The following is a 57,671-nucleotide window of genomic DNA, read 5'->3' as shown; positions in this document are numbered from 1 at the left end:
TTACCCGCCTCTTCAAACGGAATATCAAATTTTTGTTTTACAAATAAAGGTGCCCAAGTTAAAAATGTATATAATGCGAGCATCCCTAAAAATAATCCAATACCCCCGCTAATAATTCCAAAATTCCACTCAGATTGTTGCTTATCTTCTGTTGAAGAAGACTGTTCACATATAGAAAAATTAGTGAATAATGTAATAATGACGGTACCTAACGCGACCAAACCTACAGCTAAATAGCTATAACTCCATGATAGTGAGCTTGTTAATGCATAAGTTGTTATCAATGGAAAAATAACACCTGCAATATTAAAAGTCGCATCCTGCACTACTAACATTGTGCTTTGTAATTTCTCTTGCCACACAGACACCACAATCGTACCAGCAATACATAGACCGATACCGCCACAAAAACCAATCAAGGTCATTGCCACCATCACAACTTGTAGGGAATTGGTTAGATGTAAAGCCAGAGCAGAAAGAGCAACCAGACTGTAACTTATCAAGGTCATTCTTTTGATACCCATTTTTTCAATAAAGAAAAATGCTGCAATCGTCCCCGCGAGTGCACCACCATTGAGCAATGAAAAGATTGATGCAACTTCGTTAACATTAGCAGCAAATTTCTCAGCTATGGGTTCAATCAACATCCCAAATTGGGTCGCAAAGCCCGCCATAATAAAATTGGCGAGAAAACTGATGGCTGTTAAAGTAATTTTATTATTCATTATGTCATTCCATAAGTGAAATGCTAAGGGTTCAAAGGATGGCTTTAAACCTAATTGAGGGCGGTTTCTAACGCGAGCTCGATCATATTATTAAAAGAGAGTTGGCGTTCTTCGGCCGTTGTTTCTTCACCGGTTAAACAATGATCCGATACCGTTAAAATGGCTAATGATTCGATACCTTGTTGGTGTGACAATCCATAAAGCCCCGCCACTTCCATATCAATACCTAATACCCCAAAACGCTCAAGTGCGGGGATCATATCTTCATCGGGATCGTAATAAAGATCACCACTAAAGATATTGCCAACTTTTACACTAATACCTTTCTCATTCGCTGTTGTATAGGCTTTATGCAATAAAGAAAAGGTCGCAGAAGTTGCCATTTGGTAGCCGCTACTACGCTTAGCGTTAGTAGGTGAATCCGTACCTGCGGCTTGGGCTAAAATAACATCTCGCATTTGTACATGTTTTTGTGTTGCACCTAAACTGCCAATACGAATAATGCGTTTCACGCCAAAATAATTAATCAGCTCATGGCCATAGAGCACCATAGATGAAATACCCATACCATGCCCCATAACGGAAATGCGTTGTCCTTGGTAAAAGCCCGTGTAACCAAGCATATTGCGAACATTCGTGACTTCTACGGCATCGGTGAGATAGGTTTCAGCGATATATTTAGCACGTAGTGGATCACCCGGCATAATAACAGTTTCAGCAAAATCAGTAGGTTGAGCATTAATATGAGCAGTCATCTTTCTATCCTCATGTGGTAATATGCTGATAGTAGTGCTCAATCACTAAATGTATTTAGGACTAAAGTCCGGTTCTAGCCCTGCAGTAAGTTTTTTTACTCAACAATGAGTAATTAATCGCATATTTCAACATGATAAGGCTGAATTAATAAAGATAAAAAATGAGAAAAGGTTGTTGAAAAATTAATCAATATGGATAAAAATGGCTTACCCCAGAGAGAAGTAAGCCATTATAACAATCACTTTATATCAAAAAATAATTTATAAACTAAACAAAGGCAAACTCAGGCTTAGTTCGAAAAGGTTTCGCGCACGTACACATCAAATTTAACCACTTGGGCATTAGGTGCCACGGCGGAGACTTGCAATTGTTGCTTGCCGTGTAATTTGACCGATTTCCAGCTGGTTGCCTCATCTTCTATGGTGTAACCGCTGGCGTCGTACCAAGTGAATTTATACTGCACACGCATGTCAGTTGATGATTTGCTAACAATCAGCGCAGAGCCCTGCACTAAATCACCGACTCGGCGAGCATCCACACTCTGTACCGCAATATCTCGGGCAAAGCTGGTATTATCGACGCGGGTTTCACCCAGTGAACTCACTGAAATCCCGGCGGTATGTGAGGCACAAGCACCTAAGGTCAGCGCCGCGGCCAATAATAGTCCGGTATAAATTTGTTTCATATTTTTCTCCCAGTCACGCGACTAAATGCGCGGCTAGCGCGCATTATTCCCTATTAAACGACAAGCTAAGTGAACTGTGCTGAACTTATGCTTAACAAGACAGACTTAATCATCACTCAACTATCTGCTCACTAAAACGAGTTAATCAATCAGAAAGTGCGCCCGTGCCGTAGCGATGAGCTGCTTACGATTGGTTTGCCAACAATCGATATTCACGTTGGCCACTCTTCGCCCCTGACGGGTAATGCGACATTCTGCAAAGCTATCTTTATGCAGACCCGCACGCAAATAGTCGATAGAAAAATCGACCACTTTAGGCACTTTGGCTGTTTGCATAAAAACCATTAACTGCACTATCGCCGACATCTCCATAAAACCTGCAATGACGCCGCCATGGATAGCGGGCAACACAGGATTACCGATATTGTCGTCCTTAGCAGGTAATTTAAAAATCAGCTCATCACCAAAACGCTCAACCTTCATCCCAATAAATTTGGCATAGGGAACGTGCTCAAGTAAATGACCAAAATCGTTAAGCTCAGTGGCGCGCTTAACAATGCCTTGCACATCAATAGGAGCTTTGACTTGGGCGTTTTGAGTGGGACTGGCTGCGCCAAGTTCCGAATTATTTGCGCTCATCAGTGTCTCCTATTTCAGGCACGGCTTCACCCATCAGCGCTTGTCTAAAGGCATCACCCACCATTTCTGGACTGATCCGCATAAAGGAACCAACAGCATGGGCAATAGGATCATCTATGCTGTCTTGATAAGCAATCGCGCGGGTAAAGGCAATGTTGGAAGACAACTTGTAGCATTCCGCAAACCCAAACACAGGCTTATGGGGCTGAGCGGGCTTCATATAATCCACCCGCAAATCAAGCGTAGGTGAGATTTCTAACAATTTGAATTTATGGAAAATTGCACTGACCACTGCACTGCCACAGGCGGTATCCATTAAAGTAGTAATAACTCCGCCATGGATAACGCCCGTATCGGGATAACCAATTAATTCAGTGCTGTAGGGCAACTCAATCAACACATGGTGCTCACTCGCCTCCAGTACGGTTAAACCGAGACGACGACACTGGGCTAGTTGATCCACAAACCGCTGGGCCATTTGGGTCAGCGGGAAAAAATCCGAATTTACCTTCATTGGCCTTGGCTCAACATGGGCCCCAGAGGCTCCCCGCCCACAAGGTGGAAATGAATGTGATAGACTTCTTGTCCACCGTGTTGATTGCAGTTCATGATCAGTCGGTAGCCATCTTTAGCGATACCCGCTTCCGCCGCCAATTTAGCCGCAACAGTCATCATACGGCCAAGCACCGGCTCATCAGAGGCTTTCATGTCGTTCGCCGTTGGGATCAAATGATTCGGCACAATCAAAATATGGGTTGGCGCCTTAGGGGAAATGTCTCTAAAGGCAGTCACAAGTTCATCTTGATACAGAATATCCGCGGGAATTTCGCGACGAATAATTTTGCTGAAAATCGTTTCTTCGGCCATGGGGCGTCCTCCTTGGGTTAGTTGGCATAGTATACTAGTAATTCAATGCTTTGTGTCTGTAGATATTTTGCTTTTCATTTGCCAGTTGCAGGCATTTTTGGCAGCATGGCCACCATTAAAACACTCAGGTTTTGCAGGATAAATATGATCCATTACCAGATAATCCCCGTCGATCCGAAAGCCCATTTATTCGCAGTCACTATGACATTATCCCAGCCCAAGCCTGTACAGGTCTTTAGCCTCCCCGCTTGGCTACCTGGCAGTTACATGGTGCGCGACTTTGCTAAAAATATCATTGAACTCAAGGCACAAGATGCTAATGGCCTAACACTTAAACTCACCCAACTAGATAAGCAAACTTGGTCGGTTGACAATAATAGCAGCGAAATTATTCTAACTTATCAAGTGTATGCTTGGGATCTGTCGGTGCGCACCGCGCATTTGGACATGACCCACGGCTTCTTTAACGGCAGTAGCGTGTTTTTATCCGCCCACGGTTTTGAACAACAAACCCACACTGTCACTATGTTACCGCCCTCTGAGCCCACATTAGGTAACTGGCGCGTCGCTACGAGTATGACCCGCATCAGTGGTGACGACTTTGCCTTCGGCCAATTTAGTGCCACAAGCTATGACGAGCTTATCGATCATCCTGTGGAAATGGGCTTATTTACCTTAGCCAGTTTTGATGCCTGCGGCGTCCAACACGATATCGTCCTCAATGGCCGCCACCGCGCTTGCATGCCAAGGCTCTGCCAAGACTTAAAAGCCATTTGTGAGTATCAAATCAATCTCTTCGGCACGCCTGCGCCATTTAAACGTTATTTGTTTATGACCACAGTATTAGACAATGGCTTTGGCGGGTTAGAGCACAGAGCTTCTACCGCATTGATGTGTTCTCGCAAGGATTTGCCACTGTCGCTCGATGCGCCAATTAATAACGACTATCGCACTTATTTATCCCTGTGCAGCCACGAGTATTTCCACAGCTGGAACGTGAAGCGGATTAAGCCGGAGTGCTTTTTACCCTATAAACTTGAGGCTGAAACCTACACGCCACAACTGTGGGCCTATGAAGGCATCACTTCCTATTACGATGACCTCCTTACCTATCGCGCTGGGTTGGTAGATGAACACAGCTATTTAGATATGCTGAGTGAGACCTTCACCCGTGTCTATCGCAGCCAAGGACGCTTTAAACAAAGTGTTAAAGATTCAAGCTTTAATGCCTGGACTAAGTTCTATAAGCAGGATGAAAACGCGCAAAACGCCATCATCAGTTATTACACCAAAGGCGCGCTGTTTGCGCTGTACTTAGATTTAACCCTGCGCAGTGAAACCCAAGGCAAATACAATCTCGACCATGTTATGCAGATTTTATGGCAGGAATATGCTCTGCAAGACAAAGGCACGACTGACAGCTGCCACCAAGCGATTGTCGAGCGACTCCTAGGCCGTGATTGCCACGATTTGTTTGTCTACTTAGATAACACCGACGATATTCCACTGGCTCCGCTACTTGCCGAATTTGGCGTCGAGTTTAACCTTCGAGCCAGCCAAGGTCCGCAGGATGTGGGCGGCGGGCAAGCGAAAGGTTATGACATTGCCTTTGGCGCGAAAACTCAAGTGGCGCCGATGGGATTGAAAGTGGTGACTGTTACCCAAGGCAGCCCTGCCCACCTTGCGGGATTAAGTGCGGGGGATATCTTAATCGCCGCCGATAACTTGCAAGTCAGCGCGCAATTTGAGTCGCAGCTACAGCAATATCCGCTGGGTGAATCCTTGAATCTACATTGGTTTAGACGGGATGAATTGATGACGGGTGAATTGATGATAACTGCCGCGCCGAAGGACACTGTCGCCCTAGCAATTAGTGACAAAACTAAACTCGCGGCTTGGTTAGGACGTTAATTTAACGTTTTAATTCGATTGATTTTAAGACAAACAAAAGGGGCAAAAGCCCCTTTTATCATTTCTGAGATAACACTTAACTTAGGTACTAATCTCTAAACGCACACATCTAGGTCTAGAACAGTATTCCCTTGCCAAATTAGTGTCTTCTATCAGTGCTAATACAGATTTAAACCACCACATCGTGCAAATAGGTCTGCGCCCACGCAATCGCTTGACCACGGCTCGACACACCGATCTTACGGAATACTCGGTACAAATGGGTTTTTATCGTGCTTTCACTGACAAACAGCTGATTAGCAATATCTAAGTTAGTACTACCCGTTAAGAGAGCTTGTAATACTTCTCGCTCACGAATTGTCAGCGGCTCAGTATCTTCGAACAAACCAAAGTCATCGTTTACCCCATTGACAAGTTGAATTGGGATCACCCTATGGCCTCGTAAAATATTCGAGAATCCTAGGCTAATCTCAGTTAAACCCGCATCGAGATAAAACACCCCTGCGGTCGTGGCCGCTTGCATTAAAAAACGTGCATCGACTTGTTTAGGGAATTGTAAATAGACGACTCGTACACTTGGTTGTTCACGGGCAAGTAAACGCTGAAATTGATGGGCTTTTTGAAGATCAACAGTTGCTAAATCAATCACTACCATGGAGGCATGATTATCCTTGATTTGTTCACACATCTCATCAGGGCTGACTTGCGTCAACTTAACGAGAAACTCCTGTGGCCAACGTCCTGCTAGCAATTCCATTAATACTTGCGATCGTGACACTACAATCCAATGTAATATTTTGAACATCCTGCTCACTCCCTGTCTGATTAACGATTATTCACTTTGAGAACCTAAAATCCTCTCAATACAACTTCAACATCCGTTCAATAGACTTCCAAGTCTATCGTGGTGACGATATTAGCATTAGATAAAACAGATTAAAAAGACTTACGTGAAAAATATTTACCGTACGCAAATCAAAAACTTCTAACACTTTCGTTGAAGCCACTATCAATCAGAAGTCTTAATTGAAACTGAAAAAAATTACTGAAATTTTTAGATAAAAGCGTAAGATCATATCAACACAAAAAATAAGGAAATTCCATGTCCAGCAGTAAACCCACCGCGCTTGAAGTCAAATCCTACCCAGTGTGGGACAAACCGACTCGATTATTCCATTGGATAAATGTCATTCTCGTTCTCGCACTCATCTTAGTGGGTGGCATCATGATGTATCGCACTGAGTTAGGCATCACTGAGTTAACCGGTAAAATTGGCTTGAAAACTTTACACGTGTGGATAGGATACGCGTTTGCAATCAACCTTATCATTCGCCTTGTGTGGGGTTTTGTCGGTAACAAATATGCGCGTTTCAGCCATATGTTTCCCAATGCCAATAGCAAAAATGAGTTAATGACCTACAAGTCAGAACTGGCCGCGGGTAAAAATCCGCAGTATTTAGGCCATAATCCTAAAGGTAAATTTGCGGTCCTCGGCATTATGTTGCTCTTAGTCACTATCATGGTAACTGGGCTTTTACGCGCAGGAACAGATATTTACTACCCACCGTTAGGTAGTGCTGTACAAAGCTATCTGGCCGATACCAATGTCGATCCAGCAAGCTTAAAACCCTATGATGCCACTGGGGTGAATACCGAGAAAGCGGATGCGCTTAAACCGCTGAAAGGACTCGCCGGTGAAGTTCACGTTTATGCGGTTTATCTACTTTTGCTACTGATTTTACTGCATGTATTCGCAGTGGTTTATACCGAAGTTAAACGTCAACCTGGGATTATTTCTGCCATGTTCTCGGGCAAGAAGATCATCCAAGGTCAGCCAAAAGACGAGTAATCGGTTAGTTTAATGATAAAAATAACGCCAGCATTTGCTGGCGTTATTTGTTTAGACTTGAAGGCTCACGCCAACGTTTCTAATATTTTTTGATTATTTTTTCAGAATAGTCGCAGGTGTACGGCCATCATCATGGCAGCTTTCACAGGTAGGTTTTTCACCTACATTCATATCATGCACCGCATGACAATCTGCACAGACTAAATTGCCGTCATGTGGTTTATGCACAGCGTCCATCTCAGCAAGAGAACCGTGACAGCTTTGACACTGTTCAAATTCAAAGGCACCATCCGCAGAAGGTGTACCATCTTTATGACAGCTTTCACAACCACCCGACTCAGCGTGGAAATCAGACAATTTTTGATCTGCAGCAAATGCGGTTGGCGACAGCGCTAACGCTGCGAGACTAGCCCCGAAAAGCGCACTTAATAGTTTTTTGCTCACAATAGTATCCTCCAATGGCGATTGTCAGTGGAAATTCTTGTCAGGGTGACTTCCATCTCGCAACCAAAAGTAAATAGCACGACTCAATATAACTTAGCTAAGGATGAACGAATAAGCAAACCCATGCTAAGCACCCCAACTTTATCAACATACTCAAGGGTAAAATGTGCGCTGCATCATGTAACCACATGCTTATATAAGAGTTTTACATATGCCTAACCTAGAGGCTACATAATGTAAATCCCTAAAGCGACTAAGGACAAAATAAAAAGCCTGAATTAGACAATATGGGCTCTATTCAAGGGACTTGAAGACAAATGACAAACCCGAAGGCAATAACGCTAAACAGGAAATATAGCGAGTGATTGATGAATATGTGTAATGGAGACGAAACATGGCGCCTTATATGGTGCCTAAATGTGGCGCCTGAACGCCCTACTCGTCTCAGGCACTGAGTTCCATGACAGAACTCAATGCTCACAAGGCCAAGCTCAGCAAACCGTTCAGCGAGTCGGCATCAACTCGCATCCAGTCCATGGAGACTTTCAACCTCAGTTTTAGGCCAAGCGTTAATCACGGCTTTGACCAGCGAGGCCAATGGAATGGCAAAGAATACCCCCCACACGCCCCATAAACCACCAAAGACTAATACCGCGGCTATGATTATCACTGGATGCAAATCCACCGCATCGGAGAACAAAATCGGCACGAGTAAATTACCGTCGAGCGCCTGAATAATGCCGTAACCCAACATCAAATAGCCGAATTCAGAACTAAAACCCCACTGAAAAAATGCCACTAAGGTGATCGGCAAGGTGACTAAGGTTGCGCCAACATAGGGGATCAATACCGACAAGCCAGTCAACACCCCGAGCAACATTGAATACCTCAGCCCCATTAAGGCAAACAAGATATAGCTCGCGACACCAACCACCACGATTTCAATCACTTTGCCACGAATGTAATTGAAAATTTGCTGATGCATTTCAAACCACACTTTGCGGGCTAATTGACGATTAGCAGGGAAAAAACGCTTACTGCCACTGATCAGCTGATCTTTATCCTTTAAAAAGAAAAACACCAACAGAGGCACTAAAATCGCGTATACCATCAAGACGAGTAATGACGCTGAATAGCCAATTAATTGCTTAGCAATATCCAGTACATGCTGAGTATCGAGCAGTTTTTTAAGCTCTGCGACCATCAAATCTAATTGCTCAGGATTGATAAATTGCGGGTATTGGTTGATCAAGGTTTGTAGCGTCAGCAGCCCTTTATCTATCATGCTCGGCAAATCGGCAATTAAGCTCACGCCTTGACGCCACACACTCGGAATTAAGCCAAATGTCAGTAAGACCACAATGCCCAAAAACAACACGATAACTAAGGACGCACCAGCGGTGCGATTAATGCCTAATTTCAGCATTTGCGCCACGGGCCACTCCAATAAAAATGCCAACACCAGCGCGACTAATAAGGGGGCAAGTAAACCTGCGGCAAAATAAATCACTAACGCGAACCCAACAAGAATAGCCATTAAGGTCACAGCTTGTGGATCACTAAAGCGCTCTTGATACCAACGAGAAAAAACAGTAAACATGGATCATTCCAATAGTGATGGTTGGCTAGGCTTCCCAAACGCTCAGGAAAGTTTATTTATCATGGTGTTATCTACGACGTTACTCAAACTACTTTCACTTCAACTTGTTAGCAGAACGGAAATCTTACGCCCAGCTAGCAAACTCATTTGGTGAACTTATCTAGCGTGCACATTAAATTAGGTCACGACTCGGAAAGGATTTAAACATGAAAATCCTCAATTTATCCCTGAGATAGATCAACTTTGGTGACCATCAAGGCTAACAGACTCACATCATTACGCAACTCTTGCACGACATGACCTTGTTTTTTTAAATATTGGGGAACATCTCGCCGCGAACCTGAGTCTGAGAGTAAGATATGCAATTGCTCGCCGTCTCGCATTGGCTTCAATGCAAGTTTCACTTTAACTAAAGGTACAGGACAGCGAAATAGCGTTAAATCAATAAAAATCATAATGAACTTGCTATAGACGAACTTGGGCTATTATCCTAAGTTGCACCTCAAACTACAAGCTAAGTGCAGTATCTCTGCCTTTAGTTGAGATAATTAGAAATAAAGGATCCGCTTGCGTAACTTGACTTTTTTGACTCGATTAAAACCTTTTGTTGCAGGCGCATTCTCTTTGATGCTGCTAACTTTAGCCGCCAAAAGCTTTGCCAACAATGACTTACCGGATTTAGGTACGGCCGCAGTTAACACCTTCAGCCTTGAAAAAGAAATGGTTTACGGTGATGCCTATATGCGCATCATTCGCTCCTCGGCGCCTATGTTAAATGATCCTGTGTTGAGTCAGTACCTTACAGAACTTGGCAACAAACTGGTCGCCCATGCCACAGGGGTAAAAACGCCCTTCTATTTCTTCTTGTTACAAAATGATGAAATCAACGCCTTCGCCTTCTTCGGCGGCCATGTTGCCGTGCACACTGGCTTATTTCTCAATGCCGATAACGAAAGCGAACTCGCCTCAGTACTCGGCCACGAAATTACCCACGTTACCCAACGTCACCTTGCGCGTTCGCTCGAAGCACAACAAAAGAGCAATCCTGCGACAATTGCGGGTTTACTCGGCGCCATTTTATTAACCATTGCCGTACCACAAGCCGGTATGGCTGCACTGGCGACGACCCAAGCGATGGCAACACAATCAAAAATCAACTATACCCGTTTGCACGAGAAAGAAGCCGACCGCATCGGTATGCAAATTTTGGTGGATGCAGGCTTTGATCCCAACGCTGCAGCAGATTTCTTTGGCAAGTTAGCCACTCGTTACCGCTTTACCACCACACCGCCACAAATGCTGCTAACTCACCCATTACCAGAGTCGCGGATCACTGAAGCCCGTAACCGCGCCGAGCAATATCCTAAGCGTTATATTCCCGATAACCTCAATTTCCAGCTGGCGAAAGCCCGTATTCAAGTCCGTTTTTCCAGTTATAGCGACGAAGCGGTTTTAAGTATGTTTGACAGACAACTGAACAAACAGACCTACAGCTTTAAAGAGGCAGCGCTCTATGGCAAAGCGCTGGCCTTGTTTAGATTGAAGAAGTTTGGTGAGTCGGAAAAAATCGTCGATGCACTGTTAAAAATTGATGATAACAACCTGTTTTATATCGATACTAAAGCCGATTTACTGACCGAACGAAAAGACTACGCAAAGGCGATTGCTATGCTTGAAGCCCAGCGGAAAATGAAGCCAACATCGCAAGTGATCAACGCCAACTTAGCCAATATCTACCTAGAAGCTGACCAAGCCCCTAAGGCAATCCCTTTACTAGAAGATATGATATTCCTCGATAAGCAAAATCAGCTGCCCTATCAATTGCTGAGCGCTGTCTATAAAAAAACAGGTAATCAGGCATTGGAATATTTTTCCACCGCTGAGCTAATGGCATTAGGGGCTAACTATAAGGGCGCTATCGATCAGCTTAACTTTGCCTACCGTGCATCCGAAAGTAATCCCTTACAGCTTGCACGTATTGAGGCCCGTATTCGCCAATTCAAAATGGCCGATAAAGAGATGGAAGCACTTAAGTAATCAGTTGTTTTATAAATTGATTTAACTTAATAGCCCATTTATGCGCCCCGAACACACTGACGGGGCGCTGTTTTTTCTGTTATCATCCGCTCCATTGTTATTTCAGCCCGTATTGAGCCTCTAGCACTATGACCCAAGCGACGATTTACCATAACCCACGTTGTTCAAAAAGCCGTGAAACCTTAGCTCTACTTGAGCAACAAGGTTGTGACATTACCCTAGTGGAATATTTAAAAACGCCTCCTACGGCTGAAGTCATTGGCGACATTCTGACAAAATTAGGCATCAGTGCTCGCGAATTAATGCGCACCAAAGAAACGGAATATCAAGGCTTGTGGCTTGCCGACACCTCATTGACTGAGCAGCAATTGATTGAAGCCATGGTGAACACGCCTAAACTCATAGAACGGCCAATTGTGCTCGCCAATCAACGCGCTGCCATCGGTCGTCCTCCAGAGAATGTGCTCGCTATTCTTTAATTATGATTTTTATAAAATCGCTTTAATTTTAATTCTTAGGTAGACATATGACGTCCAACACCTTATTTACTCTTAGCCGTTTAGGTTACTTTGCGCTCGTCCTGCTATTAGGCGGCTGGTTTGTTGGTCAGGGTATTAGCGGTGAATATACTCTGCTATTTAGCCTCTTATGGATAGTGCCATTGTTACTGCCTGCAAAAGGGGTTTTCCAAGGTAATCCATATACTTATGCTTGGGCGAGTTTTATTCTGTGCCTCTATATGCTGCATGGGCTGACGCTGCTTTATGTCACTACCGATGCCTTCGCCTTTGCATTAATCGAAGTATTGTTGATTGGTGTGCTGCTGATTGCCTTCCCCTTCTACGCTCGGATCCGTGGTCGAGAACTGGGATTAGGCCTGAAGAAAAAATCCAAAGAATAAGCCATTGCATACAATGTGATTTCAGCGCCGTCTTGCCTTACTAGGTTTGACGGCATTTTTAAATCGCAACGCCAAACTCAGCTAAAGATCTGCGTTCAAATACCCTCTTCATCCTCAGTTCAATGCACAGTTAATCGAACAACTAAATCGCATGAAAATTAACAATTAACATACTTGTAGCGACTTTTTTGCAACTTAACCCCCATGCTATAGTCAGTTTTTCATCGTGGAGTATTGATGTCCCGCGAGTCACAAAAAGCCTGATTGCACCGCTGAGTTAACATGGGAGAATGTTGTAATGGGGATATCGATACCACTGAAACTTTTAGGATTAATAACCTGCTCTAGCCTACTTATGGCGTGCGGAGGCGGTGGAGACAGCAACACAGATAATGGCGGAGTAACGCCCCCCTCCACCTCACTGCCACGCTGCACAGATAGCATTTCGCCGCTTCTTGTTACCACATCATCCTCAATCCGTTTTCAAACTGAACCGACTTATGTAGCAGGTCAATCCAGTGCCATCATTGCCAACATCCTTAATCGCGATAGCCAAAACTTAACCTTTCACTGGCAGCAAATCGATGGACCTATCATACAATTAGTCAGTCAAAACAGCCCGGTATTAGCCTTTGATACTCCCACCGCAGGCGGCTACCGTTTTAGCTTGCATGTGACGGGAAGTAATCTAGATGTCAGCGGAGAAATTGGCATTAATGTCGATCCCGCATCGACGGGTGTACTGAACGTCCGCCAAGATCACCAAGTGGTTGAAGGTAACAATGTTAGCTTAAGGCTCGGACAACAATCAGGATTAAGCGCAGCGAATATCTCTTGGTGCGTGGCGTCTGGCCCGGATTTAATGGTCGATCTGAGCGACCCGTTTAGGCCTTTATTTGCCGCGCCAACGGTCGCCCAAGATACAATCACTCGGCTCAAAGTGAACGCCAGTATCAACGGTAATCCACTCAGTGATGATGCTTTTGTGCTAACAACTGCGGCGCCGGCGATCAACTCGCAATATTTCGACACCCCAGTGGCACGCACTCACGCCTATCGTCCAGCCTCGCCTTACGCTAATGTACTAGCGGGCTGTGTTTACTCTAATCAGCTTAATGATAGTTGCACTATCAATACCTTACCTTTGATAGGACAAACCTCAAGCGATCTAAATCGTGAGACCATTCTAAATCGTGTACTGGTTTCCCACGACTGGATGGGCGATAACTTTGCCGCATTTTTAGCTCAGATGGACTCCAACAGCGATTTTGCTCGCCTGTTACAATCCGTCACGGCCGTGGTGATTAGCTATGATGTGCGCCCTTCCTTCTATTGGGTGGTAACAGGGGCGATTTATCTCGATCCAGACGATTTATGGCTTACGCCAAGCCAGCGTGACACCATTAATGAAGCGCCGGATTACCGCAGTAATTTCGGTGATGATCTTAACTTTGTGCTGCCTTGGCGTTATGTGAATGACAATCAATATGCATCACTTGGCGTACCTATCACCGTCAGAGCAGACCGAACGTTAGCACAAATCAATCCTGATCTAGCCTCATTGCTGTATCACGAGCTAGCCCATGCCAATGACTTCTTCCCCCGCAGCGTACATGCCTCACTCACAGGGCCAAGACTGCTAGATGATTACAGTCGCCGCAATGCCAACAAGAGCCTGATATCTGATCAAGTCAGCACCAGCTATCCACTAATGAGCACTGAAATGATGGGACTTGCCAATGTCCGTTTCCTCGGCGCAGCGGCGAATAATGTGCAAAAGGCCTATCAACCATCGGATGTGAGTACATTCTTTTCTACCGATATCGCCAGCGACTTCTATACCTATTCCAGTACCCGTGAAGACACGGCTATGCTGTTTGAAGAAGCCATGATGAGTTATCGCTATCAGATATTACGTGATGTCGCCGTCACCAATAAACCTGCGTTGTTAACCGCTGATACGCTGATTATTGACTGGGGACAAAGAGGTAGAATTGCACAAGACAGCCTAGAGAATCGCGCTGCACTGGTGATTGATGAAATTCTACCAGAGCTTGATGGCATCAGTCTGATAGAAAGCCTTCCCGAACCGATTGCCATGACCCAAGGTCAAAGCTGGCGTCAAACATTAGCCATATCGCCTGCGAATGCGCAGCTCAAAGGCCAAAATAATGCACAGGCAAACGATGTGCTGCCACGCTTTGAGCCTGAACTTCGCTTAAGTGGCGACCGGCACCGACATCCTCAGCAATAGAGGATTTAAGCTTTAGATAAACAAAAAGCCCGTCTGCATTCAGCATGACGGGCTTTTTTTGGGCTTTACGCTGAAGGGATTTTACATTTTTGAGTGTTTACATCGCTCAACGCTAATTCAAAACCAACTCACAACTAACTCACAACCAACTCACAACCAACTCAAAAGAATGTTCAAAACACGCTAAAAAGCCGACTCAAACCATGTAATAATCCAATCTTGCTTTTAAAGATGCAGCATCTCTTTGGCAAAGGGAATGGTGAGCTTGCGCTGGTGCACTAATGAGGCTTTATCTAACTTATCCAGTACATCGAACAAGGTACGTAAATCCCGCGCCATTCGGTTCAGCAAAAAACGTCCCACATCTTCCGGTAATTGTAAGCCACGCATGGCAGCGCGGCGTTGCAGTGCGGCAAGTTTCTCATCATCAGCCATAGGTTGCAGTTGATAATTCAACCCCCACTGCATGCGTGAAACGAGATCAGGTAACAGGAAACCCGCATCCGCAGGAGACGAACTGCCACTGACCACTAAGGCACAATTTTTATGTTCGGCGACGCGATTGTAGAGATCAAAAATCGCTTCTTCCCAGACGGGGTGACCGGCGATGGCATCGACATCATCGATACAGACTAAATCTAACTGTTCTAGACCTTCAAGCAAGGCGGTCGAAATACTCGCATGTATGCCTAAGGGAATATAAAAGCTGCGACGCTCTACTTCATTGGCATGGGCGCAAGCGGCGTGCATTAAATGGGTTCGACCCGATTTGACTGGGCCCCACAAATAGATGGCGGCTTCCCCCTGTCCTTCGGCATTGGCTCTCAGTTTTTGAATAAGCTCATCATTACCCGCGGCAGGGTAATAACTATTAAAGGTTTCGTCGTCTGGCAAATGCACAGGTAACGAGAGTTGCAGAGGTGAGTTTAAGGGCACTCGGTCTTCTCAATATCAAATAAAAACAATGCCGCGCTTAGCATGGCTAAGCACGGCCGATAACATCTTAAGGTAAACGCCATTCATACACAGGCTTGCCTGTTTGGTTAGATACTGGGCTAAATTCCCCCGCACTCACAGGTGCTACCACAGAAATTCGCGGCTCTAAGCTTAATAAACGTTGTAAATCCGTTTCTGAGCCAAACAAATCTAGCGAGAAGGTCACGGTATGACCTTGAATATGCGTTAACGTGGCATTTTTAATCGCGCTAAGTTGTTTCAAATATTTTTCAACTTCAACTAATTGCGCCATTTTTTGAATATTCACAAAAGTGACACTCGCGCCTTGCTGTGTACCAGTATCAGCAATGGCATACTTAGTAAAATAGTATTCACCTAACGCCGCCATCATGGCTTCAATCGCCTGAGTCGAATTTTCAGCGGTGCCGTTGTAACTGAATAACGGTGGCGTCAAAGAGTCAATGGTGGCCTTAGTATAGAGATTTAAACGGTAACGAACTTGGCTGCCAGCGGCATCAATCGCCACCAATGCCAAAAAGTCAGCATGATAACGGCCAGAGACACTCGCCACGATATCGGCAAACATACCTTTGATATCGTTAGGGTTAATCCCCATCAACTCATCAAGATCTAAGATTGGCAGCAATACCGGAATACCGCGGGCATCGGAAAAATCACTAAAGAGTTTACGTTCGGCTAACGCAGACGAGTCACCCAATATCATAGTGTCGCCATCGCCTGGCATTGCGACCCAAAATAAGGTCAGCGGGCGTTGTGTTCCCCAAACGGGCAATTGCGCCTGACGCAATAGCGCCACGATGCGACGGTGTTCAAAACTGGCCGTTAACAGTAATTGGCCATTCTGCTCGATATAACCATACTGGCTCAGCAAGGTATCAGGATTACTGAGCTGAGATTGGATCAGGCTATTGTCGAGGGATCGCGCCGTGCCAGTGTTCTTGATAATGACTTGCTCAAGCGCACTTTTTAAGGCTTTGTCGCGTTCTGCAACCGCGCGCGAAGACACAGGCACATTGGCCTCATCTAATTTACTCACCTCAACAGCATTGACGCTATTAATCGTGAACAGACAATATAGAAATGCAATTAAGCTCGGCTTCAATAGGAATTTCAGCATCTTTGAGTAGTTGAAGTAACGTCAGATGGGGCAAATTGTACCATAGTTAGCGCCTTAAGCGAGTCTTGGCAAAATTTAGCCCCATTTCAGTGCCAACCATGGCACGGAAAACCCAAACAGTGATCCGAGTAGGCAAAACGGGCGATTTTCTTCTGCTGAAAATCCAACAAACTGATATCATTTGGCGGTTTACCCTAAAATTAACGAGAATAATAAATGAGACGACTCGCTATCCCCCTACAGGGCGCGCAAATGCTGTTTGTAGCCTTCGGTGCCCTAGTGCTAATGCCGCTACTGACAGGACTCGACACCAGTGTGGCATTGTTTACCGCTGGTATCGGCACCCTACTGTTCCAATTGATTACTAAACGCCAAGTGCCTATCTTCCTCGCATCTTCCTTCGCCTTTATCGCCCCCATACTCTATGGCGTGCAAACTTGGGGCATTCCCTCCACCATGGGCGGCATTATGGCCGCGGGCGTGGTCTACGTCATGCTCGGCGCCTTGGTCAAAGTGCGCGGCACCGACTTCATCCATAGGCTGTTACCACCTGTAGTAGTGGGTCCTGTGATCATTATCATCGGCCTTGGCTTAGCACCTGTCGCCGTGAATATGGCCTTAGGTAAAAGTGGCGATGGCAGCTTGACTCTCGTTGACACCAATACTGCGTTATTTATTTCGCTCGCATCACTCTGCACCACTATAGCAGTGGCGATTTTTGCCAAGGGCTTACTGAGAGTGATGCCAATTTTAGCGGGGATTATCGTGGGTTACGGCTTAAGCCTTGCCTTTGGTATTGTTGACTTTGCGGTTGTGACTGCAGCCAGTTGGATTGCGATTCCTAAATTTGTCGCCCCCGAATTTAACTGGCATGCCATCGCCTTTATGATCCCAGTCGCAATCGCTCCGGCGGTTGAACACATTGGCGATATTCTGGCGATATCTAATGTCACAGGTAAAGATTTTATGAAAAAACCGGGACTACACCGCACGCTAACAGGTGATGGTATTGCCACTATTGCAGCGGCAGCCTTTGGTGGCCCGCCAAACACGACTTATTCAGAAGTGACAGGCGCAGTGACCTTAACGCGCAATTTTGATCCGAAAATCATGACTTGGACCGCCATTACTGCCATCACGTTGGCCTTTGTCGGCAAATTGGGTGCGCTGATGCAAACCATTCCAGTCCCAGTTATGGGCGGTATTATGTGTTTGTTATTCGGCTCAATTGCAGCCGTTGGCCTCAACACCCTTATTCGCAATCATGTGGATTTGTCTGAGCCGCGTAATTTAAGCATTGTCGGTGTCACCTTAGTATTTGGTATCGGCGGCATGGCATTTGGCATAGGTTCATTCAGTCTGACCGGTATCAGCTTGTGCGGCATTGTCGCAATTACCATGAACTTATTATTACCCGCGACCAAGCCACACGATAAACACAATGAGTCAGATGTCACCCCTCACTAGTCGTTATTTGAGGAATCGCCGTTTTATTGAAGTCTTTGTTGTAATGTTTTTTGTAGCGATAGCTCTTTGAAAAACAGCGACAAAAAAGCCGCCGTGATATTAATCATAGCGGCTTTTTCATTAATACTTATAAAAAAAGCATTAACGCTTATTCTTCAGTCTTGATTTTAGCGGCAGCGGCTTTGATCAAAGGTTGTAATTCGCCTTTTTGGAACATGTCCACCACGATATCACAGCCACCGATCAACTCACCTTCAATCCACAATTGTGGGAAAGTCGGCCAATTAGCAAACTTAGGTAATTCTGCGCGAATGTCTGGATGCTGAAGAATATCCACGAATGCAAACTGCTCACCGCAGTTAATCATGATCTGAGCTACCTGTGACGAGAAGCCACAGCTAGGCAACTTAGGAGAACCTTTCATATAAACAATGATAGGGTTTTCCGTGATCTGCTGCTTAATTTTCTCTACTGTTTCCATTTTGATTCCTAAGTAGGATGACATTGACTCAATGCAGCTATTGTACGTCAGCTAGAGGCAGAACAAAATCCCACAGTTTGTAAGGTTATGCCGACATTTGATTTTTCGATGGCGTCTATCTAGTCAATTAGCTAAACAATGATTCACATCACAAATTTTATCGGTACAATAGTCCTAAGTGAGCACGTTTAAAAACGATAACCTAAGACCATGGAGAGATACTAATGGCTTTCGAATTACCCGCATTACCATATGCAAAGAACGCACTAGAACCACACATTTCTCAAGAAACCATTGAATACCACTACGGCAAGCATCACAACACTTATGTTGTTAAGCTAAACGGCTTAATCGAAGGAACTGATTTCGCTGGTAAATCTTTAGAAGATATCATCAAAACTTCTACTGGCGGCGTATTTAACAACGCAGCTCAAGTGTGGAACCACACTTTCTACTGGAACTGCCTAGCACCAAATGCTGGCGGCGAGCCAACAGGCCCAGTTGCTGATGCAATCAATGCTGCTTTCGGTTCATTCGACGCATTTAAAGCACAATTTACTGATTCTGCAGTAAACAACTTCGGTAGCGCTTGGACATGGTTAGTGAAAAAAGCCGATGGCACACTTGCTATCGTCAACACTAGCAATGCTGCAACGCCACTGACTGACAGCTCAGTAACGCCAATCATGACAGTTGACGTGTGGGAACACGCTTACTACATCGATTACCGTAACGTGCGTCCTGACTACCTTGCCCACTTCTGGCAACTAGTTAACTGGGACTTCGTTAACCAAAACTTCGCTGGTTAATTCATTTAACCTAACGTTGTTGACTGCTGTATGAGCAGTGGGTTAATCCCAGTAAAAAGAGCCCTAGTGGCTCTTTTTTTATGCCCCTCGTTTGCCGTCCACCCCTTATCCCGCTGATTGCCCCTCCGTAAACTACAAGTGCAATAATTGCGTTTGCAACTATTTGTTATTGTTTTATTTGATATTTTTTTGACACAGATAGTAAGTTTATGTCTAAGATTAGAGTAGGAGGCTGGCTAGCCAGTTATCCGTTCCATGACATCACTGGCGTTTCAGGGGGTTTATATGGGCATTTTCGAGCATTACCAAAAGCGCTACGAACAAAAACTCGATGAAGAATATTCTTTGCAAGAGTTTCTGGATATCTGCAAAGGAGATCGCAGCGCTTACATGTCAGCATCAGAGCGACTACTGCTTGCAATCGGTGAAGCAGAAGTCATTGATACCGCAAAAAATCCAACACTTAGCCGTATTTTTTCGAATCGACTTATTTCACGCTATCCCGCATTTAAAGATTTCTTCGGCATGGAAGATGCCATAGAGCAAATCGTGGCTTACCTAAAGCACTCGGCTCAAGGATTAGAAGAATCCAAACAAATTTTATACCTACTGGGCCCAGTGGGCGGCGGTAAGTCATCGCTGGCCGAAAAACTCAAAGCCCTAATGCAAAAAGTGCCCATTTACATTCTGAGTGCAAATGGGGTACGTAGCCCTGTCAACGATCATCCCTTCTGTCTGTTTGATTTAGAAGAAGATGGTCAGCTGTTAAAAGATGAGTTCAACATTCCCAACCGCTATCTCAAAACCATCATGTCGCCTTGGGCGGTAAAGCGTCTGCATGAGTTTGGTGGCGATATCTCCAAATTTCGGGTGGTGAAAGTTTTTCCATCGATTCTGGACCAAGTGGCGATAGCAAAAACTGAACCCGGTGATGAAAACAACCAAGATATTTCATCCCTCGTCGGCAAAGTGGATATTCGTCAGCTTGAGCATTTCTCCCAAGATGATGCCGATGCTTACGCTTATTCGGGTGCATTGTGCCGCGCAAACCAAGGGGTGATGGAATTCGTCGAGATGTTTAAGGCACCGATTAAAGTGCTGCATCCACTACTAACTGCGACGCAAGAAGGCAACTATAACGGCACTGAAGGCCTATCGGCCCTGCCCTATAGCGGAATTATTCTGGCTCACTCAAACGAGTCCGAATGGTCAACCTTCAAAAATAACAAAAACAACGAAGCCTTCCTAGACCGTGTTTACATAGTCAAAGTCCCCTACTGTTTACGGGTTTCGGAAGAACTACAAATCTATCAAAAACTGCTGATCAACTCTGAGTTATCAAAAGCACCTTGTGCGCCTGGCACCTTAGAAACCCTAGCGCAATTTAGTGTGTTGTCGCGCATCAAGCCACCTGAAAACTCCTCCACCTACTCTAAGATGCGGGTGTATGACGGTGAAAGCCTGAAAGATACCGATCCTAAGGCTAAGTCTTACCAAGAATACCGTGATTACGCGGGTGTCGATGAAGGCATGAATGGGCTATCCACCCGTTTCGCCTTTAAGATTTTGTCGCGGGTATTTAACTTCGACCATTCAGAAATCGCCGCTAACCCAGTACATTTATTCTATGTGCTCGAACGGCAAATTGAACAAGAACAGTTCCCCGGCGATACCGCCGAACGCTATCTGGAGTTTCTAAAAGGTTATTTGATCCCTAAGTATGTGGAGTTTATCGGTAAAGAAATTCAAACCGCTTACTTAGAGTCTTACTCTGAATACGGCCAAAATATCTTCGACCGCTATGTCACTTACGCCGATTTTTGGATCCAAGATCAAGAATACCGCGACCCAGAAACGGGTCAGCTATTCGACCGCGCCGCCCTCAATGCAGAACTTGAGAAGATTGAGAAGCCCGCGGGGATCAGCAATCCAAAAGATTTCCGTAATGAAATCGTCAACTTTGTGCTGCGCGCCCGCGCGAACCATGAGGGTAATAATCCACTCTGGACCAGCTACGAGAAACTACGCACTGTGATCGAGAAGAAAATGTTCTCCAACACAGAAGATTTACTGCCTGTTATTTCCTTTAACGCCAAAACATCAAACGACGATCAACGCAAACACGATGATTTCGTCAATCGCATGATGGAGAAAGGCTATACCAAGAAACAAGTCCGACTCTTGTCTGAGTGGTATTTACGGGTTCGTAAATCTTCTTAAACTTGCGCTAACTAAGTACAGGGCTTTGGTGTTGCCAAAGCCTTCGCTGGGTTTTGGGAGGTGCGTATGGCGAACTTTATCGATAGACGGTTGAATGCGAAAGGAAAAAGCACAGTCAACCGCCAACGCTTTATCAATAGATATAAGCAACAAATTAAAAAAGCCGTCAGCGATGCAGTGACTCGCCGCAGCGTAACGGATGTAGATAAAGGCGAAAAAATCAGTATCCCCACTCGGGATATCAGTGAACCTATGTTTCACCAAGGCAAAGGCGGTGTCAGAGACAGAGTGCATCCCGGTAATGACCAATTTACCCGTGGCGATAAAATTGATCGGCCACCTGGTGGCTCTGGCGGCGGTTCGGGCAAAGGTGAAGCCTCAAATTCGGGTGAAGGCGACGATGATTTTGTGTTCGAAATCTCTAAGGATGAGTATCTAGAATTACTGTTTGAGGACTTAGAACTCCCCAATCTACAAAAAAATCGCCTTAATAAACTGGTGGAATACCAAATCTACCGTGCGGGATTCACCAATGATGGCGTCCCCGCTAACATCAATATTGTCCGTTCATTACGTTCATCACTAGCACGTCGTATTGCGATGTCAGCCAGTAAAAAGAAATTGTTAAAAGAGTTAGCACAAGAACTTGCCGAACTGGAAAATATTCCAGGTACTAAGGCCGAGTTGATTTTGGATTTAAAAGCCCAAATTGAGGAGTTAAAACAAAAGATTGCCAGAGTGCCGTTTATCGATACCTTCGATCTACGCTTTAATAACTATTCCAAAAGGGAAATCCCTTCTAGCCAAGCCGTGATGTTCTGCTTGATGGATGTGTCTGGCTCTATGGATCAGGCAACTAAAGATATGGCAAAACGCTTCTATATATTGCTGTATCTGTTCCTCACCCGTACCTATAAAAATTTAGAAGTGGTCTACATTCGCCACCATACCCAAGCTAAAGAAGTCGATGAACACGAGTTCTTTTACTCCCAAGAAACGGGCGGCACCATAGTGTCCAGTGCATTGAAATTAATGCATGAAATTCAACAAGCCCGCTACCCAGCCGATGAATGGAATATCTACGCAGCCCAAGCATCCGATGGTGATAACTGGGCCGACGATTCACCAACCTGTAGGCAATTGTTAGAACAAAAAATCTTGCCACTGGTGCGCTACTACAGCTACATCGAAATCACCAATCGCGCCCATCAAACCTTGTGGCGTGAATATGAATCCCTGCAACAGCATTACGACAACATCGCCGTGCAGCACATACGTCAAGCCGAAGATATTTACCCTGTCTTTAGGGAGCTATTCAAGAAACAAGCGGTTTAAGGAGGCACTATGGGGATAACTAAATCAACACCTTGGACACCACTGAGCGATGGTCCTGACTGGAGCTTCGAGCTACTGCAGGACTACCTCAAGGAAATTGAACGGGTAGCAGCACTGTATAAGCTCAGCACTTACCCAAATCAAATTGAAGTCATCACCGCTGAGCAGATGATGGATGCTTATGCGGGCATTGGTATGCCCATTGGTTACACCCATTGGTCCTTTGGTAAACGTTTTATCGAAACCGAGCAAGGTTACAAGCGCGGCCAAATGGGGCTTGCCTACGAAATTGTGATTAATTCTAACCCCTGTATTGCCTACCTTATGGAGGAAAACACTATTACAATGCAGGCACTGGTGATCGCCCACGCCTGTTTCGGACATAACAGCTTTTTTAAAAACAACTACTTATTTAAGACATGGACAGATGCCAGCTCGATTATTGACTACCTTGTTTTTGCCAAAAACTACATCAGTGATTGCGAGCAAAAACATGGCGTAGCACAGGTCGAAAGCGTCATCGACTCCTGCCATGCGCTAATGAACTATGGTGTCGATCGCTATAAACGTCCCTCTGAAATTTCATTCCGAGAAGAACAGGCAAGACAAAAAGATCGCGAGGCGTACCTACAAAGCCAAGTGAATGATTTATGGCGCACGATTCCTACCCAGCAACATGAACAGTCACAATCGAAGAAACGTCGTTTCCCCGCAGAACCGCAGGAAAATATCTTATATTTCATTGAGAAAAATGCCCCTTTACTGGAACCATGGCAAAGGGAAATTATCCGCATTGTACGTAAAATGGCGCAATATTTTTACCCGCAAAAACAAACTCAAGTAATGAATGAAGGCTGGGCCACCTTCTGGCACTACACTATTTTGAATCACTTGTATGATGATGGCGTGGTCACTGACCGCTTCATGATCGAGTTTTTGCAAAGCCATACAGGCGTGGTTGCCCAACCCGACTACAACAGCCGCTATTACAGTGGAATCAATCCCTATGCTTTAGGTTTTGCCATGTTTACCGACATTCGGCGTATTTGTGAAAATCCAACCGATGAAGATAAAGCCTGGTTTCCCGACATCGCCGGCAGCAATTGGATTGAAACCTTACACTTTGCAATGCAAAACTTTAAAGACGAAAGTTTTATTAGCCAATATCTTTCACCTAAAGTCATCCGCCAATTTAAGTTGTTTGGTATCCATGATGATGAGAAACGCAATTATCTGTCGGTATCGGCAATTCATGATGAACAAGGTTATCAAGATATTCGCCAGTTATTATCGCAGCAATATAACTTGTCGAATATTGAACCGAATATCCAAGTGCATAATGTAGAGATCAACGGTGATAGATCCTTAACCTTGCGTTATGTGCCGAATAACGATATTCCCTTAGCCAGCAGCCATAAAGAAGTATTAAAGCATTTACATAGATTATGGGGTTTCACTGTCACCTTAGAGCAAAAAAATGAGGATGCGAGTGTAACCGTATTAGCATCCTGCCCTGAAGCGGCTAAACCAGAATAATAAACCGAATAAAAAAGCCGTTTCCATTGGAAACGGCTTTTGTGTATTTATCGCTATTTTAATGCGACATCAATAGCCGCAATTAATTGTCCTGTGCAATAGACGCGGGCATATCATCACGTAATTGTAACCACATCTTACCGCTGTTCATGCCATAGGTGCGCATCAGCGCTGGGACGTCGAGATAATTTTTCGCTTGAGCCAGTAACTCTAACTCTTTGTAAAAATTTAAGGCCAATAATCGCGCATCTGAACTGGTGAAATAATAGCGACCGACTCGGCTATACAATCCCTTAAATCCATTTAATATCAATACGTAAAGTGGATTCCCGGAGGAGAAAGCTAAGGTATGATGCAATAAATAGTCGAATTCGGCATAGGATTCAGCCGTATCTTCAAGCTGATGAATTTTGGCGAGCACATTCACAGCCGTGTCTGGGTTATAACGCAGGGCACCGCGGAAATAGATAGCACTGACGTTAGTACGGGCCGACAAGAGTTGGTCAACCAATACCGGAAATCCTTCTGGATTAAGATCGGCAATCGTCTCAAGAATGTTTAAGCCCGAGGTTTCCCAGAAATTGTTCACTCGCGTTGGTTTACCGTGTTGGATTTTCAACCATCCGTCACGGGCTAAGCGCTGTAGCACTTCACGCAGAGTGGTGCGAGTCACACCGATCAATTCCGAAAGCTCACGTTCAGCCGGTAAAATGGACCCTGGAGGAAATTTATTATCCCAAATGGATCTCACAATATACTTCTCTGCAAAACTTGCAGGTCCTTTGGCATTGATAATCATCAGCCCACTTATCCAGTTGTTGTGCGTCGTAATGGTCACTGATCATACCAGAGCGGTAAAAAATGGAAACCATTCACTTAAATTCACTGTGTTATCGCCGTGTAAATGTCACACAATCGCTCAAAAAAACGACCAAGATCAAGGCAACAAACGTCAATTTTGCCGATTAGCTCCGCTTTTTGAAATGTGGGTATCAGTATCTCGTTACATTAGCTTTCTCTTTAGGCTAGACTGATTTAACAAACGCAGGTATTGATATTAAACACGTGCAATTTTTAACATAATTAGAAGAGAGGCTGCCATGCCGGCGACAATGAGTCAGGCGTTTATTGGGAACTTCTTAGGAAATTCTCCTAAGTGGTACAAAACCGCAATACTGTCATTTTTAATTATCAATCCACTACTCTTTTTCTATGTCGACCCCTTCGTGGCCGGCTGGGTATTGGTGCTTGAATTTATTTTTACCTTAGCAATGGCATTAAAATGTTATCCATTACAGCCTGGCGGATTATTAGCAATTGAAGCTGTCGCAATTGGCATGACATCGGCAAGCCAAGTCTTACATGAAATAGAAGCCAACCTAGAAGTATTATTACTCTTGGTGTTTATGGTCGCTGGTATTTATTTCATGAAGCAATTGCTGCTATTTGGCTTCACGAAAATTATTACCAAAGTGCGTTCTAAAGTTTTAGTGTCACTGATGTTTTGTTTGGCATCGGCGTTTTTATCTGCCTTCTTAGATGCGTTAACGGTTATTGCCGTGATTATCGCGGTCGCTGTGGGTTTCTATTCTATTTACCACAAGGTCGCTTCTGGAAAAGATTTCGGCGCCGATCACGATCATACCTCCGAAGGTAAAAACGCTGCGGGCGAAGATCAGTTAAACGAAGAAGAACTCGGTGCATTCCGTGGCTTCCTGCGTAATCTGTTAATGCATGCGGGTGTCGGTACTGCACTCGGCGGTGTATGTACTATGGTGGGCGAACCTCAAAACTTGATCATTGCTGCACAGGCCAATTGGCAGTTCGGTGAATTCGCCGTACGTATGTCACCGGTTACTGTTCCGGTATTGATTTCTGGTGTTTTAACCTGCTACTTAGTTGAAAAATTTGGTATTTTTGGTTATGGCGCTAAATTACCAACGGCCGTTCATCGGATCTTATGTGAATATGCCGCCCATGAAGATGCGCGCCGTACCAACAAAGACAACATGAAGTTAATCGTCCAAGCCCTAGTGGGTGTCTGGTTGATCGCAGGTCTTGCCTTGCATTTAGCTTCAGTGGGCTTAATTGGTCTTTCTGTGATTATTTTAACCACAGCCTTTAACGGCGTCACCGATGAGCATGCCCTTGGTAAAGCCTTTGAAGAGGCACTGCCTTTTACCGCATTATTAGCGGTGTTCTTTGCGGTTGTTGGCGTGATTATCGATCAACATTTATTCGCCCCCGTTATCCAATGGGCACTGGGTTATGAAGGCAATACCCAATTAGTGATTTTCTATATCGCCAACGGATTATTGTCTATGGTGAGTGATAACGTGTTCGTCGGTACTGTGTATATCAATGAAGTGAAGGCGGCATTAATTAACGGCCAAATCACCCGTGATCAATTCGACTTACTGGCCGTTGCGATTAATACCGGAACTAACTTACCTTCGGTGGCGACACCTAATGGTCAAGCGGCGTTCTTGTTCTTACTGACGTCAGCCTTAGCACCGCTGATCCGCTTATCCTATGGCAGAATGGTATGGATGGCATTGCCCTACACTATCGTGCTATCCATTGTGGGCGTTATGGCGATCCAAACGGGATTCTTAGAACAAGCCACTCAATATTTCTATGATTCCCATACAATCATCCATCACAGTGCAAAAGAAGTGTTGGGCACAGTGTCCGGACATTAATCTTCTCTATTGACTGAACTTTATTAAATAAGTAGAGTCCAAAAAACGCCCCATGTCTGAGGGCGTTTTTTGTTGATATGGAGCTCACTTTGACTGTTATTACTCGCTTTGCCCATTCCCGTTCATCTTGGTTTATTCTCGCAGGCACAGCCTTAGGCTTAGAGTTAAGCGCACTGTATTTTCAACATATAATGAAACTCGACCCCTGTGTTATGTGTATTTATCAAAGACTTGCTGTCTTTGGTTTATTGGCAGCCGGCCTTATCGGCATGACGGCGCCAAAGTATCGCATCGTAAGGATTCTCGCGGCTATTGTTTGGGCAGTCAGTGCGACTTGGGGATTAAAGCTGGCGCTATCGCTGGTAGACATGCAAACCAACCCATCGCCGTTCTCAACATGTTCATTCTTACCTGAATTCCCAGCTTGGATGCCATTACACGAATGGTTCCCCTCCATTATGATGCCTACTGGCATGTGTACTGATGTGCCTTGGGTCTTTATGGGTATAACCATGGCCGAATGGATGGTAGTCGCTTTCAGTGGCTTCTTAGTGGCTTGGTTACTCTTTATTGTGCCTATCTTGAGTGGTTCAAATAAACCTTCTCTTTATAAGTAACGACTTTGAGATAAGGCAGGGATCAACCCTGCCTTTTTTATTAACGATTTTATTCACAGTTTACGACTGATTCCCGCCGCTAATTCCATTCAATACCCGCAACTTAAACATCTGCTCATAGCAAAACAGCGAGAACGCGCTACACTGGCTCAATGAAAAGTGGTGATTTGGAAACTGGTGATTATGGGAAAAAGTTCGACTTCTGAGCCACATACTGCCTTAACCCAATGGCAAAACAGTTTGCCGTTCAAATTTAGCCTTATCCAACTCGTCATTGCCGCTATTTTGATTTGCAGCACAGCTTGGGTGATTCTGAGTATTCAGCGTCAACAAGTGCTTGATCAACAAGCCGTGTTAAACCAAAACTATGGCCAGTTAATCATCGCCAAACTGCAGGAAATGACTTCACAGGTCGAAACCGTTGTAGGCTCCATTTCCAGTATTGCAAAACTTTATCGCTATGATCATGAGCAACTGGTGAAAACCATCCCCAGCTTGCTGACGCTCGATAACCAGCAACGCATCATCTCTGGCGGTGGCGTCTGGCCGGAGCCCGGCGCGTTTAATCAGCAAAAATTTCGCGATAGCCTATTCTGGGCCCACAATGTAAACGACGAGTTAGTCGCGATTGATAGCTATAACAAGGACACGTTTCCTAGTTATCACACCGAAGAATGGTATCGCCCGACACGCTATTTCCCCGCGGGCAAAATTTTCTGGTCAAAATCTTATTTCGATCCCACCACCCATGAATCCATGATCACGGCTTCAGGCGCTATGTGGATGGACCATCAGTTTATTGGTGCCGCCACTGTGGATATCAGCTTAGAAAAGCTCAATGCCCTACTACGCAATGCTATGGTCGATGTCAGGGGTTATGTCATTGCCTTAGATCATCAAAACCAAGTGCTCGCCTATCCCCATGGCAATAATAATCTTCAGCATCAAGCCAATACCAGCCACACCTTTGTCACTTTTAATCATCTCGTTGACCAGCAGCCAGACTTCAGCCCCATCGAAGCGGCATTACACAATGCGGATAAAGCCTTTATCGAAGAAGCCGTGGCCGAGCGCGTCTTTACCCAAGAACAGATGCAACATTTGACCCGGCTAAGTCATCAAGATGAGCGCGACATGTTAGCCGCCATAGTCAATAACAATGCCTTAAACCATTTCACCACCCCAAAACTACTGACCTCAGTGACCTTAGCCCATGATCCCATTTTGAAAACGGCGTCCCTGGTTTCGGTATTTTTGATGCCCAATACCTATTGGAAAGTGTTAGTTGTCACCCCGATTTCGCCGCTGCAAGATACCGCCAAACACTTAGTTGAAAAGGTTGGTATTTATTTAGTGTGCATCCAGCTTTTAGGCTTGGTCCTGCTATTCTTACTCCAACACCGGCTGTTTATTACCCCGATTATTGAAATCGTCCAAGCCTTAAAGCGTAATGATTCCGCATCAATTGAACTTAAAGCCAAAGACAGTCACGACGAAATTGGCTTATTAGCCAAGACATTCCTGTCGCGAACTCAACAACTTGAAGTGGCAATGGCGAGTTTAGATGCCAGTAATCTTGCCCTAGAGCAACAATTACAGAGTCAGAACCTATTCCAACTTGAATTAAAGCGCCATAAAGAACAACTAAGGGCTTTGCTGAAATTTTCCCAAAACCTTATCTATGTCAAAGATCTGCACGGTAAATATATTCTGGTGAATGACAAGTATTGTGAAATTTTAGGCATAGAACGCAGACGCATTATTGGCGCCTCGGATTTTGAGGTATTTCCCAGCCAATTTGCCCACGAGTATCAACAAAATGATCGGCGCGTACTGCACAATAACGAAGCCATTAATTTTGAAGAGGCCATCCCCTCGCCACTGGGGAATCTTATTTATATCGTGACCAAATTTAAGATAAAAGATGATGACGATACTGTGATTGCGGTCGGCGCTATCGCCTTTGATATCACGTTGAAAAAGATTAAAGAGCAAGAACAGGATAAATTACTCTTAGGGCAAGTCGAGACGCTCAATCATCTACAAGAGCAAATTCGCCTTATCAATCAAAATAATAATGAGCTTTACCAAGAGCAAGAAGCATTAACTAAAATGCTTGAGAAGCATCATCAACTCAATCTCAGCCGTGAACAAAGCCAACAGCTAATGCAAAACTTCTTAGCTGAAATGATGACGCAGCTCATGCATGAGCAAGATCAGCTACTCGCCAAAGTTTGCCAACTGCAGCACACGGACGAGGCAAATTACAGAGCTCAGATCACCGAAATCATGGTAACTCAGGCCGAGAAATTGCGGCATATTGCCCAGCTGCTGACCAATCATCAAAACGATATTCGTCCATTACATCTCGCGCAATTTATGCGCCATCTCTTAGGTTTGCTAAAAGTGCAATTAACGAAAGCAAACGTAGAGATAGTGCTCAATTGCGAGGAAAACATCATCATCGATGGCCCTGCTTGGCAATATCTGCAACTCTTCTATCGCTTAATCACTAACACTTTGAATCATGCTTTTAAGACTCACAACGAACAGCGTGAAATCACCATCGCCATCGACAAATCGAACGACGTGCTGCAGATCAGTATTATCGATAATGGCATTGGTATGACGGAGGCGCAGCTCACACAATTGCGGCAGGAACTGGAGCAAGAACTCTGCCTCGGGACCTTAACCTGTATCAATCTTTGGCTCAAAAACGATCTTAATGGCAGCCTGACCATAAGCAGCCTGTTAAACCAAGGCACACACATACAATGTCATTGGCCGCTTAGTATAAGCTTAGCGTCGCAATAAAGAAGTCGGCTTACTGATCAAGCCATGCTTTTGCTTGGGTTTGCTCATCGGCAGCAAATACCTTTACAGGGCACGGCAGCATACAGGCAAGCGCATTGACCATAGCGCTTGTTTGAGCTTGGTTAGCAATCATCACCACTCTTGAGAAATCACTTAAATGAAATAAGCCAAGTACTGCATCGTCCCACAGAGCAGCGACGGATATACCTTCAAACTCAGGGGAAAATTCGTACCAGAGGCGAATACTGGCGTGATCTTGCAGCTTAGCTTCAATGGCGGGAACTAGATAGCCTTCAATATCCTTATGGTTAATACGACCAGATGCGACGACTGCCAATATGTCATGGGCATGGCCCGAAGAGATCGTTAGCATTGGATACTCCTTATCAATACACGAAGGGGAAATAGTTAAAGCTCACACACTAAAGATACACAGACAATGACATAAATGCTGGAAAAGAGAGTAGTTTATTTTACGTTAAGCCGATTTGAGCGGCTTGCCACTCAAAGCTAAAGCGCCCTTCTGATTAGGCGCTGACTTGTTGTTTAGCGATTTCTTGATCGAACAAATTCTTAATTAAACCGGAAAATTCGGTAATAAATAACGTCTGAGCAGGTGTAGCTTTATGATTGGCAACTGAAGCTAAAATCTCTTCTAAATCATACACAATCGCATCAACTTCGCGGATAATCATGTTGCGCTGCGCGAAAGACAATGACGGATTTTGACCACACACCATAATGATCTGCGCCGACAATTGCTCTTCAAACAATTCCATCACAGTATCGTCTGAAATCACCTCAGAACTTGGTGTTTCAAATAAGCCAAGATGTTCAGTTAAATACTGGACCAAATGCATGTAACCATCTTTATCTGTGACCATTTTTTACCCTTTAAACTCATTAACTTAATATCTAGTGTGGTGCTATTAATACCACAATCGGAAATATCAAAGAAGCCGAAAATTCGGCTTCTCATCGAGATCCAGCATACGCCACTTATTTAACTCTAGCCTATCTTCGATAACTGACGTATTGATCTACACCAATCTTATTGAAGTTACTGAGTTAAGGTTAGTACAAATGACACAGGAACAGCTTGGCTAATGCTCGATAAACCCGCAATTTCACGTAATTTATCAATGCCTGCGACAAGATCAAACTCATTGGCATTCACAATTATCGGCTGAAAACTGTTCACTAACAGCTTTTTATCAGAAACTTTAGTGATAATTACCGAAAAAGTTTTAGTTTGCGATTTACCATGCAATGCAATTTTACCATCGATATCAACGACTTTAGTCTCACCAATGCCGAGATCTTTTAGCATTTTAGTGTCAACTTGAGACGACAGTTTAAGCTCAGGATATAAAGACACTTCGAACAATAAGTTCTGCATCCGCTCATCGCGGACATCAATACCTGTGGCGACGCCAATTAACGGAATGGTTAATTCGAATTGACCATCCTCTTTTAACGTACCTTTGAGTTGTTTAAAGTGATGGACTTCACCAATGTCACCTTTCTTTACCGAAATAAAACTGACTCGCGAATCTTGATCCATCACTTGCCATTGCGCGGCGCAGCTAAAACTGGCCATAGCCGATAAGGCAACAATTCCCATCCATTTTTTCATCGTATCAGTCCTCAAAAAGTGAGTTTAAAAGCCATGCAGTAAAGCAAATCGACATCTGCAGCAGGCGAAAATCCTGCCCAGTTAAACGTGACCCACATCACCTAACTTAAGCTAAAGATACTCTTTTTATCCATTAGCGACCAGTAAACTATGCTTCATACTCTAACTAGCCATTTATCTAAGCTATTGGCAAAAGCCTGTTTATCCGCTTGGGAAAACGAATCCGGCCCGCCGGTATGCACACCTGAACCCCGCAAATCTTCCATAAAATCGCGCATCGTCAGCTTTTGTTTTATGTTATCGACGGTATAAAGCTCGCCGCGGGGATTGAGTGCCAAGGCGCCCTTTTCGATGATTAAAGCCGCTAAGGGAATGTCCGCGGTGATCACTAAATGCGTCGGCTCGACATGGTCGACAATGTATTGATCCGCCACATCAAAACCCGCACCAACGCGAATTTGGCTGATATAGGGCGATGGCGGTACACGGATCATTTGATTGGCCACCAGCACCAGCGGCAAAGCTTTACGCTCCGCCGCGCGGAACAGAATTTCTTTAATGGGATTGGGGCATGCGTCCGCGTCAACCCAAATTTTATAATCACTCAATGTCTTTTCACTCTGTTGGTGTTAGGTTCACTGGCTCAATTATACACAGTGCTATGCCGTACTATGCGCCCTACTATGGTGCTAAACGATCGATTTCCCACTCAGCATCATGGCGTGTATAAATAAAACGATCATGCAGCCTGTGTTCTCCACCCTGCCAAAATTCGATACTCGAAGGTCTGACTAAGTAACCACCCCAAAAACTGGGTAAAGGCACATCGCCCTTGGCGAACTTAGCCTTCATTTCGAAGAATTTACCTTCAAGTACTTGTCTCGCGCTGAGTTTACTCGACTGCTGCGACACCCAAGCGGCAATTTGACTGTCCTTAGGACGGGTCATAAAGTATTTAAGCACTTCGGCGGTAGACAGCGCCTGCGCTTCTCCGAGCACCGATACTTGGCGCTCTAAAGGATGCCAAGGGAAATGCAAACTGACTTTATTATTGGCGGCAATTTGCTGGGCTTTGCGGCTGCCTAAGTTGGTAAAAAACACGAAGCCAGTGTCATCAAAACGCTTAAGTAACACTATCCGTTGAAAAGGTTGGCCGTGTTCGTCCACAGTCGCCACACACATAGCGGTTGGATCGCTAAGTTCCGCATCCCTCGCCTGCGTCATCCACAATTCAAACAAGTCCATCGGGTTTTGCGGTAAGTCGGCACGTCTTAAGCCGCCTTTAGCATACTCGCGGCGGATATCACTGAGATCTGTCATGGGGTTTCCTTAAACAAATGTCAAAAAATTACATGAATTCAGGGATCAGCACTTCAGCCTCAAGCTGCTGATAGTGACTAAAACTAATGTCATAACCTTGCTCGGTCGTTAATGAGCCACGCCCTAAGCATAAATGGGCAGGAAATCCCTGCGTTAAGTCGTCGGTATTAAAGCGGATGGTGTCCCAGCTGATGGGAGAAAACAGCGCTAATAGCCGTCCCAAGATATCTTGCGGATACTGGGCTAAATCAAGATTCGTTTCAAAGCTCACATAGGAACTGGCGCAGGCATTCTCGCTTTGGGGCGTGATATGCAAGGTGACATAATATTTGCCCCAGAGGCCATTCATCGAAAAACCTGAGGGGTCAAATAAATGGGCGTCAATCTCAAATTCGGGGAGTAAATCGTTAAGTTCGAGTGCGGCGCAAATTTCAGCTTTGCTTTGCGAGCCACCATTAAGATTGTCGGCCAATTCACCACGAATGTGGTACATCAGCAGCTCACTGGTTTGATCATCCTTTGGTGCTCGATAATCACTGTCAGAGCAGAAAAAATAATGATGGTGACTGTCTAAATGCCCCACTCTCATTGCCTTACCCGCGATACGCTGACGCAGCTTGCCGACATCATCGGCAAAACTGCTGGCTTGCAGGTGGGCTTGGTATTCGTTTTTACGCTGATAACTCACCAGCGCCATCGCAGATACGCCAAGCGCATCGATAAAATAACAAGCGGCATCCACTAAAGTGCTATTGCCGCAGGTGAGCATGACAAATCTGTCGTGCCATACGAATAAGCTGGATTCGCTCAACAGGTAAGCATCGCAGTCAGCATTACTAATCTGCGACAAAATCTCGGCATGGGCACAATTGACTAAGGCTGACCAAAAGCTCACATCGAGTTCGCGTAAATTCAGCGCAGACGCCGCCACGATGATCTCAAGTTTCTTTTCTGAGCCTTCAAAAAACATCAAATCCTTAACCCCATTAAACGCTATGCGCCCTTGCTGTCGACATCCTTTATACCAATTTGGCTCCCACGAACGATAAATAAATATCGTCCAGAAAGCAAAAATCAGCCTAAGTGACCTTAGGCTGATTTATTTTAACACACTAAATCTTAAGAAAAATATCTTAAGAAAAATCTTCCAAGTAAGTGTAGCCTTTCAGGCCAACTTGCAGTTCTTCTAAAATTTGTGCGCGTTCATCTTCGGCAATATGCAGATTCACTAACTCTTCGTAAGTGCGCATAAAGGCCACTGCATCTAAGTTAACGTAACGCAATACGTCAGCGACAGTATCACCCGCCAATACCGATTCAATGTTAGTCACACCGTTATCTTCGATGCGAACAACCGCAGAGTTAGTATCACCAAACAGGTTATGCATATCACCCAAGATTTCTTGGTATGCGCCCACAAGGAAGAAACCAATCAGGTACGGGCTATCCGCACTCCAGGCTGGTACTGGCAATGTAGTTTCAATCCCTTGACCATCAACGTATTGATCAACAATACCGTCGGAGTCACAGGTGATATCGAGCATCACAGCACGGCGCTCAGGGGCTTTATCTAAACCCGATAACGGCAATACTGGGAACACTTGATCAATACCCCAAGCATCGGGTAATGACTGGAATAATGAGAAGTTAACAAAGAACTTATCGGCTAACTTTTCATTGAGTTCATCAATAATCGGTCTGTGATAACGGTTCTTCGCACTCAATAGCCCTTGCACTTCATGGCACACACGCAGGTTAGCTTGTTCAGCCCAAGCACGTTCTGCCAAGCTCAATTGACCAAGAGCAAATAGCGAATGCGCTTCTTGTAAGTCACTTTGGCTATCGTGATAAATCTCTATCAAAGCACGTTGATCGGCGCGGCCGCTGATCTCAGACCATGAATGCCACATGTTATGCAATAACTGTGGTGACTCTTCCGCTGGCGGTTGAATATCTTCAGGCTGATAGGCTTCAGTACCGATAACATCGGTGATCAGCACAGCGTGATGCGCGGTTAAGTAACGGCCAGACTCTGAAATAATACGTGGCATAGGCTGCTCGTATTCATTACAGATGTCGGTCAATACGTTAACGATATTGTTGGCGTATTCGGTCAGGCCATAGTTCATCGAGTTATTACTTTGGCTACGTGTGCCATCGTAATCCACCGCTAAACCACCACCGACGTCGAAGCAGTTAACGCTTGCGCCTAATGCACGTAATTCACAATAGAAACGACCCGCTTCACTCACACCTTGGCGAATATCACGGATGTTCGCAATTTGCGAACCTAAGTGGAAATGCAGTAACTGCAGCGAATCCAGCATGTCGTGTTGCTTAAGTTGTTCAACCACCAGCAAAATTTGTGCTGCTGATAGACCGAACTTAGACTTCTCGCCACCGCTAGCCTGCCATTTGCCTTTGCCTTGGAATGCTAAACGCGCACGCAAACCTAAACGCGGTTTAACGCCCAAACGTTTAGATTCAGCTAACACCATTTTCAGTTCAGACAGTTTTTCTAAAACGATGTAAACCTTGTGGCCTAACTTTTCACCAATCAGTGCTAAACGGATATATTCATTATCTTTATAACCATTACATACAATGACTGAACTGGCTTTTTGCGCCATGGCTAACACAGCCATCAGCTCAGGCTTACTGCCCGCTTCTAAACCCAGTTGTGGTACTTCTTTTGATGCCTGACTCGCCAGGATCTCTTCCACCACAGTTTGCTGTTGGTTTACTTTAATCGGGTAAACCAGCAAATAGTCCGCCTGATACTCGTACTTCTGTATCGCTTGGTCGAATGCTTGGCACAAACTGTTCACTCTGTGGTGCAGGATCTGCGGAAAACGAACTAGTACAGGCAAAGCGACGCCCGCTTTAACCATGTCTTTGGCTAGCTCATTTAAGCCAATCTTGTAATCAGGATTTTTTGGGTCCGGTGACACTGTCACCTCACCGTGATCGCTGATCCCATAAAAACCTTGGCTCCAGTGAGTAACATTGTACCCAGCACGAGCATCATCAATAGACCAATCATTCATTATTATTTAGCCCGTCTATTAAAAAATGGGTTAAACGGTTATGACTTAATAGCACAACCGCCCGTTCGACAAACCCAGGCAAAGGGACACCTTACCTGACATACACGAAGGTAGATTTCACCTTCTACTTAATGCCGCAACGTCACGCTAGTGTAAGTGACATTGCCGCGATTTTCATTAATAGCGCAAGAGACAATTCATCTTAACGCACTATATCCTATCATATTGATGGAGAAGCTTATTCCCTTCTCCCAGTAAAGCTATCTTTACTTGCCTCGCCTGTATTTATCTTAAGGCTAAAGGCCGCAAATACCGCCAAAAAGCCGAATGAAGTCCTGAGTCGCATCCTTAAAACATCAAGCTAATAAGCAGCTTAAAGACGTTCGAAAGAAGTTAAGACCTTCAGAAACCGATAACACAAGTAGAAAACGAAAACCGACAACACCGAACTAGCGAAAACGCCAAACCAGCTTATCTCTAGGCAAGATTATTTTAACAGGGGACTATTGGCTTCTTCGCGGCCAGAATTGATGCGGATCAACGTGAGATGCTTAAGGCCAGTATCATCGTATGGCACGACAATCGAGCGTTGGCATTGTGACACTTTTAGGCAAAGTGCAAAAAATGGATGCTTGTGCATTAGCTAATAAAAACCCTCTTAACCCCATGTAATTCGATATGTTGTCAATTACACGGTTAATGACTGCTGAACCATAAAACCTTTACTACTCACGTAATATTTGTAATGTCTCTAACGAGCGAAGTCGTTGAACGGCGCAATTAAACCGCGCAATGTCACAGAATGCAAGCAAGAATCTCATTTAATATTTCGCATTAAAATATAATAAACACCCGCTTAACAACCACCTACTGAGTATTAGCGTTAAGCTGAATAATATTAGCTAGTTAGCGCATGAACGCCGTACTCGTCTGTTCAATATTTTTTAATAGCCTTTGTAACTTTTTTGACATTTATTGCCGCAAATAACCCTTCATTTTGTTTGTCACTTTAGCCCCGCCTACGTGCAGCCATTGGCTAAAGCCTAGCGCTCAATATCACAGTGCAAAATTCAGCACCAATAAGCCATAAACCTAAGCCATAAACCGAGATGCAATTCCACCTTAAAACTTAAGACAATCCTAGATACCAAAATGAGGTCATTCCTAGTAACAATCCTCATCACTTTTCCAACCACATTTCTTGTTATAGCCCTTACCAACATCCAACTAAACAGCGGTGATGATTAACGGCTGAATCGTCCTAAGATAAAACCCAAAGACAATAATGCTGCAGTTTCAGCACCGAAGTGTATAATCGCAGCCGAATCACATTTAATTATGCACAGAGAGATCCATGGTACAGATAGGTAAAACCTGCAAACTTGAGGTTGTAAAACAAGTCAGCTTTGGCGTGTATTTAAACGCCCACGAATTAGGGCAAGTACTGCTGCCAAACAAAGTCACCCCCAAAGACTGCCAAGTCGGTGATCTACTTGACGTGTTTCTGTATCTAGATTCTGAAGATATCGTGATTGCCACCACGCGCCGTCCATTGGCACAAGTAGGCGAGTTTGCCTATTTAAAAGCCGTTGCAACCGGTCCTTATGGCGCCTTTTTAGACTGGGGCTTAGATAAAGACTTATTACTGCCCTTCGGTGAGCAACATAAACCTATCGAAGAAGGTCGCTCTTATCTGGTTTATGTGCACGCTAACCGCGCCGATGAACGCATCATGGCCTCATCAAAAATCGATAAGTTCCTCGATAAGACAGAGCCAGAGTACACAGTCGGTGAGCAGGTCGATTTATATATCGGCGGCACCACAGATTTAGGCTATAAAGCCATTATTAATCATGCCCATTGGGGCGTGATTTACGAAAACGAAGTGTTCCAAAAACTGCGTTTCGGCCAACGACTCAAAGGTTTTATCAAACAAGTGCGCCGCGATGGCAAAATCGATCTTGTGCTGCAACAAGGCAGTAAACAAGAGTTAGATAAGCATGCCCACATTATCCTGATCAAACTCAAACAGGCTGGCGGCTTCTTAGCCCTAACCGATAAAACCGATGCTGAAATCATTTACGATCAGCTTGGTATGAGTAAAAAAGCCTTCAAAAAAGCCATAGGTGGCTTATTTAAGAATGGTCAACTGAGCATAGATAATGATGGTCTGCGTTTGACTGAAACCGCAGAATAATCAACTCTATTCAGTACTTAGCGTTAAAGTTGTACAGTTTACCGCCACTAAGGCAGAGTTTGACTGACAACTCCTAGGATATTAAGCATGGCTCTGTTATAAACAAAGCCATGCTTTTTTCTTTGGAGCTTATATGGAACTCACGTTACACGAAGCCAGAGTCATCGGATGCCTGCTTGAGAAAGAAATCACCACCCCAGAGCAATATCCACTCTCGCTAAACTCATTGACCTTAGCCTGCAATCAAAAAACCAGTCGCGAGCCGGTACTCGAACTCAGCGAAACCCAAGTGCAAATTGCCGTCGATTCCCTTAATCGTAAACGTTTGATCAGCGAACAGTCGGGATTTGGCAGCCGCGTCGTGAAATACAAGCACAGATTCTGCAATACCGAATTCAGTGAACTTCAACTGTCCTCCGCCGCACTCGCCATCGTCTGTTTGTTGCTATTACGTGGCCCACAAACGCCAGGAGAGCTGCGCACCCGCAGTAATCGCCTACACGAATTTAAAGACGTGATCGAAGTGGAAGATTGCATCCGCCAATTAATGAGCCGCGAAAAACCTTTCTTAAAACAGTTGCCCAGAGAAGCTGGTCGCCGCGAATCCCGTTATGTGGAATTATTCTCTGCCGCCTCGTCGCAGCTCGATAATACTCATATTGCCAGCCAGACTACCAACCATAGTGCCGCCCATGTCGCTGTGTCTTTGGCTGCTGAGCCGCATGAATTAACCCAAAGAGTGACAGAGCTTGAGCAACAGGTGGCTGAACTGACGCAAAAGCTCGATGAGTTAATCGCCTCGTTGAGTTAATCGTCTTTTAAAGCTAATCATAGCGTCAAGAATAATAGAGACAGCAAATGACCAATAATCCACCCAGCAGTTTCAACAACATGCTTATTATCGCCATGTTTGAACTGCGTAAATTTTTATTTAATACCCGAGGGATCATCGCCTTGGTCGCCTTTGGTTTAGTGTGGGGCGTACTCCTGCTTTATCCCATTCAAAGCGCATCGGCGATGTTATTGCAGCCCAATGTTAAAGATGTCATCGACAGCTTATTTGGGGCCAATACCCTCAACGTGCTCTTTGAGTGGCCTGTAGCCGAAATGGCGGTATTTTGGTGCTTTGCGCTGTATTTATTCCCACTGTTCAGTATTTTGATCGCCGCCGATCAATTCTCTTCCGATAAAACCCGTGGCACACTGCGCTTTTTAACCCTGCGCACTAGCCGTGACAGCTTATTGTTCGGGCGTTTTCTCGGCCAAATTCTGATCCAAGGCTTGCTGATCCTATTGACGATTATCGCCACAGTCGCCCTCGCACTCAGCCGTGACAGCCAGCTTTTTTTGCCAGCGTTAACCTCTGGCGCCTTAGTCGGCCTTAACCTCATCATAGTGATCTTGCCCTATACGGCAGTGATGACCTTATTGTCCCTGTATGCGCGCACGGCACGTCAAGCTATGGTGTTTGCGACCATTTTATGGACAGTGATTTCCATCGCCATCATGGTGTTAGGCAGCCAATCTAGCGTATTGGCACAGCTGCAATGGGTATTACCCGGTGCTCAGCTGTCGGACATGCTCAATACAAATGGACTCAACAGCTTAGCTTATGCCCCTATTCCACTGTTCCAAACCGCTGCGGCCCTCTTGCTCGGCAGAATTTATATGCAAAGGAGCTCGCTATGAGTCTGATCCAATGCCAAGGGCTGTCGCAACTTTACGGCAGCAAAAAGGCGCTGAATGATGTTAACTTCAGCCTAGAAGCGGGTGCGCCCATCGCCCTTGTCGGTCCAAATGGCGCGGGTAAAACCACGCTTTTTAGTCTGTTATGCGGCTATTTATCGCCAAGTGCAGGGACAATAACCCTGCTCGGTGAAGCGCCTAATAGCCCTAAACTTTTAGGCAAAATTGCCGCTTTACCCCAAGATGCGGTGCTCGATCCCAATTTGACCATTGTCAGCCAGTTAAGCTTTTTCGCACGTCTGCAGGGCATGGGCGTAGAACAAGCCAGACAAGAGGCCATTCGCGTATTGACCTTAGTCGATTTGGCGGATGTCGCCGAGCAAAAACCACCAAGCCTCAGCCACGGTATGAGTAAACGCGTGTCGATTGCGCAGGCGTTGATTGGCTCGCCAGAGTTAGTGCTATTGGATGAGCCGACCGCGGGGCTAGATCCTGCCAACGCGAAAAAAGTCCGCGAACTGGTCAAAGCCTTATCGCCCACCACGACCTTTATGATCAGCTCGCATAATCTCGATGAGCTCGAAAAGCTGTGCGATCAGGTGTTGTATTTAGACAAGGGGCAATTAAGCCAAGCCGTGTCTATGCATGCATCGACCGACAGCGATTACCTGACGTTAACCATGCAAAGCTGTGACAGTGATTTGCTGCAAGCGGAAGTGGCAAAACTGGCGGGCGTGGTGAACGTCAGCTCAAAACAGAGCAAGGTGTTTATTATCCAGCTAGCAACGGATGAAGAAAAAGCACAGAGCAGTGATATCGAAATGCGCCTATTTACCCTGTTTAACCAACATAAGTGGCAATACAAGATGCTGCTGAAAGGCCGTACCTTGGAAGAAACGCTCTTTTCATAGGCGAGCTTTAAAAAGTTGGTATCTCATCAGCCAGCTGTTGAATAGTGTTACTCATGGCTTAAGCGCAACACGCCTTGCGCTTAAGCCTTTTAACTCAGTCTTTAGGCCACTCAACACTGACAAACTGCTGCTCACTTTCGCAACGCTCAGCCACCAAAAGCATCACAAGTCTGTCAATAAAACACCAATCAACCGCGCTAAGCTAGCTATGACTTTCAATCTTAAGGCGAGCTTGTTATAACTCCCCTTCGATTGAACCTAAGCTGACTTCAGAGGTGTCTATGAACAAAGCACAACTTATCCAACGTATTGCCGCCGAACTCAATGCATCGCAAGCGAGCACTAAACCTGTGGTTGAGCAGATATTGCAACAGATCCACGTCGCCTTAAGCGAAGGCGAGAAAATTTTCCTGCCGCAATTTGGCACCTTTGAACTCAGATACCATGTCGCAAAAACGGGCCGTAATCCACAAACGGGCGAGGCTATTGAAATCGACGGTTACAATCAGCCCAGCTTTAAAGCCTCAACGGCATTGAAGCAACAGATCAATAGCTGATAGCAACGCTTAGCTTTAATGTGTAGTCACTCATTTGCGAGCATTAATCAGTAGCCTTGATATAAATAAGCCTCAACGTAATGTGAGGCTTATTTTTTGTCTAAAGACATTAGCAGTACCGCTCATTAAGCCGCTCAGCGGCTAAACATTAGTTAGGCACTGCCTATGCATTAGCCTCTGTGCTTTGAAAAAGCGGTGAAGTATCAAGGTAATCGGCGGCATTTTCAGCACTGGGATCATCAAGAAAAGGCACACAGCCGAGGAAAGGCGCTGACATCATAGCTTTAAGACTCGCCAAGTTTTCCGCAAACATACTCATATTAGGGTCGACACAGTTAGCGACCCAACCAGCAATCTTAAGTCCATCGGCCAGTATTGCCTCTTGAGTGAGCAGTGCGTGATTTAAGCAACCGAGCTTCATGCCCACCACGAGTATCACTGGCAGTTCTAATCTCTGTACCACTTCCGATAAATATCGGCCCTCGCCTAAGGGCAAACGCCAGCCACCCGCGCCCTCAATCAGACAAAAATCCGCTTGAGCAAATGCCGCTAAATCCAAACTTTCGATAATGGCTTCAGGTGCTAAGCTCACGCCCACTTGGGCGGCAGCAATATGCGGCGCAATCGCAGGTTCAAAGGTAAAAGGATTAATGACAGGATAAGTAAGTTTCAGCGACGATGAAGTCATCAACTGCAGTGCATCGGCATTACGCAAGCCTTCGGAGGTTTGTGCGCAGCCAGAGGCAATGGGCTTAACACCTAAGGTCGACAGCGTGTTAGACGCTAAAATACTCACAGCCGAGTCAGCACTGGCTATCGCGCCCAAACGGTTCACCGCGGTTAACAGCGCCGATGAGACTAAGGTTTTACCACTGTCGGTATCTGTACCTGTTACAAAAAACATATTAGATCCTTATCTGTCGCTATTGAGTACACCTTTTTGAAGTGCACTCTCCATAAAGCTAAAACGCAAACCTGTAGACCTTTAAATCCACAAGTCCACAAATCAAAGTCCCTATCGCTAATCAATGCTAAGTATGTGTGCATAAATATTGTTGTAGCTAAAATATAGTGTGAAACTGTTACATCCCGCGCCGAGCACGTATCTGCACTATCTGGTAGGTTAATGGCAAACCTTGGGGTACACGTAAGGATTCGGCTTTGGCCTGCATTGCCTGCCAATCTTGGCGACCACGCAGCCGCGGGGCTAATTCTGCAGCGGCTATTGCGCCAGCAACCTCTCCTGCTGACTGAATCGTTGAACTATCTAAACTGATTGAATTGGCTGAACTGATTGAACTAGTTGAATGGGTTGCACTGGCCGATTGCACCGAGGCGCCCACCCCTTTGATGGAATAGAGTAATGCTTTGAGAGTATCAAAATGCACTGTCATAGGAATGAGCTGCACCTCTAAGAACTGCCATGTATCGAGTTTAAATGCCGCTTTTAGCGCCTCTAGCGTCGAAAAGTCATTCACTCTTAAGCCTAATTCGGCTAATTGATTCAAACTCCCCTGCGCCACCAGGCTCAAATGACACTCGCCATTCGGCTTGAGCACTCGCGCCATTTCAGCTACCGCGGCGGGAAAATTCGCACACCACTGCAAAGCCAGATTCGAATAAATCACATCGATGCAACCATCGACAAAGGGTAAACACTCGGCATCGGCACAAACGCCGTGATAATCGGGATAAGATTGTTTTAGCTTGTGTAACATGCCAAGGGCGATATCCACGGCAAATACCGTTGTCGGTGGATTTTGTATCGAACCATGCTCAGAGTAATGTGCTGATTGATGTGCAGAGTGATACGCCGAAAAATCTGTCCCAGGGCCTGCGCCAATATCTAACAGATGACCTTGGGCGGTAAACTCACTGAGTAAACTGGCGGCGCTCAGACGCTGTAACTGATTATGGTCTTGATAACTATGGGCCGCTGCGGAGAATCGTTCAGCAATCTGAGCACCGTGAACATTGGATTCTTTGTCAATTGCTCGTTTTCCAATAGCTGGTTTTTCAAAAGCTTGTTTTTCAAAAATTTGCATTACAGCAGATTGGCTCACATTCAACTCGCACGGTGTTGACTCGCAAGAGTTGGACTCACTCGACTTGGGCTCACTGGACTGGAGCGCGTTAGAGCTTGGTTCACTCGCGTTGGGCTTGCTGGATTTAATCGGGCTTGGCATTGCAGTTAACACTCAACCATAAAAACTTAAAATTCAATAGAATAACGCGTTCTATAGCGTACATTTATCTGTGATCATCCGCAGCTTGTCGCTCAGTCACAAGCGGCACACCGACGCGACTGAGCACTTGAGCTAATTGCGCAACACACGTTGCGATATCTTCCGCGGCGTGAGCTGCCGTTAAAGTAATACGTAAACGCGCAGAGCCTACAGGCACGGTCGGCGGGCGAATCGCGCCAACCCAAATTCCTGCTGCCCTTAACTCCTCGGCCACTTGCAATGTTTGCCGCGCATCCCCAATGATCAGCGGCTGAATCGCGGTATCTGAACCTAAAAGGGGCACATTAGCCTCACTGCATAACTGTTTGAATAGCGCAATATTCTCAAGCAGTTTTTGCTGTAACTCGGGATGTGCTGTGCTGTACCGAGTCGCGGCTAAGGCCAACGCTGCATTGGCGGGCGATAAAGCGGTCGAGTAAATGTATTCACGGGCGTTACTGACTAAAAAATCGATCAGTGCCTGACTCCCCAACACGGCCGCGCCTTGGCAACCTAAGGCTTTCCCAAAGGTCACCACTTGCACATCGATAAGCTTGGCGGCATCTGCATTGTTATAGCCATCGAGCACCGCAAAACCATGTGCATCATCGACAACCAACCAAGCATGATGTTGGCGACAAAGCGCCGATAACTGGGCAATTGGCGCACAATCTCCGTCCATGCTAAACACGCTTTCAGTGATTAACGCCGATGTTTGATTTCGAGCGAGTAACCGCTCAGCGCTTTCTAAAGAATTGTGTAAAAAACGTTTTAGCTGCGCGCCACTATCTTGCAAACCATCAATAATGGAGGCGTGTACCAGCTTATCGGCAACCACAATATCGTGCTGATCAAACAAGGTTTTCATCAGCGCAGTATTGGCACTAAAGCCCGAGCAAAATAACAATGCCGCTTCATGCCCCGTTAAGGCGCAAAGCTCACGCTCCAGCGCCAAATGTGCGTCACTGTAACCTGTCACTAAGGGCGATGCGCCGCTGCCCACACCGTAGGTTTGCGCGCCAAGGTGCAAGGCCTCTGCGAGTTCAGGTACGCGGGATAAACCTAAATAATCATTACTGCTGAAATTGACATAGGCGCGACCTTCGAACACAAAGCGCGGACTCGAAGTGGATGCGTTGGTGCTAAGGGCATGATCGACACTCAGCACTTTACGTTGTCGCAGTAATCCTTGCTCACGCAAAGCATGCTGACGGGCGGCAATTTTAGTCTCAAGCAGAGAACTCATGGATGTAGCCTCAAGCATGACGGACTCAAAAATGAGTGTTTCAACAATGGTCTCAACAATGATTACCCTATGAGTGTTCGGTTAAAGACGGTTGCCTTAGAAATAGAGCACATTTAATAAGCCTGTCGGCCGCAGTCAAAACAGACTACGACCAACAGGATTGACATGTTATTCAACAATGTGCGTCAGATGACATAAACTCAATATTCTTACAAAGCACCCGCGTCATAGAATTGTGCCGATGACTTATCTTGATAGGCCGCGGCTTTGGCTAATACTGCACTTTCTTCTTCCAGTTTTGCCGCTGCGCCCTGCTCTGGACGTAAACCTAAACGTCGGAATAGCCCCATATCATCGCTTTCTTCTGGGTTTGGCGTAGTCAGCAATTTACAACCGTAGAAAATCGAGTTGGCGCCAGCAAAGAAACACATGGCCTGCAGTTCATCGCTCATATTTTCGCGGCCCGCCGATAAACGTACGCGCGAAAGTGGCATTAAAATACGCGCTACAGCAATAGTACGCACAAACTCGAGTGGATCGAGATCGTCAAGTTTCTCAAACGGCGTACCCGCCACTTTGACTAACATGTTGATCGGCACAGAATCAGGATGCTGGGGTAAATTAGCCAGCTGTTGCAGTAAGCCTGCACGATCCGTCGCCTTTTCACCCATGCCGACAATCCCGCCAGAGCAGACTTTCATGCCTGAGGCACGCACATTTGTCAGTGTATCTAAACGATTTTGATAGGTACGAGTGGTGATCACATCGCCGTAGTATTCAGGCGAGGTATCTAAATTGTGGTTGTAATAATCTAAGCCTGCACTGGCTAAATCGTTCGCCTGATCTTCAGAAAGCATGCCAAGCGTCATGCAGGTTTCCATACCTAAGGCTTTGACTTCTTGTACCATTTGCTTAAGGTACGGCATGTCTTTTTCTTTTGGGTTACGCCAAGCGGCCCCCATGCAGAAACGAGAAGCTCCCGCGGCTTTAGCGCTGCGCGCTTCGGTCAGCACAGTTTCCATTGCCAGCAAACGCTCTTTCTCTAAACCTGTGTCATAACGGGCGCTCTGCGGGCAGTATTTACAATCCTCAGGGCAAGCACCGGTTTTAATCGATAACAAGCGGCTAATTTGCACTTCATTGGGATCGTACACTTCACGGTGAATGCTGTGGGCTTTAAATAACAAATCATTCATCGGCAGCGCAAATAAGGCTTCGATTTCTTCCCGCTTCCAATCATGACGAACTTGCAACTGCGACATTGAACACCCTTTTTATTCTGTCTTTTATCTTGGCTAGGATAACCTCAGCCCTTAAACTGTCAACGCCAACCAGTGAATCCAGTTTACTAATGGCTATTTTACCACCAACTTAGTGAGCGTTTATGCGCAATTTACTCGATTTTGATTTTGATAGCGCCCATATTTGGCATCCTTACACCTCAATGACCCGTTCTCTTCCTGTTTTTGGTGTACATAGCGCAAAGGGCTGCGAGCTCGAACTTGTCGATGGCCGCAAGCTGGTCGATGGCACTAGCTCATGGTGGGCCTGTGTACACGGCTATGCGCATCCCGAAATATTAACCGCGATGGAAAAACAGCTGCATCAGCTGAGCCATGTGATGTTTGGCGGTATCACCCATGAACCCGCCATTGAACTGTGTAAAAAACTTATCGCTATGACCTGCGAGCCGCTGACGAAAGTCTTTTTATGCGACTCTGGCTCTATCTCAGTCGAAGTGGCGATCAAAATGGCGCTGCAATATTGGCAAGGTCAGAGCTCGCAGGGGCAAGGCGCACATGAAGAACGGCCGCAAAAACAACGTATTCTTACCGTTAAGAAGGGTTACCACGGCGATACCTTTGCCGCTATGAGCGTGTGCGATCCCGAAGGTGGCATGCACACTATGTTTGGCGATGCGCTTACGAAACAATCCTTTGTGCCCGCGCCACAAACCGCCTTTGGCGAAACCTTACAAGCCGATGATTTAACCGCTATGCGCAGCTTTTTAAGTGCAAATCACCATGATATTGCCGCTGTGATCATAGAGCCGATCATGCAAGGTGCTGGCGGGATGCGTTTTTACAGCGCGGATTATTTAGCGGGTATTCGCGCCCTGTGCGATGAGTTTGATGTGTTGTTGATTTTAGATGAAATCGCCACAGGCTTTGGCCGTACAGGTAAGCTGTTTGCCTATGAACACGCCAATATCACTCCAGATATCTTATGTTTAGGTAAAGCGCTAACGGGCGGTTACATCAGCCTAGCGGCAACGCTGTGTACCGATAAAGTCGCCCAAGGAATCAGCCAATCTCCCGCTGGCGTGTTTATGCATGGGCCGACCTTTATGGGTAACCCGCTGGCCTGCGCGGCGGCGTGTGCGAGCTTAGACTTAATCAATCGCAATGAATGGCAAGCGCAAGTCGCCGCTATCGAGCAGCAAATGCGCTTAGAACTTAAGGATGCGATTGATTTACCGAGCGTAAAAGACGTGCGAGTGCTCGGCGCTGTCGGTGTGTTAGAGATGCATGATCCCGTCAATACCGCAGAGCTACAGCAACAATTTGTTGATTTAGGGGTGTGGGTTCGCCCCTTCGCGAACCTTATCTATATCATGCCGCCCTATATAATTAGCCCAGCGCAATTAAGCCAACTCACCGGTGCGATGAAGCAAGTCGCGGCAGGCATTAGTGCAACATCCGCCAGTGCCGAGCCACAACTTATCAGCCACGGCTAACCGTGGCTGATAAGCTTGTGGGTAAAGCTTATTTTACTAAGCTGGAAATCAATGCGCGCAGCGCGGCAGGTTTTATCATTTTCGCCATATAGTGATAGCCGCGGCGCTGCACATCTTCCACCAGCTCTTTACGGGTATTGGCGGTGATCAAAATGCCGGGCAAGTCTTTGCCATACAGGGCACGAATACCGTCCATCGCATCGACGCCATTTTGGCCATCATCTAAGTGGTAATCGGCGAGGACAATATCGGGCGCGACGCCTTTCAGTCCCAGCTTAATGCGTGCATCGGATAAATCTTTGGCGCAAATAACCTCACATTGCCAACGACTCAATAGACTTTCTAAACCCGCCAGAATCGCCTCTTCGTTGTCGATACACAACACTTTGATACCCGATAACGGCTGCAGCAGCGACGGCAACGCCTTCACTTGCGGCTGACGCACTGTCTCCCCAAGCGGCACACAAATGGAGAATACCGAGCCGCGCCCTAAATGGGACGACACTTGAATACCGTGTTCCAGCACTTTACTGATGCGATCAGCAATTGCTAAACCTAAGCCTAATCCGCTGACATTGTTGCTCTTAGGATTATTCAGCCGTTTGAATTCTTTGAAAATCTCTTGGGTTTCTTTTTCATCGATACCACAGCCCGTGTCTAATACTTGGATCTCAAGGTAATGACCCCGATGGCGACAACCAAACAAGACTCTGCCACCACGGGCGTAGCGGTAGGCATTGGTTAAAAAGTTTTGTAGGACTCGGCGTAACAGTGAAGGATCGGAATTAACGGTCGCACTGCATGGGATCATCTTAAAACGAATTTGGTTGTCCGCTGCCATCGCCTCAAACTCTACGGATAAGCCGTTGATCAGTTCTGAAATCGCAAAATCACGCCGATTAACATCTACCATGCCAGAATCGAGTTTAGAAATATCCAGCAGATCGGTGAGCAACTCGCCGGCGATCTTAAGCGAGCTGTTCACATGGGATAAGGTGGTTCTGGCCTCGCGATCTAAATTGGGATACTGAGATAAAGATGCGGTAAACAACCTTGCAGCATTCAGCGGTTGCATTAAATCATGACCAACGGCAGCTAAGAAGCGACTCTTAGAGGCGTTGGCTATTTCCTCCTGCGCTTTAGCTTCCAGTAACTCGCTGTTCAACATGGCTAATTCATAGGTACGTTCGTTAACGCGGCTTTCTAAGGTTTCATTGGCCTCGAGCAGCGCGCGCTCCTGCTCGCGATACTGAGTAATATCGGTAAAGGTCATCACAAAGCCACCGTCTGGCATGGGATTACCTTGAATTTTAATCACTTTACCGTCCCTGCGATGACGCTCAGAAGTATGCGGCGTGCCATTACGCATGTGCTGCACCCGCTGTTCAACCTGCTGTTCGATTTCCCCTTCACCGCAATAACCCCGCACCGCATTAAAACGGATCACTTCGCTGATGGGCATACCCTGCTGCAAGAATCCATCGGGATATTGATACAGCTCCACATATTTATAATTCCAAGCTACTAGGTTGAGATCGTTATCTATCACGCTCATGCCTTCATAGGCGTGCTCAATCGCACCGCGCAGCATGTCTTGGCTGAGCATAATTTTGGATGATGCTTCATCCACTAGACTGAACACTTCATCCAGCGCCAAATCACGCCCTTGCAGCACAGAATCCATCACCAGCGCTGCGCTTGAGGCGCCGAGTACGCCCGCTAATAAACGTTCCGTGTGGAAAATCAGCTCTGGCGGCGCCGCTTTATGCCAACTATCACTTTTTACCGCATCAATAGAGAAACGGCTAAAACTCTCGTAGGCGCGTGTTGGGCTGACGAATCGACTGGCAAGAATAAGCAAATCCTGCTGTGAAATCGGGCCATTTTTCTTATTGGCGCTGTTTTTCAACTTGCCAGGGCTCACAAAAGCACTGGCCTGAATACGCTCGGCCACCCCCGCCCTAAACCAAATCGACCCCAAAATATAACAGGCGATATTAGCAAAAAGTGCAGTCAGCGCATCACGCACATTGGGCGTTATCGCATCTAGCAGGCCTTTCTCGCTCGCGACGCCAGACAAGAACACCGATGAACTTTGCACATCTGTCATGCCCTGCAACATGATGTAGAACCACAGCGTAAAGCCCACGCCGAGCCCTAAAAATACCCCAGCACGATTGCCGTGTTTCCAATAGAGTCCGCCCACTAAGGCGGGCGCTAACTGAGCAAAAGCCCCGAAGGACAACATGCCGAGATGGGATAAGGAATCACTGTCCGCTAAGGCCAGATAACTGCCATAACCTAAGCCAAGAATGATCACGATCGCCAAACGGCGGGCATTGAGTAGTAGCTGCGAGAACTGACTGAAGTTTTTCTCACGGATATGGCCCGTGCGCAGCATCACAGGCACCAGCCATTCGTTACTCACCATCACACTAATGGTCACCACCGCCACTATCACCATGCCGGTTGCCGCCGAAAGTGTGCCCAGCAGCGCAATAACCGCCAGCAAAGGTTGGTCTAAAGCGAGTGGCAAATTAATGACATAGGTATCGGCCGACACAGAATCGCCGAGGATGATCTTCCCCGCCAAGGCGAGCGGCCCAACGAATAAACCAAAAAGCGCTAAATAGATAGGAAACAGCCAACGTCCTTTCGACAGCACAGACTCATCGGCGCATTCCACCACCATCACATGGAACTGCCTTGGCATACACAAAAACGCCGCCATTCCGACAAGTAACTCAGGCATTAAAGCTTCGATACGGGGATTGGGATAATTGATCAGCGACTGCGCATTCGCCTGCTGCCAAATATCCCCAAAACCATCGAACACCCCAAAACTAATGACGACGCCGACCAATAAAAATGCGGCGAGCTTCACCAGAGACTCAAAGGCAATCGCAAGCATCATGCCGGGATTGTGCTCGGTGGCATCGAGTTTGCGGGTACCAAATAAAATGGCAAATATGGCTAATAAAGACGTGATCAGTAACGGAATTGTCACGCCATCGAGGGGATCGTCTGCGGGTTGAAACAGGTTAAGGCTGAACACCATCGCCTTAAGCTGCAGGGCGATATAGGGCATGATGCCAAACAAGGCGATTAAGGTGACTAAGGCGGCTAAGGTTTGAGATTTGCCGTATCGTGCGGCAATAAAGTCGGCCACTGAGGTGATATTCTGTGCCTTAGACACTAATACCATCTTGCGTAACATGCCAAAACCTAAGGTGAAAATCAGAATGGGGCCGATAAAAATCGGTAAAAAAGACCAGAGATCCTTAGCCGATTGGCCGACTGTGCCTAAAAAACTCCACGAAGAGCAGTAGACCGCTAAGCTCAGGCCATAAATACCGACCTGTAGCTTTTTGGTGATCCGGCTAAACCAACGCTCCGCCCCCCACGCTAATAGGAATAAAAGCGAGACATAACAGACGGCAATAACGGCGACGACTAAGGTTAAATTCATACTTTGCTCTTTTTTCTGATTATTGTGCGATAAAACCTGTCTAAAATCTAGCCGGATTTTTAATGCAACAGACTAAATATAAAGGAAAATTTAAAACTAGACCAAGGTCTAATGGAGTTGCCGCCCCCTTGCATACCATACTCAGTCCACGCAATTTTTCAAAAGGGAAGCCCTATGAGCTCGCAGTCTCTCTACAAAGTCTCCGGCAATATCGCTGCCAATGCACTTGTAAACAACGATAAATATAAAACAATGTACCAAGAGTCGATTGTCAATCCCGAAGGTTTCTGGAGAGAACACGGCAAGCGTATTGATTGGATAAAACCCTATACCAAAATTAAAAAAACCTCTTTTGATGATCATAACTTATCGATCAACTGGTTTTACGACGGCACCCTGAATGCTTCTGCCAACTGTTTAGATCGTCACTTAGCCGAGCACAGTGATCGCGTGGCGATTATTTGGGAAGGCGACAACGCCAGCGAACAACGCAAAATCACCTACGGTGAATTACATGCAGATGTGTGTAAATTCGCCAACGCATTACGCAGCCAAGGCGTGCGCCGCGGTGACATAGTCACGATTTACATGCCTATGGTGCCAGAAGCCGCAGTGGCTATGCTCGCCTGTGCCCGTATCGGCGCTGTGCACTCTGTGGTCTTCGGTGGTTTCTCACCGGATTCTATCGCCTCTCGCGTGATTGATGGCAAATCAAAAGTCATTATTACCTCAGATGAAGGTATGCGCGGTGGCCGTGCTATACCATTGAAACGCAACATCGATGATGCCTTAAAAAACCCTGATGTCACTACTGTTGAAAAAGTCATAGTGCTTAAACGCACGGGCGGCAAAGTGGATTGGGTAGAAGGCCGAGATGTGTGGTGGCACTCACTGATGGAAACCGCATCTGAGTACTGTCAACCAGAGGAAATGGACGCAGAAGCGCCGTTATTCCTGCTGTATACCTCAGGTTCAACCGGTAATCCCAAGGGCGTATTGCACACCACTGGTGGCTACATGGTTTATGCGTCTATGACCCATGAATATGTGTTCGACTACAAAGCGGGTGAAGTGTACTGGTGTACCGCCGATGTGGGTTGGATCACTGGCCACTCTTACATGGTTTACGGCCCACTCGCCAATGGTGCGACAGTGCTGATCCATGAAGGTGTACCGAATCATCCAAGCCCTGCCCGTTTAGGCGAAATGATTGACCGCCATAAAGTGAGTATTCTTTACACAGCACCAACCTTAATTCGCGCGCTGATGGCCGAAGGTAAACAGCACTTCGATAAGTTCGATGGTAGCAGCTTGAGGATCATGGGCTCGGTAGGCGAACCTATCAACCCAGAAGCGTGGCGTTGGTACCATGAGGTCATAGGTCATGAACATTGCCCTATCGTCGATACTTGGTGGCAAACTGAAACTGGCGGAATTTTGATCACGCCGCTACCAGGTGCGACCGACACTAAACCAGGCTCAGCGACCCGTCCGTTCTTTGGCGTTCAACCCGCCTTAGTGGATAACATGGGGAATATTTTAGAAGGTGAGAACGAAGGTAACTTAGTGTTACTCGACTCTTGGCCGGGCCAAATGCGGACTGTCTATGGCGACCACGAACGATTTGTATTGACCTACTTTAAAACCTTCCGTGGCATGTATTTTACCGGTGACGGTGCCCGCCGCGATGAAGATGGTTACTACTGGATCACTGGCCGCGTCGATGACGTAATCAACGTATCCGGCCACAGATTAGGTACTGCAGAGGTCGAAAGTGCGCTGGTATCACATGAGCTGGTTGCAGAAGCTGCAGTAGTTGGCTACCCACATGATATTAAAGGCCAAGGTATTTATGCGTATGTCACGCTAACCCGCGGCACTGAAGAAACCGAAGAGCTACGACAAGAGCTGCGTCAATGGGTCCGTAAAGAAATTGGTGCGCTGGCAACTCCAGATCTCATCCAATGGGCGACGGGCTTACCTAAGACACGTTCGGGCAAGATCATGCGCCGCTTCCTGCGTAAGATTGCCGCTAACGAAGTGACCAATTTAGGGGATGCATCAACCTTGGCCGATCCAGCTGTGATCGAAACCTTGATTGAATCACGCTTGAATCGTACTGAGTAATATCCGAGTTACGAACAATGTCCACAACGCTTAGTCTATGCCCAATAGGCTAAGCGTAACCTGAACCTCCCTTTTTAAACCTCAGGTTAAAAGTGAACCCTGTTGAGAGAGTGTGTGATTGCTCCTTTCTCTAGCTTGCCCCTCCAACCAGGGGCATTTTTTTTGCCTGTTATGTTAAGCTTGCGACCTCACTTTTATTCAGCATAGATTTTTTATCAGCGTGTCAGTCAAACTCAGAGACTATCAACAGCAAGCGGTTAATGCCGCCATCGCCCATTTTAGGCAAAGCCAAGCTTCCGCCGTACTCGTATTGCCCACAGGCGCCGGCAAAAGCATAGTGATCGCCGAATTGGCGCGCATCGCCAAAGGCAGGGTCTTAGTGCTCACCCACGTGAAAGAATTAGTCGCGCAAAATGCTGAGAAAGTCGGCCTACTCACGGCACAAGCCAGTATCTATGCGGCGGGACTCAATCAAAAAGCCACTGAGGGGAAAACCGTCGTCGCCAGCATTCAATCGGCGGCGCGGGGGTTAACCCAGTTCGATCAGCCGTTCTCATTAGTGATTATTGATGAATGCCACAGAGTCAGCCTTGAGAAAACCAGCCAGTATCAACAAGTACTCAATCATTTACGCACGAAAAATCCCCAATTAAGATTGCTCGGCCTCACCGCCACGCCCTATCGCCTTGGCACTGGCTGGATTTACCAGCAGCACTATCACGGCAAAGTGGGGTCTCCCGAACATGCTGTGTTCGAACATTGTGTGTTCGAGCTGCCCATCAGGCCACTCATTAAACAAGGTTACCTCACAGCGCCAACCCTGTTTGATGGCTTAAGTGCCCAGTACGATTTCAGCCAACTGAAAGCCAACGAGAATGGTGAATATGCCGAAGCCGAGGTTAACGATTTACTGGGGCATTACGGCCGCGCGACCACCGCGATAGTGAAACAGCTCATTGAACTGGGCCAACATAGAAAAGGCATAATCATCTTCGCGGCAACGGTGCGCCACGCCAATGAGATTTTTGGCCTACTCAACCAAGCTCATGCTGCACAGAGCGCCATTATCACGGCACAAACGCACGACAATGAACGAGATGCGACGATTGAACGCTTTAAAGCCCAAGAGCTTAAGTTTTTGGTCAACGTGGCTGTGTTGACGACAGGCTTCGACGCGCCCCATGTGGATTTGATTGCAATTTTGCGCCCTACCGCCTCAGTCAGTCTGTTTCAACAAATGATCGGCCGTGGATTGCGAATCGCTGAAGGTAAAAAAGATTGTCTTATCATCGACTACGCTGCCAATGGTTATGACTTGTATTTTCCTGAGGTTGGCCAAGCGAAACCCAACAGTAAATCGGTACCCGTGCAAGTGCATTGCCCTGTGTGCGATTTTGCCAATATATTCTGGGGACTCACGGACGACGATGGCGACATCATTGAACACTTTGGTCGCCGTTGTCAGGGCATAGTCGAACAGCAAGGTAAAAAGCAGCAGTGCGACTTTCGATTTAGATCTAAATCTTGCCCTGATTGCGGTGAAGAGAATGATATTGCCGCGCGCATTTGCCAGCACTGCCAATCGACTCTCATCGATCCCGATAAACGCCTTCGCCAAGTGCTCAGCCAGCAGCACCATCATTTGTTCCGCTGCCAACATATGACGCTAATCGACGATGACGGCAATCTGAAAGTGCAATACCTCGATATCGACGGCAATGAATTTAATCGCCGCTTTAAATTGCAAACTCCGGCCCAGTGGCGAGCCCTATATGCCTTATTCATCTTTTCCCATAGCCGTATACCGGGATTAAAACCAAAAAAGTACACTAAGGTGACAGAGTTAATCAGCGACGCGGATAAATTCCGCATGCCGGATCTCTTGCTGCTGAAGAAACATAAAAAAGGCTGGGATCTGCTCGAAAGCTATTTTGATTATCAAGGTCGCTATCAAACTGAAAATAAACGCGGCTGACATTATCAATTCACTTAGGCCTATGGTATAAAACGACTAAAGTAATCCTAAGGAGCTATTATGTTCGTTGTTATTTTTGGCCGTCCAGGCTGTCCTTATTGCGTTCGTGCTGTGCAATTATCTGAGCAACTCGTTGAAAAACGTGATGACTTTAAGTTCAGATATGTCGATATCCACGCAGAAGGCATCTCTAAAGCAGATTTAGAGAAAACTGTTGGTAAGCCAGTTGAAACAGTACCGCAGATATTTGTCGATGAGAAACACGTCGGTGGCTGCACAGATTTCGAACAATATGTTCGCGAAAACAATCTGTTAGATTAAGCTCTACACATATGTGACCCGCTTAATGCAAAAGGAGACCTAAGGTCTCCTTTTTAGTTTTTATCGCAAGCAAGTAAGATTAGAGCACATACTTAGCCGAGAACATAATGCGGCTCAAATCACCATCATCGCCATTTTCTTTACTGTTCTTGGCGTACATATACTCGACCCCAAAAGTCAGCGGTTTGCTTGGCGAGTAAAGTAAGTTGATATAGCCAGAATAAGCATCCTTATTCACGCCTGAACCGGTTAAAGCCACATCGTTATCCGCTTGCATGCCTGACAAGGTTACACTGCTGCGCCACTGCTCATTCCACCAATGACGATAAGACACAAATCCACCGAAAGTACGAATCGACTCGATATCACCGTTAGCATCTAGTACGCCCGCATTAATGTAATTGAGTGCCATATAACGACCTAGGCCTTCACCATAGGTGGCCGTGAAGCGAAGATCATCTTTGCCGACCGGAATAATGCCCGCCACACTCGCGCCATATCCTAGGGCTGAGCTATCAATCTGAGTTGCACCTACCTTAGTTTCTAAATTTAACTGACGGGCAATACCCGCAAAGGAGAACGCCGCGCCGCCATCCGTTTTGAGGTTATAGCGCGCGATAACATCGGGGATTACCCCGCTACCACTGGTAATGCGGGCACCGCCCTGATTTGGCGTGACTGTGGTTTCAGGATTTTCGATCGCGAATTGGAAATTACCTTGGGTATAGCGCAATAGCGTTTGGCGGGCGAACGGGGTGCCATCGGCTGCACCAACAAAATCGAGATTCTCAGGTAACGCAGCAGCATTTTGGAAGGTTGTCCATGTTTGACCTACGGTCCAATTGTCATAGGAGACAAATGCATGGCGAATACGAGGCGAATAGCTGTTGGAAGTACGTTCATTACCATCGGTGTGGGTCATAAAATCGAGTTCAATAAAGCCAGAAAGTTTATGACCATCAACATCGGTCGTCGCTTTGAAATTAAAACGCGTTTCGCGAGCTTGAAAATCCACGACTTGATTGCCATTACCCTCTTTTCCATAAATAGTACCAGGAACATAAAACTGCCTAGAGAGATCCCCCGAATCCGGTGCGCCATTGCCATAATCACTGAACATAATGTCAGCTTTGATATAACCGCCAAACTCAACATCCGTATCTTTTAGTGATGCCGCATTGGCCGAACTTGCTAATGCCAATAATATTGCACTACCCATCAAGCTTAGTTTTGCTTGTTTCATTTTTTGTCTTTCCCCAATTGTTATTATTTATCCGCAACCAATATGGACAAATTAACAAGTGAGAAACATTGGCAATAGGTCTATGAGACAAAAGTAGAAAATGTCAGGATAAATAATATGTTAGGAAAATATTTGAAACGAAATAAGTAAAACGAAGGTATTAAATCTAGTACTGAAAATTGGAATTTAACTTGGTAAATTTAGTGTGAACTTGAGAGAGATAAAGCGGG

At 45.9% G+C, this 57,671-nt stretch carries 51 protein-coding genes (1 of these 51 running past the window's edge); 23 read left to right on the top strand and 28 right to left on the bottom strand.

The annotated features are described in order from the left end of the window. The 6 genes from tsgA to hinT form a co-directional block, all read right to left on the bottom strand. Window positions 1–725, bottom strand: partial view of an MFS transporter TsgA gene (gene tsgA / locus Q4Q57_RS14175; protein ID WP_311891178.1) — the 5' portion only. It extends 451 nt beyond the left edge of the window; the window shows 725 of its 1,176 coding nt (coding positions 1–725); the start codon lies at window positions 723–725; its stop codon lies off the left edge, out of view. 50 nt (window positions 726–775) lie between these two features. After that, a complete protein-coding gene (gene deoD / locus Q4Q57_RS14170; protein ID WP_012196924.1) occupies window positions 776–1,480 on the bottom strand; it encodes a purine-nucleoside phosphorylase in 705 nt (234 codons plus the stop codon). A 290-nt stretch (window positions 1,481–1,770) separates the two neighbouring features. Further along, window positions 1,771–2,166: a YcfL family protein gene (locus tag Q4Q57_RS14165; RefSeq protein WP_220592722.1), complete on the bottom strand. Its 396-nt coding sequence runs from the start codon at window positions 2,164–2,166 to the stop codon at window positions 1,771–1,773. Window positions 2,167–2,307: 141 nt separating this feature from the next. After that, entirely contained in the window at window positions 2,308–2,805 is a 498-nt protein-coding gene (locus Q4Q57_RS14160; RefSeq protein ID WP_259521415.1) for a PaaI family thioesterase, read from the bottom strand. After that, window positions 2,792–3,319 (bottom strand): PaaI family thioesterase, encoded by a 528-nt coding sequence (locus Q4Q57_RS14155; RefSeq protein WP_006081304.1) that lies wholly within the window; start codon window positions 3,317–3,319, stop codon window positions 2,792–2,794. Before Q4Q57_RS14155 ends, Q4Q57_RS14160 begins: the two co-directional genes overlap by 14 nt. Beyond that, on the bottom strand, window positions 3,316–3,672 hold the full coding sequence (gene hinT / locus Q4Q57_RS14150) for a purine nucleoside phosphoramidase (protein ID WP_006086341.1): 357 nt from the start codon (window positions 3,670–3,672) through the stop codon (window positions 3,316–3,318). The genes Q4Q57_RS14155 and hinT overlap by 4 nt, the downstream gene beginning before the upstream one ends. Window positions 3,673–3,816: 144 nt before the next feature. Between hinT and Q4Q57_RS14145 the strand changes: the two genes are divergently transcribed. Beyond that, entirely contained in the window at window positions 3,817–5,583 is a 1,767-nt protein-coding gene (locus Q4Q57_RS14145) for a PDZ domain-containing protein (RefSeq protein ID WP_311891177.1), read from the top strand. A gap of 169 nt (window positions 5,584–5,752) precedes the next feature. Here the strand turns inward: Q4Q57_RS14145 and Q4Q57_RS14140 are convergent, their stop codons facing one another. Then, the gene (locus tag Q4Q57_RS14140) at window positions 5,753–6,388 is read right to left on the bottom strand and encodes a LuxR C-terminal-related transcriptional regulator (protein ID WP_006081301.1); all 636 of its coding nucleotides are present in this window, start codon (window positions 6,386–6,388) and stop codon (window positions 5,753–5,755) included. Between the two features lie 297 nt (window positions 6,389–6,685). Between Q4Q57_RS14140 and Q4Q57_RS14135 the strand changes: the two genes are divergently transcribed. After that, window positions 6,686–7,432, top strand: a complete 747-nt coding sequence (locus Q4Q57_RS14135) for a cytochrome b/b6 domain-containing protein (RefSeq protein WP_011846577.1) — start codon at window positions 6,686–6,688, stop codon at window positions 7,430–7,432. A gap of 93 nt (window positions 7,433–7,525) precedes the next feature. Here the strand turns inward: Q4Q57_RS14135 and cctA are convergent, their stop codons facing one another. The 3 genes from cctA to Q4Q57_RS14120 all read right to left on the bottom strand — a co-directional run bounded on the left by cctA (window position 7,526) and on the right by Q4Q57_RS14120 (window position 9,931). Next, a complete protein-coding gene (cctA, locus tag Q4Q57_RS14130; RefSeq protein ID WP_006081299.1) occupies window positions 7,526–7,876 on the bottom strand; it encodes a tetraheme c-type cytochrome CctA in 351 nt (116 codons plus the stop codon). 517 nt (window positions 7,877–8,393) lie between these two features. Further along, window positions 8,394–9,476, bottom strand: a complete 1,083-nt coding sequence (locus tag Q4Q57_RS14125; protein WP_063883579.1) for an AI-2E family transporter — start codon at window positions 9,474–9,476, stop codon at window positions 8,394–8,396. Between the two features lie 221 nt (window positions 9,477–9,697). Then, window positions 9,698–9,931, bottom strand: a complete 234-nt coding sequence (locus Q4Q57_RS14120; RefSeq protein ID WP_106650271.1) for a sulfurtransferase TusA family protein — start codon at window positions 9,929–9,931, stop codon at window positions 9,698–9,700. A gap of 112 nt (window positions 9,932–10,043) precedes the next feature. On the opposite strand from Q4Q57_RS14120, the gene Q4Q57_RS14115 reads away from it, so the two are divergent. The 4 genes from Q4Q57_RS14115 (at window position 10,044) to Q4Q57_RS14100 (ending at window position 14,668) form a co-directional block, all read left to right on the top strand. Further along, complete coding sequence (locus Q4Q57_RS14115; RefSeq protein WP_311891176.1) at window positions 10,044–11,513, top strand: M48 family metalloprotease; 1,470 nt, start codon at window positions 10,044–10,046, stop codon at window positions 11,511–11,513. A 128-nt stretch (window positions 11,514–11,641) separates the two neighbouring features. After that, complete coding sequence (gene arsC, locus Q4Q57_RS14110; RefSeq protein WP_311891175.1) at window positions 11,642–11,992, top strand: arsenate reductase (glutaredoxin); 351 nt, start codon at window positions 11,642–11,644, stop codon at window positions 11,990–11,992. Window positions 11,993–12,039: 47 nt separating this feature from the next. Further along, entirely contained in the window at window positions 12,040–12,414 is a 375-nt protein-coding gene (locus tag Q4Q57_RS14105) for a DUF2069 domain-containing protein (protein ID WP_107947135.1), read from the top strand. A 298-nt stretch (window positions 12,415–12,712) separates the two neighbouring features. After that, window positions 12,713–14,668: a hypothetical protein gene (locus Q4Q57_RS14100; protein WP_311891174.1), complete on the top strand. Its 1,956-nt coding sequence runs from the start codon at window positions 12,713–12,715 to the stop codon at window positions 14,666–14,668. A gap of 225 nt (window positions 14,669–14,893) precedes the next feature. Here Q4Q57_RS14100 and hda read toward each other — a convergent pair whose 3' ends face one another. Both hda and Q4Q57_RS14090 read right to left on the bottom strand, forming a co-directional pair. Further along, window positions 14,894–15,604 (bottom strand): DnaA inactivator Hda, encoded by a 711-nt coding sequence (gene hda / locus Q4Q57_RS14095; RefSeq protein ID WP_006081292.1) that lies wholly within the window; start codon window positions 15,602–15,604, stop codon window positions 14,894–14,896. A 67-nt stretch (window positions 15,605–15,671) separates the two neighbouring features. After that, entirely contained in the window at window positions 15,672–16,763 is a 1,092-nt protein-coding gene (locus Q4Q57_RS14090) for a DUF2066 domain-containing protein (protein ID WP_300482098.1), read from the bottom strand. 216 nt (window positions 16,764–16,979) lie between these two features. On the opposite strand from Q4Q57_RS14090, the gene Q4Q57_RS14085 reads away from it, so the two are divergent. Further along, window positions 16,980–18,230 (top strand): uracil-xanthine permease family protein, encoded by a 1,251-nt coding sequence (locus Q4Q57_RS14085; RefSeq protein ID WP_006081290.1) that lies wholly within the window; start codon window positions 16,980–16,982, stop codon window positions 18,228–18,230. A gap of 148 nt (window positions 18,231–18,378) precedes the next feature. Here Q4Q57_RS14085 and grxD read toward each other — a convergent pair whose 3' ends face one another. Further along, window positions 18,379–18,711 (bottom strand): Grx4 family monothiol glutaredoxin, encoded by a 333-nt coding sequence (grxD, locus tag Q4Q57_RS14080; RefSeq protein WP_011846572.1) that lies wholly within the window; start codon window positions 18,709–18,711, stop codon window positions 18,379–18,381. 224 nt (window positions 18,712–18,935) lie between these two features. Here grxD and sodB point away from each other — a divergent pair, with 224 nt between their 5' ends. The 4 genes from sodB (at window position 18,936) to Q4Q57_RS14060 (ending at window position 24,611) form a co-directional block, all read left to right on the top strand. Then, complete coding sequence (gene sodB, locus Q4Q57_RS14075) at window positions 18,936–19,520, top strand: superoxide dismutase [Fe] (RefSeq protein WP_006081288.1); 585 nt, start codon at window positions 18,936–18,938, stop codon at window positions 19,518–19,520. A gap of 285 nt (window positions 19,521–19,805) precedes the next feature. Further along, window positions 19,806–21,740 (top strand): PrkA family serine protein kinase, encoded by a 1,935-nt coding sequence (locus Q4Q57_RS14070; RefSeq protein ID WP_006081287.1) that lies wholly within the window; start codon window positions 19,806–19,808, stop codon window positions 21,738–21,740. 66 nt (window positions 21,741–21,806) lie between these two features. Next, window positions 21,807–23,075: a YeaH/YhbH family protein gene (locus tag Q4Q57_RS14065; RefSeq protein ID WP_311891173.1), complete on the top strand. Its 1,269-nt coding sequence runs from the start codon at window positions 21,807–21,809 to the stop codon at window positions 23,073–23,075. A gap of 9 nt (window positions 23,076–23,084) precedes the next feature. Next, window positions 23,085–24,611, top strand: a complete 1,527-nt coding sequence (locus tag Q4Q57_RS14060; RefSeq protein ID WP_126492163.1) for a SpoVR family protein — start codon at window positions 23,085–23,087, stop codon at window positions 24,609–24,611. Window positions 24,612–24,693: 82 nt separating this feature from the next. On the opposite strand, the gene fadR is transcribed toward Q4Q57_RS14060, so the two are convergent. Then, window positions 24,694–25,410, bottom strand: a complete 717-nt coding sequence (gene fadR, locus Q4Q57_RS14055) for a fatty acid metabolism transcriptional regulator FadR (RefSeq protein ID WP_106650260.1) — start codon at window positions 25,408–25,410, stop codon at window positions 24,694–24,696. A gap of 301 nt (window positions 25,411–25,711) precedes the next feature. On the opposite strand from fadR, the gene nhaB reads away from it, so the two are divergent. The 3 genes from nhaB to Q4Q57_RS14040 all read left to right on the top strand — a co-directional run bounded on the left by nhaB (window position 25,712) and on the right by Q4Q57_RS14040 (window position 30,744). After that, window positions 25,712–27,313: a sodium/proton antiporter NhaB gene (nhaB, locus tag Q4Q57_RS14050; RefSeq protein WP_311891172.1), complete on the top strand. Its 1,602-nt coding sequence runs from the start codon at window positions 25,712–25,714 to the stop codon at window positions 27,311–27,313. Window positions 27,314–27,402: 89 nt separating this feature from the next. Beyond that, window positions 27,403–27,930, top strand: coding sequence for a disulfide bond formation protein DsbB (gene dsbB / locus Q4Q57_RS14045; RefSeq protein ID WP_311891171.1), 528 nt, complete (start codon window positions 27,403–27,405; stop codon window positions 27,928–27,930). Window positions 27,931–28,113: 183 nt separating this feature from the next. After that, window positions 28,114–30,744, top strand: coding sequence for a PAS domain-containing protein (locus tag Q4Q57_RS14040; RefSeq protein ID WP_311891170.1), 2,631 nt, complete (start codon window positions 28,114–28,116; stop codon window positions 30,742–30,744). A 10-nt stretch (window positions 30,745–30,754) separates the two neighbouring features. Here the strand turns inward: Q4Q57_RS14040 and Q4Q57_RS14035 are convergent, their stop codons facing one another. From Q4Q57_RS14035 to Q4Q57_RS14000, 8 genes are all read right to left on the bottom strand, one after another. Continuing rightward, on the bottom strand, window positions 30,755–31,117 hold the full coding sequence (locus tag Q4Q57_RS14035) for an STAS/SEC14 domain-containing protein (protein WP_311891169.1): 363 nt from the start codon (window positions 31,115–31,117) through the stop codon (window positions 30,755–30,757). Window positions 31,118–31,271: 154 nt separating this feature from the next. Beyond that, on the bottom strand, window positions 31,272–31,628 hold the full coding sequence (locus Q4Q57_RS14030) for a DUF3802 family protein (protein ID WP_220776284.1): 357 nt from the start codon (window positions 31,626–31,628) through the stop codon (window positions 31,272–31,274). 176 nt (window positions 31,629–31,804) lie between these two features. Further along, the gene (locus Q4Q57_RS14025; RefSeq protein WP_311891168.1) at window positions 31,805–32,380 is read right to left on the bottom strand and encodes a YceI family protein; all 576 of its coding nucleotides are present in this window, start codon (window positions 32,378–32,380) and stop codon (window positions 31,805–31,807) included. Window positions 32,381–32,535: 155 nt separating this feature from the next. After that, window positions 32,536–32,988 carry a YaiI/YqxD family protein gene (locus Q4Q57_RS14020; RefSeq protein WP_006081277.1) on the bottom strand — a complete coding sequence of 151 codons (453 nt, stop codon included), beginning with the start codon at window positions 32,986–32,988 and terminating at the stop codon, window positions 32,536–32,538. A 73-nt stretch (window positions 32,989–33,061) separates the two neighbouring features. After that, window positions 33,062–33,700: a pyridoxamine 5'-phosphate oxidase gene (gene pdxH / locus Q4Q57_RS14015; RefSeq protein WP_006081276.1), complete on the bottom strand. Its 639-nt coding sequence runs from the start codon at window positions 33,698–33,700 to the stop codon at window positions 33,062–33,064. 28 nt (window positions 33,701–33,728) lie between these two features. Beyond that, window positions 33,729–34,670 carry an adenosylmethionine decarboxylase gene (locus Q4Q57_RS14010; protein WP_311891167.1) on the bottom strand — a complete coding sequence of 314 codons (942 nt, stop codon included), beginning with the start codon at window positions 34,668–34,670 and terminating at the stop codon, window positions 33,729–33,731. Window positions 34,671–34,833: 163 nt separating this feature from the next. Then, window positions 34,834–36,747, bottom strand: coding sequence for a biosynthetic arginine decarboxylase (gene speA, locus Q4Q57_RS14005; RefSeq protein WP_300483097.1), 1,914 nt, complete (start codon window positions 36,745–36,747; stop codon window positions 34,834–34,836). A gap of 487 nt (window positions 36,748–37,234) precedes the next feature. After that, a complete protein-coding gene (locus Q4Q57_RS14000; RefSeq protein WP_011846564.1) occupies window positions 37,235–37,387 on the bottom strand; it encodes a hypothetical protein in 153 nt (50 codons plus the stop codon). Window positions 37,388–38,101: 714 nt separating this feature from the next. Between Q4Q57_RS14000 and Q4Q57_RS13995 the strand changes: the two genes are divergently transcribed. The 5 genes from Q4Q57_RS13995 to Q4Q57_RS13975 all read left to right on the top strand — a co-directional run bounded on the left by Q4Q57_RS13995 (window position 38,102) and on the right by Q4Q57_RS13975 (window position 42,098). Further along, window positions 38,102–38,944: a S1 RNA-binding domain-containing protein gene (locus Q4Q57_RS13995; RefSeq protein ID WP_006086322.1), complete on the top strand. Its 843-nt coding sequence runs from the start codon at window positions 38,102–38,104 to the stop codon at window positions 38,942–38,944. A 133-nt stretch (window positions 38,945–39,077) separates the two neighbouring features. Next, complete coding sequence (locus Q4Q57_RS13990; RefSeq protein ID WP_311891166.1) at window positions 39,078–39,755, top strand: DUF480 domain-containing protein; 678 nt, start codon at window positions 39,078–39,080, stop codon at window positions 39,753–39,755. A 47-nt stretch (window positions 39,756–39,802) separates the two neighbouring features. Beyond that, the gene (locus Q4Q57_RS13985) at window positions 39,803–40,633 is read left to right on the top strand and encodes an ABC transporter permease subunit (RefSeq protein WP_311891165.1); all 831 of its coding nucleotides are present in this window, start codon (window positions 39,803–39,805) and stop codon (window positions 40,631–40,633) included. Further along, window positions 40,630–41,541, top strand: coding sequence for an ABC transporter ATP-binding protein (locus tag Q4Q57_RS13980; RefSeq protein ID WP_006086319.1), 912 nt, complete (start codon window positions 40,630–40,632; stop codon window positions 41,539–41,541). Before Q4Q57_RS13985 ends, Q4Q57_RS13980 begins: the two co-directional genes overlap by 4 nt. A gap of 281 nt (window positions 41,542–41,822) precedes the next feature. Further along, a complete protein-coding gene (locus Q4Q57_RS13975; RefSeq protein ID WP_012587876.1) occupies window positions 41,823–42,098 on the top strand; it encodes an HU family DNA-binding protein in 276 nt (91 codons plus the stop codon). A gap of 163 nt (window positions 42,099–42,261) precedes the next feature. On the opposite strand, the gene bioD is transcribed toward Q4Q57_RS13975, so the two are convergent. The 4 genes from bioD to bioB form a co-directional block, all read right to left on the bottom strand. Continuing rightward, complete coding sequence (bioD, locus tag Q4Q57_RS13970) at window positions 42,262–43,002, bottom strand: dethiobiotin synthase (protein WP_311891164.1); 741 nt, start codon at window positions 43,000–43,002, stop codon at window positions 42,262–42,264. A 178-nt stretch (window positions 43,003–43,180) separates the two neighbouring features. After that, window positions 43,181–44,284 carry a methyltransferase domain-containing protein gene (locus Q4Q57_RS13965; RefSeq protein ID WP_311891163.1) on the bottom strand — a complete coding sequence of 368 codons (1,104 nt, stop codon included), beginning with the start codon at window positions 44,282–44,284 and terminating at the stop codon, window positions 43,181–43,183. A 64-nt stretch (window positions 44,285–44,348) separates the two neighbouring features. After that, window positions 44,349–45,569 (bottom strand): 8-amino-7-oxononanoate synthase, encoded by a 1,221-nt coding sequence (locus Q4Q57_RS13960; protein WP_311891162.1) that lies wholly within the window; start codon window positions 45,567–45,569, stop codon window positions 44,349–44,351. Window positions 45,570–45,778: 209 nt separating this feature from the next. Beyond that, on the bottom strand, window positions 45,779–46,831 hold the full coding sequence (gene bioB, locus Q4Q57_RS13955; RefSeq protein WP_006081265.1) for a biotin synthase BioB: 1,053 nt from the start codon (window positions 46,829–46,831) through the stop codon (window positions 45,779–45,781). A 122-nt stretch (window positions 46,832–46,953) separates the two neighbouring features. Between bioB and bioA the strand changes: the two genes are divergently transcribed. After that, entirely contained in the window at window positions 46,954–48,306 is a 1,353-nt protein-coding gene (bioA, locus tag Q4Q57_RS13950) for an adenosylmethionine--8-amino-7-oxononanoate transaminase (protein ID WP_311891161.1), read from the top strand. 28 nt (window positions 48,307–48,334) lie between these two features. On the opposite strand, the gene Q4Q57_RS13945 is transcribed toward bioA, so the two are convergent. Beyond that, complete coding sequence (locus tag Q4Q57_RS13945) at window positions 48,335–51,775, bottom strand: PAS domain-containing hybrid sensor histidine kinase/response regulator (RefSeq protein ID WP_311891160.1); 3,441 nt, start codon at window positions 51,773–51,775, stop codon at window positions 48,335–48,337. Window positions 51,776–51,949: 174 nt separating this feature from the next. Here Q4Q57_RS13945 and acs point away from each other — a divergent pair, with 174 nt between their 5' ends. The 3 genes from acs (at window position 51,950) to Q4Q57_RS13930 (ending at window position 56,198) form a co-directional block, all read left to right on the top strand. After that, the gene (gene acs, locus Q4Q57_RS13940; RefSeq protein ID WP_011846554.1) at window positions 51,950–53,902 is read left to right on the top strand and encodes an acetate--CoA ligase; all 1,953 of its coding nucleotides are present in this window, start codon (window positions 51,950–51,952) and stop codon (window positions 53,900–53,902) included. A 220-nt stretch (window positions 53,903–54,122) separates the two neighbouring features. Next, a complete protein-coding gene (locus Q4Q57_RS13935) occupies window positions 54,123–55,877 on the top strand; it encodes a DEAD/DEAH box helicase (RefSeq protein ID WP_311891159.1) in 1,755 nt (584 codons plus the stop codon). 60 nt (window positions 55,878–55,937) lie between these two features. After that, entirely contained in the window at window positions 55,938–56,198 is a 261-nt protein-coding gene (locus Q4Q57_RS13930; protein WP_006081259.1) for a GrxA family glutaredoxin, read from the top strand. Window positions 56,199–56,277: 79 nt separating this feature from the next. On the opposite strand, the gene Q4Q57_RS13925 is transcribed toward Q4Q57_RS13930, so the two are convergent. Then, window positions 56,278–57,441, bottom strand: a complete 1,164-nt coding sequence (locus Q4Q57_RS13925) for a DcaP family trimeric outer membrane transporter (RefSeq protein ID WP_107404765.1) — start codon at window positions 57,439–57,441, stop codon at window positions 56,278–56,280. Between the last annotated feature and the right edge of the window lie 230 nt (window positions 57,442–57,671).

It is taken from the genome of Shewanella sp. SP2S2-6 (genome assembly GCF_031931965.1).
In the GTDB taxonomy this organism is placed as follows: domain Bacteria; phylum Pseudomonadota; class Gammaproteobacteria; order Enterobacterales; family Shewanellaceae; genus Shewanella; species Shewanella baltica.
The sequence above is the reverse complement of the archived record's forward strand: the minus strand, read 5'-3'. Positions and strand labels throughout refer to the sequence as shown.

What these genes read in the sequence shown, in the direction of transcription:
- deoD (WP_012196924.1), bottom strand. Translation starts at nt 1,480, where the DNA reads ATGACTGCTCATATTAATGCTCAACCTACTGATTTTGCTGAAACTGTT.
- Q4Q57_RS14165 (WP_220592722.1), bottom strand. Translation starts at nt 2,166, where the DNA reads ATGAAACAAATTTATACCGGACTATTATTGGCCGCGGCGCTGACCTTA.
- Q4Q57_RS14160 (WP_259521415.1), bottom strand. Translation starts at nt 2,805, where the DNA reads ATGAGCGCAAATAATTCGGAACTTGGCGCAGCCAGTCCCACTCAAAAC.
- Q4Q57_RS14155 (WP_006081304.1), bottom strand. Translation starts at nt 3,319, where the DNA reads ATGAAGGTAAATTCGGATTTTTTCCCGCTGACCCAAATGGCCCAGCGG.
- hinT (WP_006086341.1), bottom strand. Translation starts at nt 3,672, where the DNA reads ATGGCCGAAGAAACGATTTTCAGCAAAATTATTCGTCGCGAAATTCCC.
- Q4Q57_RS14145 (WP_311891177.1), top strand. Translation starts at nt 3,817, where the DNA reads ATGATCCATTACCAGATAATCCCCGTCGATCCGAAAGCCCATTTATTC.
- Q4Q57_RS14140 (WP_006081301.1), bottom strand. Translation starts at nt 6,388, where the DNA reads ATGTTCAAAATATTACATTGGATTGTAGTGTCACGATCGCAAGTATTA.
- Q4Q57_RS14135 (WP_011846577.1), top strand. Translation starts at nt 6,686, where the DNA reads ATGTCCAGCAGTAAACCCACCGCGCTTGAAGTCAAATCCTACCCAGTG.
- Q4Q57_RS14125 (WP_063883579.1), bottom strand. Translation starts at nt 9,476, where the DNA reads ATGTTTACTGTTTTTTCTCGTTGGTATCAAGAGCGCTTTAGTGATCCA.
- Q4Q57_RS14120 (WP_106650271.1), bottom strand. Translation starts at nt 9,931, where the DNA reads ATGATTTTTATTGATTTAACGCTATTTCGCTGTCCTGTACCTTTAGTT.
- arsC (WP_311891175.1), top strand. Translation starts at nt 11,642, where the DNA reads ATGACCCAAGCGACGATTTACCATAACCCACGTTGTTCAAAAAGCCGT.
- Q4Q57_RS14105 (WP_107947135.1), top strand. Translation starts at nt 12,040, where the DNA reads ATGACGTCCAACACCTTATTTACTCTTAGCCGTTTAGGTTACTTTGCG.
- Q4Q57_RS14100 (WP_311891174.1), top strand. Translation starts at nt 12,713, where the DNA reads ATGGGGATATCGATACCACTGAAACTTTTAGGATTAATAACCTGCTCT.
- Q4Q57_RS14090 (WP_300482098.1), bottom strand. Translation starts at nt 16,763, where the DNA reads ATGCTGAAATTCCTATTGAAGCCGAGCTTAATTGCATTTCTATATTGT.
- Q4Q57_RS14085 (WP_006081290.1), top strand. Translation starts at nt 16,980, where the DNA reads ATGAGACGACTCGCTATCCCCCTACAGGGCGCGCAAATGCTGTTTGTA.
- grxD (WP_011846572.1), bottom strand. Translation starts at nt 18,711, where the DNA reads ATGGAAACAGTAGAGAAAATTAAGCAGCAGATCACGGAAAACCCTATC.
- sodB (WP_006081288.1), top strand. Translation starts at nt 18,936, where the DNA reads ATGGCTTTCGAATTACCCGCATTACCATATGCAAAGAACGCACTAGAA.
- Q4Q57_RS14070 (WP_006081287.1), top strand. Translation starts at nt 19,806, where the DNA reads ATGGGCATTTTCGAGCATTACCAAAAGCGCTACGAACAAAAACTCGAT.
- Q4Q57_RS14065 (WP_311891173.1), top strand. Translation starts at nt 21,807, where the DNA reads ATGGCGAACTTTATCGATAGACGGTTGAATGCGAAAGGAAAAAGCACA.
- Q4Q57_RS14060 (WP_126492163.1), top strand. Translation starts at nt 23,085, where the DNA reads ATGGGGATAACTAAATCAACACCTTGGACACCACTGAGCGATGGTCCT.
- fadR (WP_106650260.1), bottom strand. Translation starts at nt 25,410, where the DNA reads ATGATTATCAATGCCAAAGGACCTGCAAGTTTTGCAGAGAAGTATATT.
- nhaB (WP_311891172.1), top strand. Translation starts at nt 25,712, where the DNA reads ATGCCGGCGACAATGAGTCAGGCGTTTATTGGGAACTTCTTAGGAAAT.
- Q4Q57_RS14040 (WP_311891170.1), top strand. Translation starts at nt 28,114, where the DNA reads ATGGGAAAAAGTTCGACTTCTGAGCCACATACTGCCTTAACCCAATGG.
- Q4Q57_RS14035 (WP_311891169.1), bottom strand. Translation starts at nt 31,117, where the DNA reads ATGCTAACGATCTCTTCGGGCCATGCCCATGACATATTGGCAGTCGTC.
- Q4Q57_RS14030 (WP_220776284.1), bottom strand. Translation starts at nt 31,628, where the DNA reads ATGGTCACAGATAAAGATGGTTACATGCATTTGGTCCAGTATTTAACT.
- Q4Q57_RS14025 (WP_311891168.1), bottom strand. Translation starts at nt 32,380, where the DNA reads ATGAAAAAATGGATGGGAATTGTTGCCTTATCGGCTATGGCCAGTTTT.
- pdxH (WP_006081276.1), bottom strand. Translation starts at nt 33,700, where the DNA reads ATGACAGATCTCAGTGATATCCGCCGCGAGTATGCTAAAGGCGGCTTA.
- Q4Q57_RS14010 (WP_311891167.1), bottom strand. Translation starts at nt 34,670, where the DNA reads ATGTTTTTTGAAGGCTCAGAAAAGAAACTTGAGATCATCGTGGCGGCG.
- speA (WP_300483097.1), bottom strand. Translation starts at nt 36,747, where the DNA reads ATGAATGATTGGTCTATTGATGATGCTCGTGCTGGGTACAATGTTACT.
- Q4Q57_RS14000 (WP_011846564.1), bottom strand. Translation starts at nt 37,387, where the DNA reads ATGCACAAGCATCCATTTTTTGCACTTTGCCTAAAAGTGTCACAATGC.
- Q4Q57_RS13995 (WP_006086322.1), top strand. Translation starts at nt 38,102, where the DNA reads ATGGTACAGATAGGTAAAACCTGCAAACTTGAGGTTGTAAAACAAGTC.
- Q4Q57_RS13990 (WP_311891166.1), top strand. Translation starts at nt 39,078, where the DNA reads ATGGAACTCACGTTACACGAAGCCAGAGTCATCGGATGCCTGCTTGAG.
- Q4Q57_RS13985 (WP_311891165.1), top strand. Translation starts at nt 39,803, where the DNA reads ATGACCAATAATCCACCCAGCAGTTTCAACAACATGCTTATTATCGCC.
- Q4Q57_RS13980 (WP_006086319.1), top strand. Translation starts at nt 40,630, where the DNA reads ATGAGTCTGATCCAATGCCAAGGGCTGTCGCAACTTTACGGCAGCAAA.
- Q4Q57_RS13975 (WP_012587876.1), top strand. Translation starts at nt 41,823, where the DNA reads ATGAACAAAGCACAACTTATCCAACGTATTGCCGCCGAACTCAATGCA.
- bioD (WP_311891164.1), bottom strand. Translation starts at nt 43,002, where the DNA reads ATGTTTTTTGTAACAGGTACAGATACCGACAGTGGTAAAACCTTAGTC.
- Q4Q57_RS13965 (WP_311891163.1), bottom strand. Translation starts at nt 44,284, where the DNA reads ATGCCAAGCCCGATTAAATCCAGCAAGCCCAACGCGAGTGAACCAAGC.
- Q4Q57_RS13960 (WP_311891162.1), bottom strand. Translation starts at nt 45,569, where the DNA reads ATGAGTTCTCTGCTTGAGACTAAAATTGCCGCCCGTCAGCATGCTTTG.
- bioB (WP_006081265.1), bottom strand. Translation starts at nt 46,831, where the DNA reads ATGTCGCAGTTGCAAGTTCGTCATGATTGGAAGCGGGAAGAAATCGAA.
- bioA (WP_311891161.1), top strand. Translation starts at nt 46,954, where the DNA reads ATGCGCAATTTACTCGATTTTGATTTTGATAGCGCCCATATTTGGCAT.
- Q4Q57_RS13945 (WP_311891160.1), bottom strand. Translation starts at nt 51,775, where the DNA reads ATGAATTTAACCTTAGTCGTCGCCGTTATTGCCGTCTGTTATGTCTCG.
- acs (WP_011846554.1), top strand. Translation starts at nt 51,950, where the DNA reads ATGAGCTCGCAGTCTCTCTACAAAGTCTCCGGCAATATCGCTGCCAAT.
- Q4Q57_RS13930 (WP_006081259.1), top strand. Translation starts at nt 55,938, where the DNA reads ATGTTCGTTGTTATTTTTGGCCGTCCAGGCTGTCCTTATTGCGTTCGT.
- Q4Q57_RS13925 (WP_107404765.1), bottom strand. Translation starts at nt 57,441, where the DNA reads ATGAAACAAGCAAAACTAAGCTTGATGGGTAGTGCAATATTATTGGCA.